We start from the raw sequence: 46,412 nt of genomic DNA, 5'->3' as shown, positions 1-46,412 counted from the left end.
CGCTGCATCCGGGCTACGGGCCGTCTTCTCCTTCCCCGAAAGGGGGAAGGTCCGGATGGGGTCTGCCGCAGGCGATGCTCTTCGTGGAGAGACCGGATCCAGACCCGCTGTTCTGGCGAGCGAAGCGACCTCCCCTTTTGAAGTGGAGGTTTGGCATCGCGCAGTTCAGTGGGCCCTATTCGAGCCACGCACTTTGCCTCCCTTCAGGCGGCTAGGGCGCGTGTGTCGTTTCGGAATATTAGAATAATACCCCTGAGTTGCCCGACATGTCAAGCCGCCGTTTCGACCGATTTCGATCCCTGGCCGCCGCCGGCTCCTTTGCATGGGGTTGTTTTCGAGGTTTTGGCTGTACGCGCCCCGAGCGACGCATTGTTCAGCGTCTAAGCACCGCAATCGTGCGATTGGCAAACGCCAGCCGCTCGGCCATGACAGACACGAAATAAGTCAGCAGCTTCTGGCCGAGTTCGGGGTCTTCGGTCTTGATCGCGGCGAACTGGTGGGCGTTCAGCACGTAGAGCACGCTCGCCACCTCGGCCTGGATGGTGGCGCTGCGCGGGCTGCGCGAGACCAGGCCCATCTCGCCGATCGTGGTGTAGCGGCCGAGGCTGCGCACCCGCGTGGTGCGGCCGTCGTCGGCCGGCACCATGACGCCGACGCGGCCGTCGAGGATGAAGTGCATGGAATCGGCGGGGTCGCCGGCGCGCACGATGACCTCGTCGGCCTCGACCTCGATGCGCTGGCAGCGGCGGATCAATTCGTCGGCGCTGTGCTCGCTTTCCAGGATCCGCGCGAACCAGCTGCGCAGATCGGCCTGCTCGAGCGCGAGATCCTGATGTTGCGCGATGATGCCGTTCTCGCACCATTCCAGCGCGTGATCGAGCTCCTCGATGATGGTGACGCCCGCCGTGATGAAGTCGCTGGAGCGCAGCGCCTTCTCGGCGGCCTCGGACAGATGCACCAGCACCAGCTCGACGCCGACCTCATGTGCGCTGCGCTTGATCTGGGCGAAACTGTAGGCCGCCGATGAATCGACGCCGGTGACGAGCTTGAAGTCGAACAGCAGATAGCGCAGCTCGGGATTCTGCTGCAGCAGCTCCTTGACGTGCTGGTAGAGCCGGTTGGCCGAGCCGAAGAACAGGTAGCTCTGCAAGGTCAGGCCGCGGATCTTGCCGCCATGCGCCAGCAGCGTGGCCTGGTCGTCGCGCGAGCGGTCGAGCGAGCTGCGATATTCGGAGCCGTCGAAGCTGAACTTGATGGCCTCGATCCGCGACGCCGACAGCGCGAAGGTCGCGCAGCCGATGATCACGCCGATCAGGATGCCGGGGACGAAGCCCCAGCCGACGATGATGACGATGATCGCGAGCAGCGACAGATATTCCGTCACCGACAACCGCTTGCGCGATTCGATGATCCATTTGTGCAGCTGGTCGACGCCGAGATAGAGCAGCAGGCCGCCGAGCACGAATTTCGGAATGAAGCCGAGCAGCTGCGGCGCGACCGCGAGCATCAGCAGCGCCGCCGCCGCGGCGGTCAGGCCGGACAGGCGGCCGCGCCCGCCGGTCGAGAAATTGAGGATGGTGCGGCTGACCGAGATGCAGCCCGCATAGGCGGCCATCGCGCCGGCCAGGATGTTGGCCAGGCCGGTGACGTTGAGCTCGCGCTCCAGATTGGCCTCGCGGTGCACCGCGACCTCGACGCCGGTGGTGTTGAACAGCGTCGAGGCGGCGGTGACGAAGATCACCGCGACCAGATGGCCGAGCAGGTCCGGAACCATGAACCAGGGAAACCGCGCCAGCTCGTTGGCGTGCCAGGGCAGCATCAAGGTCGCCGCCGGCGGCCGCTCGAACGTCCAGCCCAGCAGCCGGGCTTCCTCGGGCGTGATGCCGGTGATCCACAATGCCAGATGCGCGACGATCACGCCGCCGATCAGGATGACCGGCAGGCCGAACGCGGTCCGCGAGCGATGCCAGGTCAGGTACAGCACCAGCGCCATCGCGGCGGCCGCGCCCAGCTCGGAGAGGGTGATGAAGTTCGCAAACAGAGGCAGCGTGTCGAGGTGCAGGGAATTTCCGGTGATGACCCGGATCGCGCCCAGCACGATCAGAAGCCCGGTGGCGCCCAGGAAGCCGCCGACCACGGGATAGGGCACGTAACGGATGGCGCGGCCCATCCGCGTCAGTCCGAGGCCGCACATCACGAATCCGGTGATGATGGTCGACAGGCCGAGCGTGATCAGCACCGGTGCGAGCAGCGGCGCCGCCGGATCGATCGCGATCATGCGTTCGACCAGCGAGGCCGCAAGGATTCCCATCACCGCGGCGGTCGAGCTGTCGGGGCCGGCGATCGCAAACGGCAGCGAGCTGCCGAGCGCGATGACGGCCGCAAGCAGCGCCGTGCTGATGAAGGTCGCCGCCACGCCGTAGGACAGGTAGGGCGACAGCGGGCCCGCGAACACCAGCAGTGCATAGGACAGGCCGAACGTGATGCTGAGGACGCTTGCTGCGCTTCCGCCAAGCACATCGTTGATGGCCCGCCGCGTCCGCGAGCCGAAATAGAGCGATCGGCTGATCACGAAATCAGTGCCCTGAAAATTGCACTCTCAGTGGTAAACGACCGCGGTACGGCCCGACAACAGAAATCTTGCCGCGGCCTCAGCCGTGCCCGCCCTCATTGCCGAACGCGCCATGGCGGCCGATGCCGGAAGCGACGCGGCTACCTCAGGGTGACGGTGATAGATCGAATATGATGACGGCGGCTAAACCTTCAGCTCCGTGCCCGTGACGCGGCGATATGCCTCGAGATACCGCTTGCTCGTCGCATCCACCACGCTCGCCGGCAGCGGCGGGGCCGGGGCGTCGCCGTTCCAGCGGCCGGCGCGGCGCTCGGCGTCGAGGTAGTCGCGCAGCGGCTGCTTGTCGAAGCTCGGCTGCGGCTGGCCTACCTTGTAGGCGTCGACCGCCCAGAACCGCGAGCTATCCGGCGTCATCACTTCGTCGATCAGGATGATGCGGCCGTCCTTGTCCCGCCCGAATTCGAACTTGGTGTCGGCGATGATGATGCCGCGGGCGCGGCTGGTCTGTTCGCCATAGCCGTAGACATCGCGCGCCATCTTCTCCAGCGTTGCCGCGACGTCGCTGCCGACGATCTCGCGCACCCGCGCCACCGTGATGTTCTCGTCGTGACCGGTCTCGGCCTTGGTCGCCGGGCTGAAGATCGCCGGCTCGAGCTTCTGGCTCTCGACCAGGCCGGCCGGCAGCTTCTCGCCGGCGAGTGTGCCGCCCGCCGCGTACTCCTTCCACGCCGAGCCGGAGATGTAGCCGCGGATCACGCATTCGATCGGAAACACGGTGGTGCGCTTGCACAGCATCGCGCGCCCCAAAATGTCGGCGCGATGATTGTTCAGCTCGGGCACTGCGCGGATGATCTCGTCGGCGTCGGCGCTGATCATGTGGTGCGGCACGGTGCCTTCGAGCTGCCGGAACCACCAAGCGCTGATCTGGGTCAGCACCGCGCCCTTCATCGGGATGGTCTCCGCCATGACAACGTCGAACGCCGAGATGCGGTCGGTGGTCAGCAGCAGCACGCGGTCATCGCCGACGGCGTAGATATCGCGCACCTTGCCGCGGCCGATCCGCAGCAGGGGCAAATCGCTGGATAGCATCGCGGTCATGGGCGTGGTCTTTCCGGTGAGTCAGGCGGTTTACAACGACGTGCGCCCGCACGGGGGCGTGCGGGCGCCGGACATTAGCACAGGAAATAGCTCACTCCGGCAGCGGAATGAACTCGTGTTCGTGCGGAACCTGCGCGAACCGTCCGGTTTTCCAATCCTGTTTGGCCTGCTCGATCCGCTCCTTCGAGGAGGAGACGAAATTCCACCAGATGTGGCGCGGCCCTTCCAGCGCGTCGCCGCCGAGAAACATCATGCGGGTCGGCCGCAGCGTCTTCACGGTGATGCGGTCGCCGGGCCGGAAGATCAAGAGGCGCGGCCCCTCATGGCGGTCGCCCGCGATCTCGACCTCGCCGTCGACGAGGTAGATCGCGCGCTCCTCATGGTCAGGATCGAGCGGCAGGCTGGCGCCGCCCTGCGCGGTGACCTCGGTGTAGAACCACGGCGAGACCATGCTGACCGGCGAGGTGATGCCGAACGCCGAGCCGGCGATCACGCGCGCGGTGAAGTCGCGCTCGGAGATCATCGGCAGATCGCCTGCCGCATAATGCTGGAACGACGGTGCGATCTCCTCCTTGCCGGCGGGCAGTGCGATCCAGCTTTGCAGCCCCAGCATCTTCTGGCCGTCGCGGCGCTGCACGTCGGGCGTGCGCTCGGAATGCGCGATGCCGCGGCCCGCGGTCATCAGATTCATCGCGCCGGGCTGGATCTCCTGGATGTTGCCCTCGCTGTCGCGATGCATGATGCTGCCGTCGAACAGATAGGTGACGGTGGCGAGACCGATATGCGGATGCGGCCTCACGTCCATGCCCTTGCCGGCGAGATACTGCACCGGGCCGAAGTGATCGAAGAAGATGAAGGGACCGACCATCTGCCGCTTGCCGTGCGGCAGCGCGCGCCGCACCGCAAAGCCGTCGCCGAGATCGCGGGTGCGCGGCACGATGATCAGATCCAGCGCGTCGCAGGTGTTGGGATCGCCGAGTTCGGGATCGGTCGAGGGCTGCCAGCTCATGTGAAAGTCTCCTTCTCTTTTTGCCGCGATCGTAACAGGATTTGATCGCCCCGTCGCGGCGACCCGGCATGGTCACGATGGTCTATTTGCCGGTCCCGTGCGATATCGGCGAGAGCAATCCTAGAAACTGGGACAAGCGATGGTTTCCCTGTTCAAGCCCGGCGCGACACTGTTGCAGGTCGATGGTCCGGTGATCGAGACCGCGCGCCTGATCCTGCGGCCATGGCGCGCATCCGATGTCGCAGAGAACACGCGGATGCTGTCCGATCCCGAGACCGCGCGCTTCATCACGCCGGATCACCAGCCCGTCACTTCGGAGCTGAAGGGCTGGCGCAATGCCGCCGTCATCGCGGGTCACTGGGCGCTCCACGGCTTCGGCATGTTCGCCGTCGAGGAGAAATCCTCATCCCGCTATATCGGCCGCGTCGGTCCGTATTGTCCGCCCGAATGGCCGGGCCTCGAGGTCGGCTGGGGCATCGCCAGGGAGTATCGCGGCCGCGGCTATGCGGTGGAGGCGGCGCGCGCCGCGATCGGCTTCGTGTTCGATCATTTCACCGTCGACCGCATCATCCATTGCATCGATCCGGCCAACGTCGCGTCGCAGGCCGTGGCGCGGCAGCTCGGCGCGGTGAACAAGGGTCCGGGCAAGCTCGAGGGCGATGTCATCGATATCTGGGTCACGCTGCGCAGCCGCTGGCGCGGCGATCCGTGTTGATTTCCCTGACCGACTTTGCGGGGGAGGAAGCCTGACCGGCGTGCTCGCCTCGCCCGGTGCTACGCATCTCCCGCCCGTCATTCCGGGGCTCGCGCTATGCGCGCCCCGGAATGACGAAAGCCGTGGCCCCAGCGTCGTGCGACAACAGCCAGTTGGGGTAATGGGTCCTGGCCTTCGCCAGGACGACACCGAATGTGTGGCGCGCCTACTGCCTGCCCAGCTGCGTTGCCTGCTCCACGCGGTCGAAGCGCTCCAGCGTCAGGATGGCATCCGCGAGCTGGTCGGCGCGCTTGTCGAGCACCGGGCGGGCCAGCGTCAGGAATTTCTGCTGCATCGCTGTGGCGTCGGGGAACGAGGTCGGCTCGCCCGAGGGGTCGGCGTAGAGACGCTCGTGGGTACCGTCGTCGGTCGTGATGGAGACGCGAGCGCCGAACGGGTGCGTGCGGCCGATCTCGAGGCGGTCGTCCTGCACCACGTCGAACTTGTCGGCGAGCGCGTCGATCGCCTTGTCGCCGAGCCGATCGTAATCGTCCCAGCCGAAGCGGCCCTGATCGAGCGCGATCGCGCCGGTGAAGAACATCGAGAACTGGCCGCCGACCACCGAGGTCGGATGGCGCTTGGTGGCGGCATCGCCGGTCAGCGTGATGCCATTGCGGTGCAGGCCGACCTCGACCTTCCTGATCTGGTCCGGCGTCAGATTGTGCTCGCGCCGCATCGCGATCAGCGCGTCGATCGCGGCATGGGTGTAGCGGCAGCTCGGATACGGCTTCACGCCGATCTTCATCGTCTCATAGGTGCTGCCGAGCCCGGCCACCGCCTTGTCGGGATGCGCGTCATCGCTGTAGCCGACCAGAAGGCCATGCTTGCCCTCGACCGCCTCGGTCGAACCGACGAAATCGTTGCGCGCCAAGGTCGCGGCGATCACGCCGTTCATCGCGGCGGCGCCGACCTGGTAACGCTTGTTCCAGGCGCCGTTGACCAGGAACTGCAGCGAGCCCGCGGCCTGGCTGCCGGAGACGCCGAAGGCCGAGATGAGCTGTTGCTGCGACAGCCCGAACAGCTTGCCCGCCGCCGCGGCGGCGCCGTAGGTGCCGGCGGTCGCGGTCGGGTGGAAGCCGCGGGCATAATGCGAGGTCGGATCGAGCGCGTTGCCGAGCCGGCAACACACCTCATAGCCGGCGACAATCGCGGTCAGCACGTCGCGGCCGGAGGCGCCGACCATCTCGCCGACCGCGAACGCGGCGGGCACCACGGGCGCGCTCGGATGCAGCGAGGAATCGGCATGGGTGTCGTCGAAATCGAGCGAATGGCCGAGCGCGCCGTTGAGCAGCGCCGCCACCGCCGGGGTCCAGGTCTTGCTGTCGCCGAACACCGTGGCCTCGCCCTTGCCGTCCAGCGCCAGCGCTTCAAGCATCTTCAGCAGTGACGGCGTCGATTCCGCGTCGCGGCGGGCGCGGATCGTGCTGCCGAGAAAATCCAGCGTCAGCACCTTGGCGCGCTCCAGCACCTCCGCCGGGATGTCCTGATATTTCAGCTCGGCAACATAGGCGGCGAGCGTTGCGGTTTCGTGGGCCATCGTGTTTCCTCAATTTTGCGGCGCAGGGTAGGCGGGCGGGTTTGGCCTTTCAAGCCACCTTGCTGCCGCGGGCAGCAGCCATGCTCCTTGCTATGTAACACGGGCTATTCGATTGATTCCGGATCACGCCGCATGAGCACCTTCGCAAAACGCATGTTCGACCAGTTCTGGGCCCGCAAGACCCAGCTGGCGCTGGCCGTCCGGATCGCGTCCGCGGGCGTGGCGGCCTATGCCATCGCACTGGCGCTCAATCTCATGCTGCCGCTGTGGGCGGTGCTGACCTCGCTGATCGTGACGCAAATGAGCGTCGGCCGCTCGCTGAAAGCAACGCGCGACTACATGCTCGGCACCATCGGCGGCGCCGTCTATGGCGGCGCGCTCGCGGTGCTGATCCCGCATTCCGGCGAAGGCAGCCTGCTGGCGCTGCTGGTGCTGGCGATCGTGCCGCTCGCCTTTATCGCCGCGCTCAATCCGAGCCTGAGCTCGGCGACGGTGACGGCGGTCATCGTGCTGCTGCTGCCGACGATGCATCACACCAATCCGCTGGACTCTGCGATCGACCGCGTCCTCGAGGTCACGGTCGGCGCGCTCACCGGGCTTGCGGTCTCGTTCCTGGTGCTGCCGTCGCGCGCGGTGAGCCAGATCCGAGTCAATGGCTCGAAATTGTTGGAGCTGCTCTCGGCCGCGTTTGCGGAGCTGCTCGCCGGCCTGACGCGCGGCCTCGACAACGACGCGCTGCACCGGATCCAGGACGGCATCGGCACCGCGGTGACCAATCTGCATGCGACCGGCCTCGAGGCCGAGCGCGAACGTTCGATGCACCTGTCGTCGGGGCCGGATACCGGGCCGCTGCTGCGGACGATCCAGCGGCTGCGGCACGATGTCGTGATGATCGGGCGCGCCTGCGTCGTGCCGCTGCCGGCCGACATCCAGGCCAGGCTGGCGCGGCCGCTGGCCGACGTCAGCAAGGCGATCGTCGCCTATATGATGGCGGTCGCGACTGCCTTGCGCGCCGGCAGCGGACCGGCCGACATCGCGCCGGTCGACGCGGCGCTGCACGCCTACAGCGAGGAGGTCGCCGCGGTTCGCAGGGACGGCCTGATTCGCGGCCTGCCGGTCGATGCGGCCGAGCGCTTCTATGCACTCGGCTTTTCGCTCGACCAGATGCGCCAGAACCTGAACGATCTCAAGCGCTGCCACGGCAACTGGTGCACCAGCGGCGGTGCCGCGGAGAAGATCATCAAGGAGGACGCCGAGGAGACCGCGGCATGAGGTTGGCCGTCGCTCAGTCTGCGACCTTCCGCAGCATCGCCGGCACGATCAGGCGATGGAATGGCAGGATGACGGCGAGATAGGCGCGGCCGAGCCAGTTGTGGGTCAGCACCAGCGTGGTGGCCGTGACGTTGCGTCCGGGTCCGGCGGGCGTGACGTCGACGACGAGCCGGAAATCCAGGTGTTTGTCGTTGAAGCCTGCGACCAGCCGCTCCGGCGTTTGGCTCACGACCGGAAATATCCCGATCATGTCGCGCGCGACGCCCTCGGTCGCACCCGATGTCTTCAGGCCGAGCGGCGCGACCAGGAGGTTGCGCAGGGCGAGCAGCATGTCGATCCAGCGTGCCTGCCGCGTCACCATCGCTTCGGCCGCGTGCCGCGCGTCAAGGTCGGCTTGCGTGGTCGCAATCCGGAACGCATCGATGAACTGCGCGCCTGCGAGCAGCGCGCCGGGATCCACGTTCGGCGTGACCTCGTCAACCCTCATGCGGCCAGTCTGCGTGCCAGCAGGCGGAAACGCAAGATCAGAAGCGTGGCATAGACCGCGGTCCCGAGCGAGAGCCCGATCCAGACACCGGCCGCGCCGAGCTTGAGCAGGAATGCGAGCGCGCAAGCCGACGCGAATCCGATCAGCCAATAGCTGATGACGGCGAACAGCAGCGGCACCTGGGTGTCGTTCATGCCGCGCAGCGCGCCGGCGGTGGTGGTCTGCATGCCGTCGGCGATGAAGAAGGTGGCGCCGATCAGCAGCAGCATCGCGATCAGCTGCGCCGTGGCATCGCTGGCCTCGCCGAGGAACAGTTCGGCGATCGCCGAGCGCGCCAGGATCACCGCCAAGGTCATCACGGTCATGAAGACGGCGCTGAGCGCAACCGCGACATAGCCGGCGCGCCGTACCGCGTCGGCGTCGCGGCGGCCGACGGCGTGGCCGACCCGCACGGTCGCGGCCATGCTGACGCCGAACGGCACCATGAACAGGATCGCGGCGATCTGCAGCGCGATCTGGTGCGCCGCCAGCGCGGTGGTGCTGATCAGGCCCATCAGAAGGCCGGCGGCGCCGAACAGGCCGTATTCGAGCAGGAACGACAGCGAGATCGGGGCGCCGACCGCGACCAGCTTGCCCATCAGCGGCCAGTCGAGCCGCCAGACACGGGCGAACACGTGATACTTGCGGAACGGGCGGCGCCGCGCACAGAACCAGGCCCCGGCGAGGAAGGTGCCGAGATTGACAAGCGTGGTCGCAAGGCCAGCGCCGAACAGGCCGAGCTCGGGCATGCCCCATTTGCCGTAGAGCAAGAGATAGACCATCAGCGCATTGGCCGGGATCGCGGCCAGCGTGATCCACAGCACCGGCTCGGGCCGGTTCACCGCGCTCATGAAGCCGCGCAGCGCGATAAACCACAGCGCCGGCAGGATGCCCCAACCGAGCCCGAACAGATATTGCTGCGCGAGATGCGCGGTGGCGGGGGCCTGACCGAGCGCGAGCAGGATACGCTCGCCCTGGAACGGCAGCGCCATCAGCGGCAGCACCATGAAGAAGCCTGCCCACAGCCCGACGCGTAGCGCCCGCCGCATCATGCGCGGATCGCGCGCCCCGAACGCCTGCGCCGCCAACGGCGAGACCGCCGAGACCATGCCCATACCGATGGTGAAGCTGACAAAGAACACGGTATGCGCCAGTGCCGCGGCAGCCACGGCGTCGCTACCCAGCCGGCCGATGAAGGCGAGGTCGGTCGTCATCATCGCGATCTGCCCGAGCTGCGTCAGCGCCAGCGGCACCGCGAGCTTCAGCGTTTCCGCAAGCTCGGCCGTGAGCAGGTTGCGAGACACCGCGACGGCCGCGGGCGCGGCCGGTTCAACCTTGTCGATGCAGGTCATGGGGAACGCTTAGCACGGCAAGCGGGCCAAAAGCATGGCCAAGCTGCCCAGGAAGATCACGATCGCGCCGGGATCCGCTTGATCTTGGCGCCGAGCGCGTTCAGCCGCTCGTCGATCCGCTCATAGCCGCGCTCGATCTGGCTCGCATTGTTGATGGTGGAGGTGCCCTCGGCGCAAACCGCGGCGAGCAGCATCGCCATACCGGCACGGATGTCGGGCGAGATCATCGGCGCGCCGCGCAGGCGGCTGGGGCCCGCCACGATCGCGCGATGCGGGTCGCACAGCACGATGCGGCCGCCCATCGCGATCAGATTGTCGACGAAGAACATCCGCGACTCGAACATCTTCTCGTGCATCAGGATGACGCCGCTGCACTGCGTGGCGGTGACGATCGCGATCGACATCAGGTCGGCCGGGAAGGCCGGCCAGGGCTGGTCCTCGAGCTTCGGCACATGACCGCCGAAATCGTCCTGGATCTTCATGGTCTGGTTCGACGGCACGACGAGATCGTCGCCCTCGACGCCGCAGACGATGCCGAGCCGTTCAAATCCCATCCGGATCGAACGCAGATGCTCGACGCCGGCGCGGGCGATGCGCAGCGGCGAACGTGTCACCGCGGCGAGCCCGATCAGCGATCCGACCTCGATATGGTCGGGCTGAATGGCAAAGGTCGCGCCACCCAGCGTCGCCGGACCATGCACGGTGATGGTGTTGGTGCCGATGCCCTCGATCCTGGCGCCGAGTGCGACCAGGAAATTGGCGAGGTCCTGAACATGCGGCTCGGAGGCCGCGTTGCGCAAATAGGTGGTACCGCGGGCGGCCACCGCGGCCACCAGCGCGTTCTCGGTCGCAGTGACGCTGGGCTCGTCGAGGAACACGTCGGCGCCCTTCAGGCGCGAGGCGCGGAACTCGAGCCGGTGCGTCGCGGTCACGGTGGCGCCGAGCTGCTCGAAAGCCAGAAAGTGGGTGTCGAGGCGGCGGCGGCCGATCACGTCGCCGCCGGGCGGCGGCAGTGCGACCTCGCCGCAGCGGGCGAGCAGCGGGCCGGCTAGCAGGATCGAGGCGCGGATGCTCCGGCACAGCTCGGGATCGAGATCGGCGGCGCGGATCTCCCTGGCGTGGATCGCAAGCGTGTTGCGCTCGGTCCATTCGGCCGAGGCGCCGACCGAGCGGCACAGCTCGACCAGCGTCTCGGTGTCGCGGATGCGCGGCACATTGGTCAGCGTGACCGGATGCTCGGTCAAGAGCGCCGCCGCGATGATCGGCAGCGCCGAGTTCTTGTTGCCGGACGGCTCGATGGTGCCGGAGAGCCGGCGGCCGCCTTCTACGATGTACTGGATCGGCGGCACGCGGAAACAGGCCCCATTTTAGATGTCGAGTTAGATGTCGATCGTGGCGCTCAGCGAGTTTTCCTGAATGAAGTCGCGGCGCGGTTCTACCACGTCGCCCATCAGTTTGGTGAAGATATCGTCGGCCTCGTCGACCTCCTTGACCTTCACCTGCAGCAGCGAGCGGGCGTCCTTGTCCAGCGTGGTCTGCCAGAGTTGCTCCGGGTTCATCTCGCCAAGACCTTTGTAGCGCTGCAGCGTCACGCCCTTGCGGGCAGCCTCGGTCACGGCCTCGAACAGGCCGACCGGGCCGTGGATGACCTGCTCGGCATCCCTCCGTCGCAGCTTGCCGGCCCGCACATAGACCTCCTGCAGCTTGGTCGCATATTCGTCGAGCTTGCGCGCATCCGCCGAGCCGAGGAACGCAGCATCGATGATCGCCACGTCCTTGACGCCGCGCACGGTGCGCTCGAACTGGAAGCCCTGGCCTTCGACGAAGTCGCCGATCCAGCCGCGCTCGACTTCGTCAGCCAATGCGTCCAGCCGCTTGGCGATGTAATCGGCCGCCGACTTGGCGGTCTCGACGTCGCTGGTGATCTTTGGATTCAGTACGCCGGCGATTGCCGCCTGCTCGATCACGGTGCGATTGTAGCGGCTGTGCAGATTGCGCAGCACCGATCGAATGACGCGGGCATCCTCAATCAGCGACAACAGGTCGCGGCCGGAGCGGTCGTCACCGGAGGCCGGCTTGAACACGCATTCATCCAGCCCGGTCGAGATCAGATAATCCTCGAGCGCGCGCTCGTCCTTCAGGTACTGCTCGGACTTGCCGCGCGCGACCTTGTAGAGCGGCGGCTGGGCGATATAGAGGTAGCCGCCATCGATGATCTCGCGCATCTGGCGGTAAAAGAAGGTCAGCAGCAGCGTGCGGATATGGGCGCCGTCGACGTCGGCGTCCGTCATCACGATAATCTTGTGATAGCGCAGCTTGTCGATCGAGAAATCGTCGCTGATGCCGGTGCCGAGCGCGGTGATCAGCGTGCCGATCTGCTCGCTCGACAGCATCTTGTCGGGACGCACGCGCTCGACGTTGAGGATCTTGCCGCGCAGCGGCAGCACCGCCTGGAACTCGCGGTTGCGGCCCTGCTTGGCGCTGCCGCCGGCCGAGTCGCCCTCGACGATGAACAGTTCGGATTTCGCCGGGTCCTTTTCCTGGCAGTCGGCGAGCTTGCCGGGCAGCGAGGAGACGCTGAGCGGGCTCTTGCGCGTCAGTTCGCGCGCCTTGCGCGCGGCTTCGCGGGCCGCGGCAGCCTGGATCACCTTGCCGACGATCTCCTTGGCTTCCTTCGGGTTCTCCTCGAACCAGGCGGCGAGCGCCTCGTTGAGCACGTTCTCGACCACCGGGCGCACTTCCGAGGACACCAGCTTGTCCTTGGTCTGCGACGAGAATTTCGGGTCCGGCACCTTCACCGACAGCACGGCGGTGAGGCCTTCGCGGCAATCGTCGCCGGTCAGCGCGATCTTTTCCTTCTTCGCATTGGCCTCGGCGTAGCCGTTGACCTGGCGCGTCAGCGCGCCGCGGAAGCCGGCCAGATGGGTGCCGCCGTCACGCTGCGGGATGTTGTTGGTGAAGCACAGCACGTTCTCGTGGTAGCTGTCGTTCCACCACAGCGCGGCCTCGACGCCGATGCCGTTGGCTTCCGCGCGCACCATGATCGGCGCGGGCACGATCGCCTTCTTGTTGCGGTCGAGATATTTGACGAACTCCTCGACGCCGCCGGAATAATGCATCTCCTCGCGCTTCTCGACCGCGTGGCGCATGTCCGAGAGCACGATGTTGACGCCGGAATTGAGGAAGGCGAGCTCGCGCAGCCGGTGCTCCAGCGTCGCAAAGTCGTACTCGACGTTCTTGAAGGTCTCGACCGAGGCGTGGAAGGTGACCTCGGTGCCGCGCTTGCCCGGCGCTTCGCCGACCACGCGGAGCGGTGCGACGGCATCGCCATGGGCGAACTCGATGTAATGTTCCTTGCCGTCGCGCCAGATCCGCAGCTCGAGCTTGCTCGAAAGCGCGTTGACCACGGAGACGCCGACGCCGTGCAGACCGCCGGACACCTTGTAGGAGTTCTGGTCGAACTTTCCGCCGGCATGCAGCTGGGTCATGATGACCTCGGCCGCCGAGATGCCTTCGCCCTTGTGGATGTCGACCGGAATGCCGCGGCCGTCGTCGTACACGGTAACGGAATTGTCGGCATTGAGCGTGACCACAACGCGGCTGGCGTGGCCGGCCAGCGCCTCGTCGATCGCATTGTCGACGACCTCGTAGACCATGTGGTGCAGGCCGGAACCGTCGTCGGTATCGCCGATATACATGCCGGGCCGCTTGCGCACGGCGTCAAGGCCCTTCAGCACCCGGATCGATTCCGCGCCATATTCGGCCGGAATGGGATGCTCAGATTCGGCAGGGGTCTGCCGGGCAGGTTCTGTCATGTGAAGCCTTCGAGGATGTCCCGAATCAGCTGCGCAATATGAGGCGCTGATTGCGCTATTTGTGCCATGAAAGAGGAGTTGCGCCTAGCGCAAAGTCTGTCTCCACAAACTATTGAATAAATGGGATTTTTTAGCACTTTTTCAAGGCCTTTGAATGCCGATTCAGGAGGCCTTGAAAAGCCCGATTCGCGGACGGATTTTGGCACGCTTGGGGAGCGATTCCGCGCCCTCAGCCGCGCCCCGTGACCCGTCCGGATTCGACGTCGAATATCTCGCCGGTCGGGCCGATGTCGGCGAACGCGGCAGGATCGGCGCCGGTCATCCAGACCTGCGCGCCGAGCTTTGCCAGCTCGTCGAACAGCGCCTTGCGCCGGCCGGGATCGAGATGCGCGACGACCTCGTCGAGCAGCAGCAGCGGCACGATGCCGGTCATCTCGGCGACCATCGTGGCGTGCGCCAGCACGAGGCCGATCAGCAGTGCCTTCTGCTCGCCGGTCGAGGCATCGCGTGCCGGCATGTTCTTCGGCGCGTAGACGACCTGCAGGTCGGTCAAATGCGGGCCGTCGAGCGTGCGTCCGGCGGCGGCGTCGCGCGGCCGGCTGGCGCGCAGGATCTCGCGGTAGCGGTCTTCGACCGCGGTGGCGGGCTCTTGCAGCAGCGCATTCTCCATCCAGCCGTCGAGCGCGATCTCGGCGGACGGAAACGCCGAGGCCGCGCCGCGCTCGCGCAGCATCACGGCGAGCCTGGCGGCGGTCTGGCCGCGCGATGCGGCGACCGCGACCGCGAGCTCCGCGGTCTCGCGCTCGATCGCATCACACCAATGGTCGTCATAGTTGCGCACTTCGAGCATCCGGTTGCGCGAGCGCAGCGAACGCTCCAGCGCCGAGACGCGGCTGGAATGCTCGGAATCGATCGCCAGCACCAGGCGATCGAAGAAGCGCCGCCGCTCCGAGGCCGCGCCCATGAACAGGCCGTCCATCGCCGGTGTCAGCCACACGATGCGCAGATGATCGCCGAACGCGGTTGCCGAGCCGACCGGCTCGCGGTCGATCCGGCAGCGCCGCGTGGTGCCGCCTTCGCCGGTCGGCGCATCGATGCCGGTCCCGAGCGTGGCAAGGCCGAGCGCGCCCTCGACCTCCGCCGCCACCGCCCAGGAGCCGTTGCCCTGGTTGTCGGCGATGTCCTCCAGCGTCGCGCGGCGCAGGCCGCGGCCCGGCGACAGAAACGAGATCGCCTCCAGGCAATTGGTCTTGCCGGCGCCATTCGGCCCGACCAACACTACCATGTCGCCCGCAACCTGCAGCGTCGCCGCCCGGTAATTGCGGAAATGCGTCAGCGACAGGCGGTGAATGCGGGACGGGGTCATCTTTCCTTGTCATTGCCGGGCTTGACCCGGCAATCCATCGTCCGCGTTAGCGGACAATCTCGTCATATAGGTCGCGCCACTCGGGATTGCCGGCAACGATCAGGTCAATTTTCCACTCGCGCGACCAGTGCTTGATGTTCTTCTCGCGTTGGAGTGCCGCAGCGATGGTCGCATGAGCTTCGAAGTAGACCAGCGTCTTCACGCCGTAGCGCTTGGTGAAGCCTTCCGCCAATCCCTCGCGATGCTCGTAGACGCGCCGGACCAGATCATTAGTCACAACCGACATACAGGGTGCCACCAGGCTTGCTTGCGAGGATGTACACCCAATAGGTCATTTCGCTTTGATGGATGGCCGGGTCAAGCCCGGCCATGACGAGCGGAAATCATCACACCCGCATCGGCATCAGCACGTACAGCGCGCCCTTGTTGTCCTTGTCCTGGACCAGCGTCGGCGAGCCGGGGTCGGCGAGCTTCAGCACCGCGACCTCGCCCTCGATCTGGGCGGCGATGTCGAGCAGATAGCGCGAGTTGAAGCCGATATCGAGCGCGTCGGAGGCGTATTCGACCTCAAGCTCCTCGGTGGCGCTGCCGGAATCCGGGTTGGTGACCGAGAGCACCAGCTTGCCCGCGGACAGCGCCAGCTTCACGGCGCGGCCGCGCTCACTGGAGATGGTCGAGACGCGGTCGACGGCGGCCTCGAAGTCCTTCTTGTCGACCACCAGCTCCTTGTCGTTGTTCTGCGGAATGACGCGTCCATAGTCCGGGAAGGTACCGTCGATCAGCTTCGAGGTCAGCACCACATTGCCGAGCGAGAAGCGGATCTTGCCCTGCGACAGCTCGATCTGGATCTCGGCCTCGCCGTCCTCGATCAGCCGCTGCACCTCGCCGACGGTCTTGCGCGGCACGATCACGCCGGGCATCCCGGTCGCGCCCTTCGGCAAGGCGAGGTCGATCTGCGCCAGGCGGTGGCCGTCGGTGGCGACACCGCGCAGGGTCGCGGCCTTGGCGGTGCCGGCCGAGTGCAGATAGATGCCGTTGAGGTAGTAGCGGGTTTCCTCGGTCGAGATCGCGAATTGCGTGCGGTCGATCAGGCGCTTGATGTCGGAGGCCGGCAGCGAGAACGAATGCGTCATGTCGCCGGCGGCAAGATCCGGGAAATCGCTCTCGGGCAGCGTCTGCAGCGTGAAGCGCGAGCGGCCGGCCTTGACTGCCAGCACCGAGCGGTCGCCATCGGCCTCCAGCACGATCTGCGAGCCGTCCGGCAGCTTGCGGACGATGTCGTAGAACATATGCGCCGGCACGGTGGTCGAGCCGGCGGTTCCGGTCTCCGCGGCCAGCGTCTCCGTCACCTCGAGGTCGAGGTCGGTCGCCTTCAGCGACAGCTGGCTGCCTTCGGCGCGGATCAGGACGTTGCCGAGGATCGGGATGGTGTTGCGGCGCTCGACCACGCGATGAACGTGACCCAGCGATTTTAGGAGTTGCGCGCGCTCGACGGTGACCTTCATTGCAATACCCGCCAGATCCCTCAGATGGAAAGGCCGGGCGGCCGGTCATGGCGGCGCCGCGGCGTTGGAAACCCGAACAGCCGGATCAATATCGGATTTGATCAAACCCACGGGGGGACCGCAAGGTGGCGCGGATGGCGGGCCGGTGCAAGGGAAACGCGCGCGAAACCGCGCCCGTTCCCCACGTTTTGGGCCGGAAAAAGCTATCGCCCTCCCTTGCGAGAAGGGAGGGCGAGGGAACGCGAGAGCCCCGCGAGCGGCTTATTCCTGGAGCTGGCGCTTCAGCGACTCGACTTCCTCCGACAGCGCGGTGTCCCTGGCGACCAGTGCCTCGATCTTGCGCACGGCGTGCAGCACGGTGGTGTGGTCGCGGCCGCCGAAGCGCCGGCCGATCTCCGGCAGCGAGCGCAGGGTCAGCGTCTTGGCCAGATACATCGCGACCTGGCGCGGGCGCACCACGTTGGCGGTGCGGCGCGACGACAGCAGGTCGGAGCGGCTGACATTGTACTGCCGCGCCACCACGCGCTGGATGTCCTCGATCTTGATCCGCTTCGGTTCCTGCGGACGGATCAGGTCGCGCACCTCGCGCTCGGCCATCTCCAGCGTCACCGGCTGGTTGTTGAGCTTGGAGTGCGCCAGCAGGCGGTTGATCGCGCCTTCGAGGTCACGGCCGTTATGGGTGATGGTGCGGGCGAGATAGTCGAGCACCTCCTCCGGCACGTCGAAGCTGGCATGGTGGGCGCGGGCCGCGGCGACGCGCGACTTCAGGATGCCGAGCCGCAGCTCCTCGCCGAGCGAGCCCATCTCGACCACGAGGCCGCCGGCCAGCCGCGAACGCACGCGGTCGTCGAGGCTTTCGAGGTCTGACGGCGGACGATCGGCCGCGATCACGACCTGGCGGCCGGCATCGATCAGCGCGTTCAGCGTGTGACAGAACTCGGCCTGCGTCGACTTGCCCTGCAGGAATTGGAGATCGTCGATCACGAGCACGTCGATGCCGCGCAGCGCCTCCTTGAACGCCAGCGCCGTCTGCGTCTTCAGCGCGGCGACGAAGCCGTACATGAACTTCTCGGCGGTGAGATACAGCACCTTGCGCTCGCTGCCGGAGTTGCCGGCCCAAGTCACCGCCTGCAGCAGATGCGTCTTGCCGAGGCCGACGCCGGCATGGATGTAGAGCGGGTTGAACATCACGGGATCGCCGCGGCGTCCTTCCGCGACCTGACGCGCGGCCGCATGCGCCAGCGTGTTGGAGCGGCCGACGACAAAGCTCGCGAAGGTCAGGCGCGGATCGAGCGGCGAGCCGCCGAGCGCATCATGATTGGCGGAAACCGGCGCGGTCGCGAACGACCGCAGCTCCGGCGCCGGACGTCCATCGGTGCGCGCCACCGGGCGCACCTCGACCGGTGCAACGGGCTCCTTCGCCGGCGCGACCGGACGGATCGCCGAGCGCACGGTGAGGTCGATGCGATGCACCTCCGGCATCTCGGCCTGCCAGCAGGCGAGCACGCGGTCGGTGTAATGCGCCTGGATCCAGCTTTTCAGGAACCGGGTCGGAACCGAGAGGCGGACGCTCTCGTCCTGCACGCACTCCAGATCCATCCGCGCAAACCAGCTGGTGTAGACGTCCTCGCCAACACTCGTCCGCAACCGTCCCTTCACCCGCGACCAGCGATCCTGTTCCGTATTGTTCATTGCCTTCGTACTTCCAGACTGAGTGGTGTGTTGTGGTGAAAATCGCCGCGCAAGGTCCCTGCCGCGGCGCGACCTTCGACGGCGCAGCCTGCTCCGGACAAAGATCTCCCGTGTGGCGACAATGCGCCACGCGTCAGATCAGTCGTGTGGAGAGAATGCTGCCCGCGAGGTCAGCGCGTACTCGACGGTCTCTGCGGGTTGGAGCTGGCGTCCGAGGGGCTGATCACGGAACCACTGGAAATCTGCGCTTCGGCTGTCGTGGCATCGACTGCAGTGATGATCCCGTAAGACATAAGTCCTCCCCCTCCCGCCGCGACGTATCGCGGCAAGCTATCAGCTCGCCTGTGTCTTCAAATCGACGTGCCGCTACCGAACACTGAAATGTCCGGCGCTTCGCCGCGTGTCTTCCTCAACCCGTCCGTTTGCTTCGCGTTCCCGTCGCCAGATCCGACGATCGCTCCTGGTCTCTCTTGTTCGACGCTCCCGCATAATTGGGGGACATCGCCGGAGAAATTTTGACACAGGTCAACCGTCCTCATATTGCTATGAGTTGTCAATCTAGCTTCGCTTGGAGAGCGTCGCTAACGCGCACACCGCCGCCGATTTGCGCGTCCGCCCTTGGGTCTCAAACCGCACTGATCTGGAGAGCCGTGGGCGTCGCGGACAAAGAAATAAATACACCAAGCGCACTTTCTGACAATCCGTGGATTCGACGGAGATCGAGACTCTTCGCGACTGTTGCGACGCTGCAAATGCGCAGTTGCGAAAGCAAGTTTTTGAATCGCCGCGCAGATTCGCGCATGTCACAAACCACGGTGCAATACTAAAAATTTTTCATAGAAAATTTACATTTGCTCTTGCGACGGTCGTTTTTCCAATCGCTGCTCAACACTATGTTGATAAGTAATTCGCGAAGCGTCGTTTTTCAGGGTTACTTTTGCAGGGTAACTCCCGACACGAATTTCCGCAGCAAAGATCGCGGCGCGCTATTCCATATAGGTTGCGTATCTCGGAAAGATTCACGCGTAGCCTTAACTCACGAAGCAAAACATATCCGGTGAACTACGGACGCGACGAAACACGATGCGTCGTTCGTCGCGAAGCAAGGCGATCGTTCTCGCGTGACGAACCTTTCAACGGCAAAAACAAAAAGCCCGGCGCGAGCCGGGCTTCGTGACAACTGTGCTTTTCAGTCAGTCGTGTTTTCAGTCAGCTCACTTCGCGAGCTTGGCGATTCGCTGCGACAGACGCGACACCTTCCGGCTCGCATTGTTCTTGTGAATGATGTTGCGCTGCGCGGCCTTCATCAGCTCGGGCTCGGCGCTCGCCATCGCCTTCAGTGCTGCGTCGCGGTCGCCGCGGCTGATCGCCTCCTCGACGGTGCGGACTGCTCCGCGCATCTGGGTGCGGCGCGACTTGTTGACGATGGTGCGGCGGGCAATCTTGCGGGTCGCCTTCTTGGCGGAAGTGGTGTTGGCCATGGTCTCTAACTGTCCTTCGGCGGTGATCGCTCGGTGGTCGGGCTCGCGCGCACCGGCCGGTTCAAATTCTCGACTCTTGTGTGTTTGTCCAAGGTGTTCTTGAGGCGGCCATGCCAGGAAGCGAAACGCTGCCCCCACATGCGGCACTGTCCAAAGAACAGCGGCGGCAGGATTGCGCCTGCCGCCATCGGCCGGTCTTATAGAGGGCGCAGGTCGCAGCGTCAACGCTTTCCGGGCCGAAAATGGCCCTGAAATCAGCCCGCGGCGGCCGGATAAGGCGCTGAAGCGGTTGAATTTCCGGGAGGCGCCCGGTAAGGCCTGACGATGCCTGGGGCGCGACAGGGAGTTAGGGTGACGCATGATCCGCGGTTTTTTCCGTCTCATCGGCCTCGTGCTGCTGGCGGTCGGATTCATCTTCCTGGTCTATGACGGCGCGCGCTATGTCGCCGACCAGACCTTGCGCTTCACCCGGCTCGGCCAGTTCTGGAACGACATCCACCAGTCCAGCCAGCAGGCCTTCCGGGTCTGGGTGGACGGTTTCGCGCCCTGGCTTTGGAACGATGTGGTCAGGGTGATCCTTGATCAGCCGGTGTTCGCCGTGCTCGGCATCGCCGGCATTCTGCTGATGCTGCTGTTCAGGCCGCGCAAGCCGCTGATCGGCTACGCGCGGGACTGACCGGCCCAGGCGGGCCCGTAACGGGGCTGCCAGCGCTTGCGTAACGACATATATAGGTGACAGCCGCCCCGCAGGCCTTTGCCGCGGTGGCCAATGTCCCGCCCGGAGGTAATCCATGTTGTTCATGCGCAAGACCACCGCGTTGCCGAGCGCCGCCGAGGCGCTGCCCGGCCGCGCGACGCCGATCCCGACTGCGACCACCCATTTCGTCAACGGCAGCAAGCTGCAGCCGCCTTACCCACAAGGCCTCGAGCAGGCCGTGTTCGGGCTTGGCTGCTTCTGGGGTGCGGAGCGCAAGTTCTGGGAGCTCGGCGACGGCATCTACACAACGGCGGTTGGCTATGCCGGTGGCCACACGCCGAACCCGACCTATGAGGAGGTCTGCTCGGGACGCACCGGCCACACCGAAGTGGTGCTGGTCGTGTTCGATCCGAAGAAGATCTCCTACGAGCAGTTGCTGAAGACGTTCTGGGAGAACCACAACCCGACCCAGGGCATGCGCCAGGGCAACGACATCGGCACGCAGTATCGTTCGGCGATCTACACGTTCGGCGATGCGCAGCGCACAGCCGCCGAAGCGTCGCAGGCGATGTATCAGAAGGCGCTCGCCGCCAAGGGCCTCGGCGCCATCACCACCGAGATCGCCCCGTCGAGCGCGTTCTACTTCGCCGAGGACTATCACCAGCAGTATCTCGCCAAGAACCCGGCGGGCTATTGCGGGCTCGGCGGGACCGGCGTGTCCTGCCCGATCGGCGTCGGCGCCACCGCCTGATTGCACGCGGAAATCCGCACCCCTGACATCAACGGGAAGCCGGCGCGCCGGCTTCCCCGCGACCTGCCGGCTCGCAAACCTTTTATTAACCATAACCGGTGCAAGACTAGGGCTGTCTCGCTGTCAGGGAATGCCCCAAGTGCCGGTTGCACGCGCGTTACGATTGCCGATCATTGCCGTTGCCACGGCGCTCGCGCTGTCGGGCTGCATGAGCACGACCGGCCCAGTCGCCGTTGTCCCGCAGGGCGGCGTCGATGCGGTCGCCTATGGCCAGACTTACGCGCCGGCCCCGGTCGTTGATTCCGGCGGCGGCGGTGCGATCAGCGCGCTGCGCTCGGCGTTCGCCAGTGCGCCGCGCGGCTATGTCGGACCGCCTGCCGTTCCGGTCGCCGCCGGGCCCTCGGTGGTCTACGGCGCGCCGCCGGTTGCGCCGGTCGGCTACGACAACTCCTATCATCTCGGCCCCGGCGACAAGCTGCGCGTCGTGGTCTATGGCCAGGAAGGTCTGACCAACAGCTACGCGATCGATGCCGCGGGCTCGATCACCATGCCGTTGATCGGCGGGGTGCCGGCGCGCGGCCGCACGCCGGCCGGGCTCGCCGCCGAGATCACGGCGCGGCTGCGCAACGGCTTCATCCGCGAGCCGTCGGTCGCAGTCGAGATCGAATCCTATCGCCCGTTCTTCATCCTCGGCGAGGTCGCAGCCCCCGGCCAGTATCCCTATGTGCCGAACATGACCGTCGAGAGCGCGATCGCGATCGCCGGCGGCTTCGGCCCGCGCGCCCGGCGCGACAGCGTGACGCTGACCCACACCGATGCAGCCGGCTCCGGCCGCTTCGAGGTGCCGCTGGGCACGCCGATGAGCCCGGGCGACACCGTGTTCGTCAGCGAGCGGTGGTTCTAGACTAGCGAACTCTCTCCGCCTGTCATTCCGGGCTCGCGCTTCGCGCGCCTCGGAATGACGAGCGTGGCGAGAGAGCCGCGCCCTACGTCTTCAAATGTGTCCCAAAGAACGCCATGCTGCGTGGCCAAGCGATGTCGGCGCTGGCCTTGTCGTAGCTGGCGCGCTCGTCGCAATGGAAGCCGTGCTGGGCGCCAGGATAGATGAAGACCTCGACCTCGGGCCGCTTCGACTTGATGGTCTCGACGTCGGTGAGGGGAATGCCGGCGTCCTTCTCGCCGAAATGCAGCTGCGTCGGCACCTGTGGCTTGTCGTCGGCGAAGCGCACGACGGCGCCGCCGTAATAGCCGATCGCGGCCGAGAGGCCGGTGAGCTTGGTCGCGGCGGCATAGGCGATGCTGCCGCCGAGGCAGAAGCCGACGATGCCGACTGGGCCGACCGGCTTCACCGCATCGATCGCGGCCTGGGTGTCGCGCAGCATCGCGGCCCAATCCGGATTGGCGACGAATTTTCGCGCCTCGGCGACTTCCTCCGCCGAGTAGCCGCTCTGGAAGTTCGGCGTGATGCGGTCGAAGATCGACGGCGCGACGGCGACATAGCCTTCCTTCGCCAGCCGGTCGCAGACCGAGCGGATGTGGTGATTGACGCCGAATATCTCCTGGATCACGACGATCGCGCCCTTGGGCGCGCCGGCCGGATCGGCGCGATAGCCGCCGAGTTCAAAACCGTCGGAAGCCTTCAGTCTGATATCCTGTCCCATGGTCCATCCTCGTCAGTTTGGGGGTTGCATGAAGGGGTGGAGAGCACGCTAGCGCCACATCCAGTTCTCGCCCCAATCGGCTTTCCAGCCGGTGAGCCGGCCCTTGCGGAATTGCAGATAGAGACGGTCGCGGTGCAGCGTCAGTCCGCTGCCGCCGATGTCGCGGAAGGTCAGGAATATCTCGTTGCCGGGCCGCCCGCGGACATAAATCAAGGACGTGCCGAGCGCGCGCCGGGCTTCATCGACGCCCATGCCGAACGCCAGCGGCGTGGTGTTCGACAGCGTCGCGGTGAACGTATCTGGCCTGGTGACGAACGGCGGCAGCTTGCCGGCAGTGGCGGTGCCAGTGGCGGCAGCGACCAGCAGCAGCGCGATGGCGATCGTTTTCATCATCCGGCTTTTCCCGGCGCGCCGGCGTCGAGGCGATCGAGGAACGGCAGCACGGCGTCGATGAAAGCCTGCGGCTGGTCGATGTTGACGGCATGGCCGGCGTTCGGGACCACCACCTTCTGCGCGCCCGGAATCTTCGCGGCCATGTAGTCGGAAGCGGCGAGGAACGGGGTGTCGTCGGCGCCGACCACGACCAGCGACGGCACCTTGATCGTGGGCAGCGATTCGATCACCCTCGCGTCGCGCTGCGCCAGCATGCCGCGGGCGGCGAGCGCAAGGCCCCTGGCGTTGCGATGCGTGACCGAGGCGCGCTCGGCGCTCAGCGATTTCAGCACGTCGAGCCCTTCGCGGTCGAAGCGGTCGCCGGTGTCGCGGGCGCGCTTGTTCCAGACCTCGCGGGCCTCGTCCTTCTTGAACCCGGGGCCGGTGTCGATGATCAGCAGCGCCCGCACCCGCTCCGGATGCGCGCGATGGAAGGCGAGCGACATGTATCCGCCGAGCGACAGGCCGCCGACGATCGCCTTGTCGGCGCCGACAGCGTCGAGCAGCGCGGCGATGTCGCCGACCGTCATGGCCTCGCTATAGGCCGTGGGATCGTCGGGATAGTCCGACTGGCCGTGGCCGCGCATGTCCCACAGCACGAGCTTGTGACGTCGCGACAGCGCGTCGATCTGACCGTGCCACATGGCCGAGGTCGACGAATAGCCGTGGGTGAGGATCAGCGGCGGGCCGTTGCCGTGCACCTCGTAATAGATTTCGACGCCATTGCGGTTAAGCTTGGCCATTCGCGGGCTCCTGCTTTTTGTTTTTCGATGTCCTTCTCAGGCGGCGCGGCCGGCGTGCTGCCTCTCGATAAGGCATCGGCACCTGCGTTTCAAAAGCTTCTGCGTTTGCCGCAACGCACAACCGGCATCTTCCGAAATTTATTGGCTTCGAGCAATTCCAAATTGGATTGCCTCCAGCCGGTAACCGGATCATTGTCACAGCAACTGTCGCTGACCCGGTGGGCGCCAGGCGTGACCCAAAGTGAGTTGCCGCCGTAAGCGGCTTCCGACACCGGAAGGGGAGAGAGATGCCTAATCTCAATATCAACGGGCGGAATATGTCCGTCGAAGCGGCGGGCGACACACCGCTGCTCTGGGTCATCCGCGAGCAATTGCAGATGACCGGCACCAAGTTCGGTTGCGGTGCGGGTCTGTGCGGCGCCTGCACGGTCCATCTCAACGGCGAAGCGGTGCGTTCCTGCCAGACCTCGGTCTCGGACGCGGCCGGCAAGAAGATCACCACCATCGAAGGCCTCTCCGCCAAGGGCGAGCATCCCTTGCAGAAGGCCTGGATCGCCGAGCAGGTGCCGCAATGCGGCTACTGCCAGTCGGGCCAGATCATGCAGGCAGCAGCCCTGTTGTCGAAGAATTCCAATCCGACGAAGGAAGAAGTGGTCGCGCACATGGACGGCAATCTGTGCCGCTGCATGACCTATTCGCGGATCCAGAAGGCGATCATGCGCGCGGCGTCCGAGATGCGCACCGCGTCGGCCACCGGAACCGAGCGGAGGGCCACATGAACGAGCACGTCAAGAACCTCACCCCCGAGACGACCGATCTCAGCCGCCGTTCCTTCCTGGTCGGCACCGCTGCGACCGGCCTCGTGCTCGGCTACGCCGCCGTTCCCGGCATCGACAAGGCGCTCGCGGCGCCTTCGAATTTCGAGCCGAGCGTCTGGTACTCGATCGCCCCCGACGGTCTCGTCACCGTGACCTGCGGCAAGGCCGACATGGGCCAGCACGTCGCCTCGACCATGGCACAGATCGTGGCCGAAGAACTCGGCGCGAACTGGAAGGACATGCGGGTCCAGCTCGCCTCCAACGATCCGAAGTTCAACGACCCCGTGCTCGGGGCGCAGATCACCGGCGGCAGCTGGTCGACGATGATGAACTTCGACGCGATGAGCCGCGCCGGCGCTGCCGGCCGCATGGCGTTGACCGAGGCGGCGGCGGCCTCAATGGGCGTGCCGGCGAGCGAGTGCGTGGTGCGCTCGTCCACGATCAGCCATCCGAAGTCGAAGAAGTCGATGTCGTTCGCCGACGTGGTCAAGAGCGGCAAGGCGACCAAGACCTTCACCGCAGACGAGCTCAAAGCGATCAAGCTGAAATCGCCCGATCAGTATACCATGATCGGCGTTTCGGTGCCGCAGCTCGACATTCCGTCGAAGACCAACGGCACGGCGAAATACGGCATCGACGTGATGCTGCCGGGCATGGTCCACGGCGCGATCGTGACCCCGCCGGTGCGCTACGGCGCGACCGTGAAGTCGGTCGACGAAACCGCGGCGAAGAAAGTGCCGGGCTACATCAAGGCGGTGACGCTCGACGACAAGACCGGAACCACGACCGGTTGGGTGGTTGCGGTCGCCAACACCTATGCCAACGCCAAGAAGGCGGCGGCTGCGCTCAAGATCACCTATGACGGCGGTCCGAACGCAAAACTGTCGAGCGAATCGCTGTTCGCCGAGGCCAAGCGGCTGCAGGGCCTCAGCGACTCCGGCGAGTTCTTCGTCAAGGACGGCGATCCGAACGCGGCCTTCGGCACTGCGGCGAAGGTGTTGGAGGCGGAGTACACCACCAACATCAACATCCATGCGCCGATGGAGCCGATGAACGCCACCGCGGAGTTCAAGGGCGACATCCTGCACATCCATTCCGGCAACCAGTTCGCGACGCGCTCCGGCGCGATTGCGGCCGCGGCAGCCGGGATCGATCCGAAATATGTCGTGATGCACCAGATGTGGCTGGGCGGCGGCTTCGGCCGGCGTCTCGACGCCGACATGATGGTGCCCGCGGTGCAGGCGGCCAAGGCTGTCGGCAAGCCGGTCAAGGTGATCTATACGCGCGAGAACGACATGACGATGGATTTCTCGCGTCCGCTCACCTATCAAAAAGTGAAGGCCGGCGTCGACGCCGACGGCAAGCTCGTCGCGCTCAGCCACGACGTGGTGTCGGCCTGGCCGACCGCGCGTTGGGGAATCCCAGATTTCCTGACGCCGTCGGTCGACAAGAAGGGCCCGCTCGACTCCTTTACGGTGAACGGCGCGGACTTCTTCTACACCGTGCCCAACCACTATGTGCGGGCGATCAAGAACGAGATGGCGCACAACGCCACCCCGTCGGGCCAGCTTCGTTCGGTGGCCCCGGGCTGGACCTTCTGGGCGGTGGAAAGCATGATCGACGAGATCGCGCACGCCACCGGCAAGGATCCGGCGCAACTGCGCATCTCGCTGCTCGACGGCAAGGGCAAGAATGACGGCGGCGCGCAGCGTCTCCGCAACACTCTGCTCGCTGCGATGGGGCTTGCCGGCTACGGCACCAAGCAGCTGCCGAAGGGCGAAGGCATGGGCGTTGCCTGCGTGTCGTCGCAGGAGCGCGCCACGGCGAGCTGGACCGCCTGCGTCGCCCATGTCGCGGTCGCGCCATCGGGCGAGGTGACGGTGAAGAAGCTGACGGTGGCGACCGATGTCGGCACCCAGGTCAACCCCGACGGCATCCGGGCCCAGGTCGAGGGCGCGGCGCTGTGGGGCATGTCGCTGGCGATGTTCGAGAAGGCGACGTTGAAGGACGGCGGCATCGAGCAGACCAACTTCGACAGCTATACGCCGCTGCGGATGAGCCAGATGCCGGAGGTCGCGGTCAACGTCATCGCCAATGGCGAGAAGGCGACCGGCGTCGGCGAGCCCGCGGTGACGGTGGTGGCGCCGGCGATTGGCAACGCCATATTCAACGCGGTCGGCGCCCGCGTCCGCGCGCTGCCCATCACGGCTGAAGCAGTGAAGGCGGCGATGAAGGCATAACCGCCTTCAACTATCCAAAAAACCTGATCCGCCGGGGAGTGCCCCGGCGGATTTTTGTTTCTGGTCGGCTTGATTCCGCTGTCGGATTCGGCGGTCGCTCAAATTGTATCCATTGCGCTCAACCGCCGTTCAGCATCCCCATTAAGGCGGAGGGAACGCATCGTCAGGTAGCGTCGCCTCGTCGGTCGGTTACCGCGACGGGGAATTCATGACTGCCTTGGCCAACAAGACTTCGAAGCGCCGCCTGCTGCTGGCGTCGGACCGCAACGATCAGAGCAACGAACTCGCGAGCATCCTGCGGTCCGTCGGTGATGTCGACACCGTCCCGACGTCGGAAATTCCCGAAGAGCCGGCCCGCGACCTCTCCGGCATCGTGGTCGACATCAATCTGCGTTCGCCCGAAAGCGTGCAGCTGGTCCGCGCCAAGCTGCAGGCCGATGCCTATCGCGAGATGCCGCGGCTGTTCGTGCTTGCCGACGCGTTGCATCACGCTTCGATGCAGGCCTGGGCGCTCGGCGCCACCGACACCATCTCGCGGCCGTTTGACGCGCGCGGCATCCTGCAGCGCATCCGTGCCGCGTTCCCCGACGACAGCGGCTATGACGAGACCGATCGCGGCAAGGCGCTCAACCGCGGCGTCGAGGCGGCCCACGGCGTGATGGTCAAGATCTTCGAGCGGATGCGCGCCGGCGAGCCGCTGAAATACGACGACATCGTCGCGGCCGAGAACAAGATCCTGAAGGCGATCAAGCACAATTCGCTGCGCGAGTGGCTGACCACGGTCGGCTGCCATCACCAGGAAACCTATCGCCACTGCCTGTTCGTGACCGGCTTTGCGGTGGCGTTTGCGCAGCATCTCGGCATGCGCGACGACGACCAGCGCCGGCTCGCCCGCGCCGCGCTGCTGCACGATGTCGGCAAGGCGTTCGTTCCGGTGGCGCTGCTCGACAAGCCGGGCGCGCTGACGGTCGAGGAGATGGCCGAGATGCGCGAGCATCCGCGGCGCGGCTACGAGGCGCTGTCGGCGCAGGGCGGCTTCCCGCCGGAAATGCTCGACGTGATCCTGCATCACCATGAGTTTCTCGACGGCACCGGCTATCCCAACGGCCTCAGCGGCAATCAGATCAGCGACATCGTCCGCGTCACCACCATCGTGGACGTCTACGCCGCGCTTGTCGAGAAGCGTGCCTACCGGCTGCAATTCACCCACGCCAAGGCGTTCTCCATGATGGAGGAGATGGGCGGCAAGCTCGACCAGCAATTGCTGCAGGCGTTCCGCCCGGTGGCGTTCGGGCATTATTGAGCCCTTCTCCCTCCGCGTCATGGCGTGCCAACGGGTCGCGCGAATGCGCGCCCGAGCCTAGCCATCTGACGCAAGTCCTCGGCCTCGCCTGCGCCTAGATCCCGATGATCATGGGTTGATCGATGACGGCGAGGACGACCATGGACACGGCAGCAACCGCGCATCTCGACATTCCGGCCGATATCGCGGCGACGCTGGTCGATCCCGCCGCTTATGCCGACGATCGCATTCACGACGTCTATCGCTGGCTGCGCGGCAACAATCCGCTCGGCATCGCGCGTCCGGAACGGTTCGATCCGTTCTGGGTGGTGACCAGGCACGCCCACATCCAGGCGGTCAGCCGGCAGAACGAGCTGTTCCACAATGCCGACCGCCCGACGACGTTGACCAACCAGGCGGTCGAGGCGCGCGTCCGCAAGATCACCGGCGGTCCCAATCTGGTGCGCTCGCTGGTGCAGATGGACGCGCCGGATCATCCGAAGTACCGCGCGTTGACCCAGGGCTGGTTCATGCCGGCCAATCTCGGCAAGTTCGAAGCGCGTATCCGCGAGATCGCGCGCGCCACCGTGGCGCGCATGCTGGAGCGGGGCGGCGCCTGCGATTTCGTCGAGGACGTCGCGCTCGGCTATCCGCTGCACGTCATCATGGAGATCCTCGGCGTGCCCGAGCAGGACGAGCCGCGCATGCTCAAGCTGACGCAGGAGCTGTTCGGCCCGCAGGATCCCGACACCGCGCGCAGCCGCGAGGCGCTGAGCGCGGAGGCGTTCTCGACGATGATGCAGTCCGTGGTGGCAGATTTCTCGGCCTATTTCCGTGGCATCACCGAGGACCGCCGCCGCAATCCGCGCGAGGACCTCGCCACCGTCATCGCCAACGCCAAGATCGGCGGCGACGACATGCCCGAGCACGATCAGACCAGCTACTACATGATCGTCGCGACCGCCGGCCATGACACCACCTCATCCTCGACCGCAGGCGCGATCTGGGCGCTGGCCGAGGACCCCGCCGAGTTCGCCAAGGTGAAGGCCAATCCGGAGCTGATCCCCGGCTTGGTCGACGAGGCGATCCGCTGGATGACGCCGGTCAAGCATTTCATGCGCTCGGCCACCGCCGATACCGAGCTCGGCGGCCGCAAGATCGCCAAGGGCGACTGGCTGATGCTGTGCTACGCCTCCGGCAACCGCGACGAGGAGGTGTTCGAGGACCCCTACCGCTTCCGCAGCGACCGCAAGCCGAATCGCCATGTCGCGTTCGGCTACGGCGCGCATCTCTGCCTCGGCCAGTATCTGGCAAAACTCGAGATGCGCATCCTGTTCGAGGAGCTGCTGCCGCGGCTGAAATCGCTGTCGCTCGACGGCGAGGTGAAGATGACGCAGGCGTATTTCGTCAATGGCCCGAAGAAGCTGCCGATCCGGTTCGAGCTGAATTAGCGTCGGGCCGCGTCTGTGGAGCGATGGATTGCTTCGTCGCCTCGCTCCTCGCAATGACGGGTGAGCGCCGGCCTCTACTCCAGCATCTTCCTTAGCTCCGCCTTCGCGACCTTCTCCAGCGTCGAGCGCGGCATCTCGTCGACGAATCGGATCTCGCGCGGCAGCTTGAAGTCGGCGAGACCGGCGCGGCACGCGGCCATGACGTTGTCGTGCAAATCGGCCGGCAGTGCGGCAACGCCGGTCTGCGGAATGATGAAGACGACCGGCACCTCGTCCAGCATCGGATGCTTCTTCGCCACCACCGCGGCCTCGCGCACGCCCGGCACCACCGCGATCACCTGCTCGATCTCGGACGCCGCGACATTCTCGCCGCCCACCTTCAGCATGTCCTTGGAGCGATCGCCGAACTTGATGTAGCCGCGCTCCAGCAAGGTGACGCGGTCGCCGGTGATGAAATAGCCGTACTCGTCGAAGCTCTCGCGCGTCGCCTTCTCGTTGTGCAGATATTCGGCGAACAGCGACAGGCCAGGAATGCCCTTGATCAAGAGGTTGCCGGTCTCGCCGACGCTCGTGGGTGTGCCGTCATCGTCGACGATGCGGATCTCGTATTCGGACGCGGCGCGGCCGATCGACATCGGCGTGTTGGGCTGGTCGACCTCGCCGACGATGCCATGGGTGATGGTCTCGGTCATGCCCCACCAGCCGATGATCTTGACCCCGAATGCTGCGAACGGCGGCGGATCGTTCACCGCGGTGCCCCAGAGCCGGAACTTGTGTTGCTTCGGGATCTCGTGCTCCAGCAGCGCCTTCATGCAGAACGGGATCGTCGAGGTCCAGGTGCAGCCATGCTCCAGCGCCACCGGCCAGAAGCGGCTGGCCGAGAAGCGCGGCTGGACCACGCAGGTCGCGCCGACCCACAGCGAGGCCAGCATCGAATAGGCCAGCGCATTGGTGTGGAACAGCGGCAGATAGGTCTGATGCACATCGGCTGCGTGCAGGTCCTGATGTGCGGCGTTGACCTTGGCGCCCCACAGCGCGTTGGCATGCGTCCACAGCACCGCTTTCGGCCGTGATGTCGTGCCGGACGTATACTGCACGCTGCAAGGCGCGAGCGGATCAGTCGGTCGGCGCGGCCGGTCGGCGCAGTCGGCGAACAGCGCATCAAAGCTGTCGCCGCGGGACGGGGCCTGTGCGGGCGCTTGTCCCGCATCGTGCGAGGTCACTGCGATCCAGCGCAGGCCCTTGCAATTGGCGGCGAGCAGTTCGGCATAGGCCGGCTGGGTGATGGCGGCGACGGCGCCGCAATGGTCCGCAAAATACTCCATCTCGGCGGCGGCCGAGCGTGTATTGGTGGTGACCGCGATGGCGCCGAGCTCGACGCAGGCGAACCACGCCATGATCGCCTCGATGCAATTGTCGAGATGGATCAGGACGTAGTCGCCCGGCCGGATGCCGCGCCCGGCAAGTCCCGCGGCCAGCGCGCCGACCCGCTCATGGAATTCGCCATAGCTCCAGCGCCGCGCCGGCGCGTCGAATGGCGCCCAGATCAGGAACGGGTGATCGCGCCGCACCTCGGCACGCATCTTGAGCAGCCACGGCACGTCGAGCCCCGCGAACGGTCCCACGACGCCCGGCGCCGGCTTTGCAATAGTCATGTGTCCTCCCGCGCAGCTTCAGCGGCTGCTTGCTCGTTGTCGGGAGCCTTTGTGCCACTGCTTACGGCGATCGGCAAATCGTGATTTGCCACACCCTGTCCGCGTCATTGCCACCCGTTGGCTCGCAATGACGGAGGAGGAGCTATTTCGCGCCGGCCTCGTACGACGAGATCTCGATCAGGCTGCCGTCGGGATCGCGGCAATAGACCGAGCGCAGCGTGCCACGCGCACCCTGCCTGGCCACCGGGCCTTCCTCGATCGCAACCCCATGGGCCTTGAGATGCGCGACCACCTCCTCGGGCGTGCTCGCGGTCAGGAAGCAGAGGTCGTCGCTGCCGGCCGCCGCGTGATTGGCCGTGAACCACTCGACCTTGTCGGCATCGCGCGGCCGCACATTGATCTTCTGGTTGCCGAACACCAGCGAGGTGCGCGGCGTCTTGCCTTTGCCCGGATCGAACACCTTGACCTCCATGCCGAGGATCCTACTGTACCAGGCAACGGTGCGCACGACGTCGGTGACGTTGATCACGAGATGGTCGAGCGCATTCACCTTCACGCCCATGGCGGATCCCCTCGGCTTAGTCTTTCGTCGCGGCCTGCGGCACACGTGTCGCACTGGCCGCCTCAGGCATTGTTTGTTAAAACCCCGCCGCACGCAACTGAACAGAAACGGGCAGGGCGCCAAACCCTGCTGCATGGGAGAAACTTCAATGATTTCACGCCGCACCGCGCTGGGCCTGATCGGGTCGGGGATTTCGACATTCGCGATCGGCCGTGCCTCCGCCGCCGATTATCCGGCGCGGCCGGTGCGCTGGATCGTCGGCTATCCGCCCGGCGGCGCCACCGACATCATCGCGCGCCTAATCGGCCAGCGGCTCTCGGAACGGCTCGGCCAGCAATTCGTGATCGAGAACAAGCCGGGCGCCGGCAACAACATTGGCACGGAAGCTGCGATCAACGCCGAGCCGGACGGCTATACGGTGCTGCTGGTCAATCCGGCCAACTACATCAACGCCTCGCTTTACGCCAATCTGAAGTTCAACTTCGTGCGCGACGTCGCGCCGATCGCCTCGTTCAACCGCGTTCCCAACGTGATGACGGTCAACAAGGACGTGCCGGCCAAGAACGTCGCCGAGTTCATCGAGTATGTGAAGGCCAATCCCGGCAAGGTGAACATGGCCTCGTCCGGCAACGGCACCTCGGTGCATCTGTCCGGCGAGATGTTCATGGCGATGACCGGTTGCAAGATGCAGCACGTGCCGTATCGCGGCGCCGCGCCGGCGATCACCGACATGCTCGGCGGCCAGGTGCAGGTGATCTTCGACAACATGCCCTCGATCATCCAGCACATCCGCTCCGGCGCGCTGCGCGCGCTCGGCGTGACCACCACGGAGCGCTCCGCGCAATTGCCCGACGTGCAGGCGGTCGCCGAGACCGTGAAGGGCTATGAGGCGAGCGCGCTGTTCGGCATGGGCGGACCGAAGAACATGCCCAAGGAATACATCGCCAAGCTCAACACCGAGATCAACGCGGTTCTCGCCGAGCCTGACATGAAGAAGCGGCTGGTCGAACTCGGCGGCGATCCCCTGATCCAGACGCCGGAAGCGTTCGGCAACGACATCAAGGCCGAGACCGACAAGTGGAAGAAGGTCGTCGAGTTCGCCGGCCTCAAGGTCGAGTGATCCGCGGCCCTGCGCAACTGCATGATGCCTGAGCAAGCCCCGCCGCAAGGCGGGGCTTCACGTTTGAGGGGCTGACGCAATCGTGAGCCCGGCTCTTGACGCCGCGCGGTTCGTGCCTATACTAAACTATATGGTTAAGTATCAGGACGAGACGCTGGACCGCACCTTCGCGGCGCTTTCCGACCCCACCCGTCGCGCCCTGCTGGCGCGGCTCGGTGAGCAGGACGGCCTCTCGATCAGCGAGCTGGCGCAGCCGTTTGCGATGTCGCTGCCGGCGATCATGAAGCATCTCGACGTGCTCTCGGATGCCGGCCTGATCGTCCGCGAGAAGACCGGCCGCACGGTGGAATGCCGGCTGACCGCGAGACCGATGGAGCAGGCGATGAACTGGCTCAATCGCTACGCGCAATTCTGGTCCGACAACCTCGACCGCCTTGCAGCCTTTGTGGAGGACGACCCATGGTCAATCAATCGGCCAACAGCACCGCAGCCGACGCCGGCCTCGCCGCGCATCCGCAATCACGTCCAAGCCTCACCCTCACGCGGCGCCTCCGGGCGCGGCCGGAAAAAGTCTACGCCGCGTGGACCCAACCGGAAAACCTAGCGCAGTGGTTCGGGCCCGGGCAGGTCAAGCCCGGCTCGACCCGCGCCGAGCTCGATGTTCGCGTCGGCGGCCGCTACCGCATCAGCTTCACCGGTTCGAACGGCGAATATCACGAGGTCGGCGGCGTCTATCGCGAGGTGGTACCGAACGAAAAGCTGATGTTCAGCTGGGCCTGGCACTCGACGCCGGAGCGCGAGTCGCAGGTCACGATTTTGATCAAGCCTGAAGCCGGCGGCACGCTGCTCACCTTCCATCACGCGCAATTCGCGGACGAGGCCGCCCGCGACAATCATCAGCGCGGCTGGACTGAGACCCTCGGCAATCTCGAAACCTTCGTCAACGCCTGACGGCCGTCGAAAGGAGCATCTCATGCAACAGCACAAAATCGTCTCGCGCGAGGAGTGGATCGCGGCGCGCAAGGCGCTGATGATCGGCGAGAAGCAATTGACGCAAGCCCGCGACGCGTTGAGCCGTCAGCGCCGCGAACTGCCCTGGGTCAAGGTCGACAAGGATTATGTGTTCGAAGGCCCAGGCGGCAAGGTGTCGCTCGGCGATCTCTTCAAGGGCCGGCCGCAGCTCGTGGTGCAGCACATCATGTTCGCGCCGGAATGGGACACGGCCTGCAAGAGCTGCTCGTTCTGGGCCGACGGTCTCGACCGCATGGCGCCGCATCTTGCAGCGCGCGATACCACGATGGCCGCGGTCTCGCGCGCGCCCATGGCGAAACTCGACGCCTTCAAGCAGCGCATGGGCTGGACCTTCGATTGGGTGTCGTCGGGGAACAACGACTTCAACTACGATTACGGCGTCACGTTCACGCGCGAGCAGATGGATAGAGGCGAGGCGCAGTACAATTTCGGCACGACGCCGCCCTATGGCGACGAACTGCCTGGCATCAGCGTGTTCTATCGCGACGATGCAGGCAGCGTGTTCCACACCTACTCGACCTTCGCCCGCGGCCTCGACATGATGAACGCCGCCTATCACTATCTCGACCTGACGCCGCTTGGCCGTCACGAAGAAGGGCTGCCCTATCCGATGGATTGGGTGCGGCTACGTGACCAGTACCAACCGTCACCGGTTCAGGCATCCTGCTGTCACAGCTGATGTGAGCGCCGACGCGCTCGCAAGGACGCCAAATACCGGAAGGAAACGCAATGCCCTACGTCGATGGCTTCATCGTCGCCGTGCCGAAGAAGAACCTCAAGGCCTATGCAAAGCTCTCGAAGAAGGCCGGCAAGATCTGGCGCGAATACGGCGCGCTGGATTATCGCGAATGGGTCGCCGACGACGTCAAGCCGGGCAAGCTGACCTCGTTTCCACAGAGTGTGAAATTGAAGTCCGGCGAAACAGTCGTGTTCGCCTGGATCACCTACAAGTCGCGCGCCCAGCGCGACAGGATCAATGCCAAGGTGATGGCGGATCCGCGTCTGGATATGAAGCCTGATACGATGCCGTTCGACGGCAAGCGGATGATCTATGGCGGCTTCGCTGCACTCGTGAAGGTGTGACGCCTCAGCTCGTCCGCCGTATGTGCTTGGCGCCGCATTTATGCAGGATTCGTGCAGTAACCGAGCGTTAAACATCTTGATCGGCGCGCCGCCTAGTGCTGCTTGCCTTTGCTTGGCGGGCCCGTATACTTTGCAATACAAAGTTCGGGCGAATCATGCGCGACCTCGACAAGGCCCTGGCCGACATTCTTGCGATCCGCAGCCAGATTGCGGCAGGCACCGCGTTCCGCGGTTACGGTCCGGCCACCGTGGCTGCGACCAGCGGCATCGCCCTCGTCACCGCGCTTGCGCAATATCTCTGGCTCGATGACCCCAGCAATCATCCGATCGCGTTCCTCGCCGGCTGGGCCGCCGCGGCGCTGCTGTCGGCCGTGCTGATCTGGATCGAGATGCAGGCGCGCTCGCGGCGGCATCATTCGGGCCTCGCCGATGCGATGGTGCAGCAGGCGATCGAGCAGTTCCTGCCCGCCGCGATCGCCGGCGTGCTGCTGGCAATCCTGCAATGGAAATTCGCGCCGGAAACGCTGTGGATGCTGCCCGGCCTGTGGCAGGTGCTGGTCAGCCTCGGCGTGTTCGCCTCGGTGCGCCTGTTGCCGCGCACGATCGCGTTCGGCGGCGCCTGGTACTTCCTGTCGGGTTTCACGGTGCTCCTGATCGCGAGCCAGAGCCATGCGCTGTCTCCCTGGACCATGGGGCTGCCATTCGCGATCGGCCAGCTGCTGCTCGCCGCGCTGCTGTATTTTGCTTCCGGAGACGACGATGCCGAAGATTGAACTCACCAGCGCGCCGTTTGCCTATGAGGGGCTCGACCGCGTCATCCATGAGAAGGCGCGGCTCGGGCTGTTGACCTCGCTGATGGCACACCCAAAGGGTCTCGCGTTTGCCGATCTCAAGCAGCTGTGCGGCCTCACCGACGGCAATCTCTCGCGACATCTGCAGGTGCTGCAGGAGGCGGGCCTCGTCGACGTCATCAAGGGCTATGAGGGCAATCGTCCGCACACCACCTGCCGCCTCACCAAGACCGGCCGCCGCCGCTTCCTCGACTATCTCGCCGTGCTCGAGCAACTGGTGCGCGACGCCGCGAAGGCTGCCGGCAAGGACGCAGGCGCGCCTTCGCGCCTTGGCGTCCAGACCGCCTGACCAGATGGATTTTTTTGCCCGGAGACTTTGTGATGCAAAGTAACGTCGCGCTCAAGCTGGAACCCGCCGCACGGCTGCATGTCGGCATCATCATGGACGGCAACGGCCGCTGGGCGACGCGGCGCGGCCTGTCGCGGCTGCGCGGCCACGAGGCCGGCGTCGAGGCGATCCGCCGCATCGTCGAGGCCGCGCCCGACCAGGGCGTCGGCACACTGACGCTCTATGCCTTCTCCAGCGACAACTGGCGCCGGCCGAAAGCCGAGGTCACCGCGTTGATGGGCCTGCTGCGCTTCTATCTCGCCAACGAGGTCGCGGCGCTGGTGCGCAACGGCGTCCGCCTCACCGTGATCGGCCGCCGCGACCGCCTGCCGGACGGCATCGCCAACGCCATCGCGCGCGCCGAGGCCGCGACCTCGGGCGGCACGACACTGCATTTGCGCATCGCCATCGACTATTCGGCGCGCGATGCGATCCTGAATGCGGCGGCGCGCGCCGGTGCAGCCGGCCAGCTCAGCCGCGAGGCCTTCGCCGATCTTATCACCGGCGAAGCCGGCCTGCGTGACGTCGATCTGATCATCCGCACCTCCGGCGAGAAGCGGCTCTCGGACTTCCTGCTCTGGGAAGGCGCCTATGCCGAGCTGCATTTCACCGAACGGATGTGGCCCGAATTCGATGCCGACGATCTCGCCGAAGCGCTCGGCTCATTCCATCGCCGCGAGCGCCGTTTCGGTGGGCTGACGGCCGTCGCGCCCGAGGAGGTGCCGAACCTCTAGCGCGCCGCGCAAGTCGATACCAGGCCGCTCAAGCCCGAGCAAGCGGCGCTGTCCGTGCGATAGCATGGTCGTTTTCGACGCCGAAACCGGCTAGGCTTCGCTCTTCCACCGGTTCGAAGCGAAGCCCGATGCAAAAGCCTTCCAATCCTCCCGCCGTGACCCTCGCCGACGTCCGCCGTGCTGCGGCCGTGATCCGCGACCAGGTCATGGTCACCGCGTGCAACGAGAGCCGCACGCTCGGCGAGATCTGCGGCTGCCGGCTGTTCCTGAAATTCGAGAATCTGCAGTTCACCGCGACCTTCAAGGAGCGCGGCGCGCTGAACCGCCTGCACGCGCTGTCTTCAGACGAGCGCAAGCGCGGCGTGATCGCGATGTCGGCCGGCAACCACGCCCAGGGCGTGGCGTACCACGCCAGGCGGCTCGGCATCCCCGCCACCATCGTGATGCCGATCGGCACGCCGATGGTGAAGATCGAGAACACCAGGCGGCACGGCGCCGAGGTAATCATCATCGGGCAGACGCTGGAGGAATGCGCCGCCTTCGTGACGTCGCATGCCGCGTCGAAGGGCCTGATCCAGATCCATCCCTACGACGATCCCCTGATCATCGCCGGCCAGGGCACGATCGGGCTCGAAATGCTCGAGACCGTGCCGGAGCTCGATATCCTGGTGGTGCCGATCGGGGGCGGCGGCCTGATCTCCGGCATCTCGACCGCTGCGAAGGCGATCCAGCCGTCGGTGCAGGTGATCGGCGTGCAGGCGCAGCTTTATCCGTCGATGTACAATGCTGTCAGGGGCGCGCAGCTGCCGATGCGCGGCGATACGCTCGCCGAGGGCATCGCCGTCAAGGCGCCCGGCCAGATCACCACCAGGATCGTCCGCGATCTCGTCGACGACATCTTGCTTGTCAGCGAGGACCAGATCGAGCGCGCGGTCGCCACGCTGATCTCGATCGAGAAGACCGTGGTCGAGGGGGCCGGTGCCGCCGGACTTGCCGCAGTGCTGAGCGCATCGGAGCGCTTCGCCGGCCGCAATGTCGGGCTGGTGCTGACCGGCGGCAATATCGACACGCGGCTGATCGCCTCGGTGCTGACCCGCGAGCTGGCGCGCGAGGGCCGCCTGACCCAGCTCGCGCTCGACATCGTCGATCGCCCCGGCCAGCTCGCTTCGGTCTGCAATCTGCTGGCCGCGGCCGGTGCCAACATCATCGAGGTCTCGCACCAGCGCACCTTCTCCGACCTGCCGGCCAAGGCGACATTGCTCGAGCTCGTCATCGAGACCCGCGACCGCGCGCATCTACAGGACGTGATGGCGCAACTGGGCGCGGCCGGATTTGCGGTGCGCGAGAGCTGAGCGGGGATGACTGGCTGAACAGCGGTGCAACATATCCGGTGTCGTCCCGGCGAAGGCCGGGACCCATAACCACAAGGTTGCATTGTTGAAGAGGGCTGTGGCCCCAGCGTCGCGTAACCATGACCATCGGTGGATATGGGTCCCGGCCTTCGCCGGGACGACACCGAATGTTTGGTGCCTAGTCCTTCTCCGCCGCCATCTCCGCCAGCTTCGCGATCGCGTTGATGTTGCGTGCGGCGCACTTGGCGGGCGGGGCTCTTCAGCTTCGAGCGGCCCATGCTGCTGCCATCGGCGACATAGATCTCGCGCTTGCCGAGCCGAATTTGCTCGTCCTGCCGGCCTGAGCGCTCCTTTCAGTCGTCCGCTTTCTTCTTCGTGGGTTTCTTCGCCGGCGGCGGCTCTTCCATCGCCTTCTTCATGGCGCGCGCATAGGCATCGGCGGCATTCTCGGCCGAGTTCTGCAACCGCCTGGCGGTCGCGCTGGCGTTCTCCATCGTGCTCTTGGCGAGGAAGCGGAAGCGCGCCTTGGCCTCCTTGTCCTTGGCCTTGGCCGCGCGTCCCGCCCAGACGGCCTGGCGTTTCTTGGCGGCCGCCATCACGGCCTTGGTCTGCGCTTTTGCGGTTTGCCGGATGACGGCGTCGAGATCGGCTTCAGCCATTGCGGGTGCACTCATTGACGGGGATGTGCGCCCGGGCGGCGCACGGAACCGGGAAAGGAGGCCATCACTAGCGCAACCGGCGCGGTTTTTGAACATGCGATCGTTTGCCGATCCGCGATTGTGCCGGGCGGCGGGCTCCGGCATAACCGTGAGGCCAGAGGGAGCGGCCTTGCGGAATGGTGAGGTTCAGTCGGCGCGATGTGGTGCTGGGCACGGCGGCGATGGCGGCCGCGGGCACCACGGCGACCGCAATCGCCGCGACATCGGCGTCGCCGGACGTCTCGCGGTCCAGCCGGGACATCGATGCGGCGCTGCGGACCTTAGTCGATGCCGGCAAGGTGCCGGGCGTCGTCGCCATGGCAGCCGGCGCGCAGACCACGATCTATCAAGGTGCGTTCGGTGTCCGCGCACAGGGTGAGGCGGCGAAGATGACCGCCGACACCGTGTTTCGCATCGCCTCGATGGCCAAGCTCGTGACTTCGGTGGCGGCGTTGCAGCTGGTCGAGCAGGGCAGGCTGAAGCTGGACGAACCGGCGGCCGATGTCGATCCGGCGCTGGCTGCGCTGCCGGTGCTTACCGGCTTCGATGCCAGGGGCGTGCCGCAGCTGCGCCCCGCGCGCAGACCGGTCACGCTGCGCAACTTGCTGACGCACACATCGGGCTTCAGCTATCCGCTGTGGGACGCCGAGGCCAAGCGCTATCTGCAGGCCGCGCGATCCGATCCGGCGCTGCCGCGCAGCGCGCTGATGTTCGATCCCGGCAGCCGCTGGTCCTATGGCGGCGGCCTCGACCGGGCCGGCCGGCTGGTCGAGATCGCCAGCGGGCTGACGCTCGACCGCTACGTCAGGGATCATATCCTGCGACCGCTCGGCATGAACGATACCGGATATACGATCACGCCATCGCAGCGCGCCCGCGAGGCGCATTTGCATGTCCGTCAGGGCGACGGCAGGCTGCTGCCGCAGCCGCTGGAGAAACACGCAGCGCCACGCATCTTTTCGGGCGGCGGCGGCATCTATTCGACGGCGCCGGACTATCTCGCGCTGCTGCGGGCGCTGCTGAACGGCGGCAGCCGCAACGGCAGATCGATCCTGCGGCCGCACAGCGTGGCGCTGCTGACGACCAATCAGATCGGCGATCTCGCCGCCGGCGTCATGACGACAACCAATCCGGCGCTGTCGAACGACGTCGATTTCTTCCCGGGCGTCCGGTTGCGCTGGAGCCTCGGCCACATGCTCAATCTCGATCCGGTCGAAGGCGGCCGCCAGGCCAGCAGCCTCACCTGGGCCGGCCTCTACAACACCTATTACTGGATCGATCCGGCATCCGGCATCGCCGGCGTGATCATGATGCAGATCCTGCCGTTTGCGGACCAACATGCGCTGGCGGCCTATCGCGTGTTCGAACGCGCACTCTACCAGACGCACGGCGCGGCGTGAGCGGCGACACAGCGGGCACAATTCGATCGAGGTTCTGATGCGGGCTTCGTTCGGGGTCGTTTCGAGGTCGCCTGAACCTACTGATCGTCCCTGTCCGCGAGTGCGGCCGAACCCAGCGGCACCTTGGCGCCGGCAAGCAGTCCGGCCAGCTCCACCTGCCGCTTCAGCCCGGTCTTCGCCAGCACCGCCTTGAGCTGGTTGCGCACGGTTTCGCGGGAAATGCCGAATGCGCCGGCGATCGTCTCGATGGTTCGGCCTTCACCGATGCCGCGGGCGACGCGCGCTTCGGCCGGCGTCAGATCGAACAGGCCTTGCAGCACCTCCGCGGTCGGCACTTCCGACGGCACCACGGGCGTCACGATCACGATCGCCGACGCGCGGTCGAACAGATCCTGCGCCGTCCCATGGATCGGGACCAGATGCACGATCAGCGGAGGACGGTCATCCTGCGCCGCGATCGGCACCGAGCGCACCTCCACGGTGATGAAGCCCTGCTCGAGCGCTGCCAGCGCTTGTGCGAACAGCGGATCGGCCGCCGCCGATGCGAGCGTGAGGCGATCTGTGCGGTCCTGCATCACGTCGGGGACCAAGCGGTCGAACAGCGGGTTGGCCGTCATCAGCCGGCCGCCGCGGCGCAGCACCGCCGCGGGCAGGCCGAGCATCGCCAGCGATTCGGTTGCCGCCCTGGCGCGCTCCATGCCGAGCCGTGCCGACAGCAGCGCCGCGCGCGCCAGGTGCGGGCGCAGCGCATCGAGCTGCTCGATCGCTTCCTTTTCGATCGGCCCGCGATGGTATTCGCGCTCGACGCTGTAGATCAGCACCTCGCCGCTCGGCACCGGGATCGCGGTGCCGGCGCCCCATCCGAGCCCGCGCGGGCGGAAGAATTCGCGGATCTGGAAATCCTGCTGCACCTCCTCGGGCGAAGCGAACACGTCGATGTCGCGCAGGAAGCCGGCGTGATTGGCCGCGAGCAGGCGCGGCAGCCGTCCGTTGCGCTCGTGCCAGCGTCCCTCGACATAGGCAACGGTATCCTCGTGCATATCGGGGGATGCGATCCAGCGCATGTCCTGCGGCGCCGCGGTCAAGAGCACGATGCCGCGCGCGCTCGCGATGTTGCCGACCTGATGCAGGACATTGGGCCACAGCTCGGGCACCACCGCGGCCTCATAGGCCAGCTCGATCAAATGCGCGTGCAGGTCATTCGTCATCGGCCGTTCCGCAGTCTTTTGTTGCCAGCAGATAAACCCGCCGCGCCTCGATATATTCCGTTAGAGCAATTCGCCTTGATCCGGGAGTCCGTGACATTCCGGGGCTTCCGATGACCGCCGCGGGATGCAGAGTCAGGCCCGAGTCGTTCGTGACTTTCGCTTCGGCGCCGAAGTCCGCTTTCGTCGTGGCGAGCGGCGTGCGCTGCTCGCGCAGCAATTCGGCAAAGCCGTCGCGGGCGACCAACTGTGGCGCCTCGTGATGCATTACGATTTGCTGAATGTCGGTCTGAACGCTTGATGCCGGGCAAGCGGCGACGGGCCGCCCGCGTGCAAATCGAGCAGCCCGTCGGGTCGAACCCGTGTGCGAATGGGGTCGCGGATGGTGACAAGGGCGCGTGTCGTCGGGAAGCCTTCGCGCCCGGGTTGTCGGGAGGGCATCGCAATGCCCTCCCGACAATCGCTCTTAGTTGCAGCCGCAGCCGTGCGAACGACCGCCGCCCAGGATGCCGGACAGGATGTTGGTGTTCTTGAGGCTGACCGGCAGGATGGCCGAGACGTTGGTCTTGTTGCCGTTGAGCACGTTCACGCCGCCGCCGAGCACGCTGACGTTGTTCAGCGCGTTGACGTTCAGAGCGGAGACCGCGGTCGTGATCGGCGCCACGACGGAACCGATCAGGCCGCCGCCACCGCCGCGGGGACCGGCGAGCGCCGGGGATGCGAAGAGCGAGGCGAGAGCGACAGCAACGATATACTTCTTCATGACTTCCTCCGTTGTTATCAGGGCCAAGCACCATTTGCTTGGGTGCGGCTCACTATCCTCATCTTCCGGTTGCGTACAACTTGAAGTGGTTCTTTACTCTAATACTTAGCGTTAACCATATTATCAAATCGTGTGATGACCCTATTCATATTGATGCCTTCATCAAAACCGACCTCTTGAAGGGCGGCCTGCGAAAATCAACCAGAAATTGCCGACTTAACCGCCAATTAACCATGATTGCCGACTCTGCGTGCGGAGGTCGCGTGCATGATTCGGCGTGCGTTGGTGGCGGCAGTTGTTGCTTCGCAGCTCGGCGTCTCGCCTTCCCTGGCGCAGAGCGCGCCTGCGGAGACCGTGTCGGTCAATGCCGGCTCGATCGGCCTGCGGACCGGTTACGATTCCAACCCCACCGACACCCTCGGTGCCCGCGGCAGCGTGTTCGCCACCCAGACGATCAATTACGACTATCTGCGCGGCTCACTGCAGGACGGCATCATCGGGCTCAACGTCAAGATCGCGGACACGCAGTACGATCCCAACGTCGCGGCGCCCGCCACCAATGCGATCATCGCAGCCACCGGTGCGATCGAGCTGGCGCCGAAATTGAACCTGCGCACCACGTTGACGACGACGGTCGACGACAACTGGGCGCGCCGCTCGCACGGCGTGCAGCTGCGCAACCGTGTCGAATACGACACCGCGGATTTCAGGTTCTTCGCCAACGTCGATGCCGGTCTCAACGCGCTCAACGAGCGCAACATCTTCACGCTCGGCGGCTTTCTGCCCGCGGACGAGAACTTTGCGACGCGGACGTTCCTGCCGGGATTCGCCTACAAGTTCGCAAGCGGCGAGATCGGCACCTCGATCGCGCTGTCGCGCGTGTCCTATCTCGCCACCGACCTTTTCGGGCTCGACCGCAGCCAGAACAGGCTGCAACCGAACGCCTTCTTCTCGGTGAAGACGAACGGTGTCGAGGTCGAAGGATCGGTGTCGCCGTTCTATGCCAGGTACGACACCACCGATTTCGAGGACGTCAAGCAATTGCTCTACACGGCCAAGGCCAAGTACCAGAAGGACTCCTGGACTTTCGGCGTGGCCTCGTCGCGGACGGTGCAGGACACCACGCTCTCATTCGCGTCGCTCGATCTGGGGCTCTCGCACGAGGCCTCGGTCAGCTACAAGTTCGACGACAAGAACGCCGTCAGCCTGCTCGCGCGCTATCGCCGCGACGACTATCTCGGCACCGACCTATGGAGCACGACTTTCCTCACCGGGGTCGATTTCGCGCATGATTTCGGCGGCGGATACATCGGCACCGCCGGCGCCTCGGTCCGCCAGGTCCGCCGCCCCGACGAGATCCAGCCCTGGGCGCTGAACGTGCAGGTCGGCTTCCAGAAGAAGCTCGAATTCGGCGACGTGGCGAAGCCGGCCGCCGACAAGGTCGCGGACGCCAAGCCGAAGGCGCTGTAAGGTCCTCCAACGAGCAATGGCATGCCGCGCCGGGATCGTCGCACGGGCGGTGCTTTGTGGCTGAATTGAAGCCGTCGTGACCATCAGAAATATTCGGAAGAGTCTTGAAACGCATCGCATGGGACTTGCGCGGGCGGGCGACCCGCCACCGTCGCATGTTTGCAACGCCGCTCGCCCTCGTTCGATGATGGACATCGTTTAATTTGCGTCGTTGCGGCACATGACGCCAGCTAGGCGGAACCTTGGCTCCTTGATTCGGGTCTCGACAGATCCGGGAGGATCGATGATCAGTCGCCGGGCACTATCCGGACTGTTGATGACGCTGGTCGGGCCCGCCTCGGTCACCGGCGGCGACACGCTCGCGCTGAGCCGTTGCCGGGGGTCGTGCGCCAATGTCGATCTGCGGACGCTCGGCTATGACGTGTTCTGCCGCTCGTTCTTCGACATCGCTGCGGCCGGAAAGCTGCGGCCGGATGCGACCGGCGCGGTGATCCGCGGCGAGATGCGATCGCTGTTTCGGCAGCGTCGCCTCTATCGGCCGACAAGCGAGGAGATGCGGGTGCTGTGGCGCGGCACGGCGGAAGGATTCTCGATCGTGAAGGTCGAGTTCGATCTGGAATGCGGGCTGCCGGTGCGCGGATGTCTCGGCATTCCCGATCGCGGCGTCAGGGGATTGGTGCTGCTGGCGCACGGCATGGCCGCGACGCCGGAGCGTTGCTTCGCCGACGGCGATCCCGACTACATGAATGCGATCGGCAAGCAGCTCTGCCAGGACGGCTACGTCGTCTGGTGTCCCTACATCGTCCAGATCGGAAATCAGGAAAGCCAGAACAACATCGCCGCCATGCTGGCGTCGCACGGCGTCTCCGCCCACAATGTATCGTGCGCGGCGATCGATGCCGGCGAAATCGTCTACAGGCGGTTGACCGGTGTGTCCGGCCTGAATGTCGGTGTCTATGGCGTGTCCTGGGGCGCGTTCCTCGCGCTGCATCTGGAGGCTGCGACCGGGCGGATGCGGCCGACCGTCATCTCCGGCTATATGCGCGACGAAACCAAATTCCTGATGTCGCCGATCATCACCAGCAATCTCGGCATCGAGCTCGCGGCCTATATCCACTTCAGCAACAGCCGCGCCAAATATGTCGGACGAGAATTGGCGAGCCTGATCTGCCCGTGTCCGCTCTATGTCGAGATCGGCAGCCGCGACACCGCGAACGCGATCGATTATGGCCGCGAGCAGAAGTTCGCGGAGATGCAGTCGGTCTACGCCTTGTCGGGCTATCCGCATCTGATCGGCATGACCGTGTTCGACGGCGTGCATGAGGTCAGCGGCAAGGTCGCGCGGCCATGGTTGCAGGAACGGCTGGCATCGCCCGCCTATGAGGCGACGTCGCGTCTGAAGAACGCGATCGCATTGTGAAGCCCGGGTGCTCGGCCGACTCGATTGAGACATTTCCAAGGCTGACCGTTTTCACGATCGTTCGGATCGAAAACACGGGATGCGTGCCGAGGATTGTCGGCGCCGGATTTGCCGCGTTATGATCGGCGGCAGTGCAGCGTGCTCATCCTGTTCGGCATGTGCCCGAGGTAACTCGGCGTCACATCCATCCGCTGGAAAGCGTGGTAGCCGACGAGGCGGGCAAACATGGACGGTACGGACAGCATGCGCGGTCGAATATCTGGTCTTCTCGTCCCGGCGGGACTGGCGTTCGCCGTGATGTCGGCGGCCGATGCCCAGATGGCACCATCAGGCCCGCCGGCCGTCGGGATCATCGAGACGGTCAAGCGGCCGGTCACCCAGACCAACGAGTTCCTGGGACGCATCGAGGCCACCAACCGCGTCAACGTGGTCGCGCGCGTCACGGCCTTCCTGGAAAAGCGGAACTTCGTCGAGGGCGCCGAGGTCAAGGCCGGCGATCTGCTCTATCAGCTGGAACGTGGCCCGTTCCTCGCCGATCTGGAGTCGAAGAAGGCGCAGGTCGCGCAGTTGCAGGCGACGCTGGCCAACGCCGTGCTGACCACCAACCGCGCCAAGGCGCTGCTCGGCGGGCCGGCCGGCCAGCAGTCGACCTATGACGCAGCCGTCGCCAACCAGCAGAGCCTGG

Annotated in this window: 42 protein-coding genes and 2 pseudogenes (1 of these 44 only partly in view); 22 read left to right on the top strand and 22 right to left on the bottom strand. The window is 65.6% G+C overall.

Annotated features, from left to right (window positions below; translation table 11 throughout):
* Positions 1–373 precede the first annotated feature (373 nt).
* The 3 genes from J6500_RS19425 to J6500_RS19415 all read right to left on the bottom strand — a co-directional run bounded on the left by J6500_RS19425 (position 374) and on the right by J6500_RS19415 (position 4,679).
* Positions 374–2,572: an SLC26A/SulP transporter family protein gene (locus tag J6500_RS19425; protein ID WP_225714294.1), complete on the bottom strand. Its 2,199-nt coding sequence runs from the start codon at positions 2,570–2,572 to the stop codon at positions 374–376.
* A gap of 183 nt (positions 2,573–2,755) precedes the next feature.
* Entirely contained in the window at positions 2,756–3,670 is a 915-nt protein-coding gene (locus J6500_RS19420; protein ID WP_225714293.1) for a phosphoribosylaminoimidazolesuccinocarboxamide synthase, read from the bottom strand.
* Positions 3,671–3,761: 91 nt separating this feature from the next.
* Positions 3,762–4,679, bottom strand: a complete 918-nt coding sequence (locus J6500_RS19415; protein WP_225714292.1) for a pirin family protein — start codon at positions 4,677–4,679, stop codon at positions 3,762–3,764.
* A 139-nt stretch (positions 4,680–4,818) separates the two neighbouring features.
* On the opposite strand from J6500_RS19415, the gene J6500_RS19410 reads away from it, so the two are divergent.
* Positions 4,819–5,394, top strand: coding sequence for a GNAT family N-acetyltransferase (locus J6500_RS19410; RefSeq protein ID WP_225714291.1), 576 nt, complete (start codon positions 4,819–4,821; stop codon positions 5,392–5,394).
* Positions 5,395–5,599: 205 nt separating this feature from the next.
* Here J6500_RS19410 and J6500_RS19405 read toward each other — a convergent pair whose 3' ends face one another.
* A complete protein-coding gene (locus tag J6500_RS19405; RefSeq protein ID WP_225714290.1) occupies positions 5,600–6,970 on the bottom strand; it encodes an MmgE/PrpD family protein in 1,371 nt (456 codons plus the stop codon).
* Between the two features lie 132 nt (positions 6,971–7,102).
* Between J6500_RS19405 and J6500_RS19400 the strand changes: the two genes are divergently transcribed.
* Positions 7,103–8,242 (top strand): FUSC family protein, encoded by a 1,140-nt coding sequence (locus J6500_RS19400; protein WP_225714289.1) that lies wholly within the window; start codon positions 7,103–7,105, stop codon positions 8,240–8,242.
* Between the two features lie 13 nt (positions 8,243–8,255).
* On the opposite strand, the gene J6500_RS19395 is transcribed toward J6500_RS19400, so the two are convergent.
* From J6500_RS19395 to rpsT, 9 genes and pseudogenes are all read right to left on the bottom strand, one after another.
* Positions 8,256–8,729, bottom strand: a complete 474-nt coding sequence (locus J6500_RS19395; RefSeq protein ID WP_225714288.1) for a DUF2867 domain-containing protein — start codon at positions 8,727–8,729, stop codon at positions 8,256–8,258.
* Positions 8,726–10,120 carry an MATE family efflux transporter gene (locus J6500_RS19390; RefSeq protein ID WP_225714287.1) on the bottom strand — a complete coding sequence of 465 codons (1,395 nt, stop codon included), beginning with the start codon at positions 10,118–10,120 and terminating at the stop codon, positions 8,726–8,728. Before J6500_RS19390 ends, J6500_RS19395 begins: the two co-directional genes overlap by 4 nt.
* Positions 10,121–10,176: 56 nt before the next feature.
* Positions 10,177–11,469, bottom strand: coding sequence for a UDP-N-acetylglucosamine 1-carboxyvinyltransferase (murA, locus tag J6500_RS19385; RefSeq protein ID WP_225714286.1), 1,293 nt, complete (start codon positions 11,467–11,469; stop codon positions 10,177–10,179).
* A gap of 30 nt (positions 11,470–11,499) precedes the next feature.
* On the bottom strand, positions 11,500–13,935 hold the full coding sequence (gene gyrB / locus J6500_RS19380) for a DNA topoisomerase (ATP-hydrolyzing) subunit B (RefSeq protein WP_225714285.1): 2,436 nt from the start codon (positions 13,933–13,935) through the stop codon (positions 11,500–11,502).
* 229 nt (positions 13,936–14,164) lie between these two features.
* Positions 14,165–15,301 carry a DNA replication/repair protein RecF gene (recF, locus tag J6500_RS19375; RefSeq protein WP_225714284.1) on the bottom strand — a complete coding sequence of 379 codons (1,137 nt, stop codon included), beginning with the start codon at positions 15,299–15,301 and terminating at the stop codon, positions 14,165–14,167.
* Between the two features lie 46 nt (positions 15,302–15,347).
* Positions 15,348–15,636: pseudogene (locus tag J6500_RS19370) on the bottom strand (GIY-YIG nuclease family protein).
* A gap of 51 nt (positions 15,637–15,687) precedes the next feature.
* On the bottom strand, positions 15,688–16,806 hold the full coding sequence (gene dnaN, locus J6500_RS19365; RefSeq protein WP_225714283.1) for a DNA polymerase III subunit beta: 1,119 nt from the start codon (positions 16,804–16,806) through the stop codon (positions 15,688–15,690).
* A 261-nt stretch (positions 16,807–17,067) separates the two neighbouring features.
* Entirely contained in the window at positions 17,068–18,498 is a 1,431-nt protein-coding gene (gene dnaA / locus J6500_RS19360) for a chromosomal replication initiator protein DnaA (protein ID WP_225714282.1), read from the bottom strand.
* A gap of 1,214 nt (positions 18,499–19,712) precedes the next feature.
* Entirely contained in the window at positions 19,713–19,979 is a 267-nt protein-coding gene (rpsT, locus tag J6500_RS19355) for a 30S ribosomal protein S20 (RefSeq protein ID WP_225714281.1), read from the bottom strand.
* A gap of 358 nt (positions 19,980–20,337) precedes the next feature.
* Here rpsT and J6500_RS19350 point away from each other — a divergent pair, with 358 nt between their 5' ends.
* The 3 genes from J6500_RS19350 (at position 20,338) to J6500_RS19340 (ending at position 22,331) form a co-directional block, all read left to right on the top strand.
* Positions 20,338–20,655, top strand: coding sequence for a hypothetical protein (locus J6500_RS19350; RefSeq protein WP_225714280.1), 318 nt, complete (start codon positions 20,338–20,340; stop codon positions 20,653–20,655).
* Between the two features lie 115 nt (positions 20,656–20,770).
* A complete protein-coding gene (gene msrA, locus J6500_RS19345) occupies positions 20,771–21,427 on the top strand; it encodes a peptide-methionine (S)-S-oxide reductase MsrA (protein ID WP_225714279.1) in 657 nt (218 codons plus the stop codon).
* Positions 21,428–21,566: 139 nt separating this feature from the next.
* On the top strand, positions 21,567–22,331 hold the full coding sequence (locus J6500_RS19340) for a polysaccharide biosynthesis/export family protein (protein WP_225714278.1): 765 nt from the start codon (positions 21,567–21,569) through the stop codon (positions 22,329–22,331).
* 82 nt (positions 22,332–22,413) lie between these two features.
* Here the strand turns inward: J6500_RS19340 and J6500_RS19335 are convergent, their stop codons facing one another.
* The 3 genes from J6500_RS19335 to J6500_RS19325 are packed head-to-tail and all read right to left on the bottom strand — an operon-like array spanning position 22,414 to position 24,263.
* Positions 22,414–23,088 carry a dienelactone hydrolase family protein gene (locus J6500_RS19335; protein ID WP_225714277.1) on the bottom strand — a complete coding sequence of 225 codons (675 nt, stop codon included), beginning with the start codon at positions 23,086–23,088 and terminating at the stop codon, positions 22,414–22,416.
* Positions 23,089–23,136: 48 nt separating this feature from the next.
* On the bottom strand, positions 23,137–23,478 hold the full coding sequence (locus J6500_RS19330; RefSeq protein WP_225714300.1) for a hypothetical protein: 342 nt from the start codon (positions 23,476–23,478) through the stop codon (positions 23,137–23,139).
* Positions 23,478–24,263, bottom strand: coding sequence for an alpha/beta fold hydrolase (locus tag J6500_RS19325; RefSeq protein ID WP_225714276.1), 786 nt, complete (start codon positions 24,261–24,263; stop codon positions 23,478–23,480). The genes J6500_RS19330 and J6500_RS19325 overlap by 1 nt, the downstream gene beginning before the upstream one ends.
* 287 nt (positions 24,264–24,550) lie before the next feature.
* Here J6500_RS19325 and J6500_RS19320 point away from each other — a divergent pair, with 287 nt between their 5' ends.
* From J6500_RS19320 to J6500_RS19305, 4 genes are all read left to right on the top strand, one after another.
* Entirely contained in the window at positions 24,551–25,042 is a 492-nt protein-coding gene (locus J6500_RS19320; protein WP_225714275.1) for a (2Fe-2S)-binding protein, read from the top strand.
* The gene (locus J6500_RS19315) at positions 25,039–27,321 is read left to right on the top strand and encodes a xanthine dehydrogenase family protein molybdopterin-binding subunit (RefSeq protein ID WP_225714274.1); all 2,283 of its coding nucleotides are present in this window, start codon (positions 25,039–25,041) and stop codon (positions 27,319–27,321) included. The genes J6500_RS19320 and J6500_RS19315 overlap by 4 nt, the downstream gene beginning before the upstream one ends.
* A gap of 208 nt (positions 27,322–27,529) precedes the next feature.
* Complete coding sequence (locus J6500_RS19310) at positions 27,530–28,624, top strand: HD-GYP domain-containing protein (RefSeq protein WP_225714273.1); 1,095 nt, start codon at positions 27,530–27,532, stop codon at positions 28,622–28,624.
* Between the two features lie 140 nt (positions 28,625–28,764).
* The gene (locus J6500_RS19305; protein ID WP_225714272.1) at positions 28,765–30,054 is read left to right on the top strand and encodes a cytochrome P450; all 1,290 of its coding nucleotides are present in this window, start codon (positions 28,765–28,767) and stop codon (positions 30,052–30,054) included.
* A gap of 74 nt (positions 30,055–30,128) precedes the next feature.
* Here J6500_RS19305 and J6500_RS19300 read toward each other — a convergent pair whose 3' ends face one another.
* Both J6500_RS19300 and J6500_RS19295 read right to left on the bottom strand, forming a co-directional pair.
* On the bottom strand, positions 30,129–31,709 hold the full coding sequence (locus tag J6500_RS19300; protein ID WP_225714271.1) for an AMP-binding protein: 1,581 nt from the start codon (positions 31,707–31,709) through the stop codon (positions 30,129–30,131).
* 142 nt (positions 31,710–31,851) lie between these two features.
* Complete coding sequence (locus tag J6500_RS19295) at positions 31,852–32,271, bottom strand: VOC family protein (RefSeq protein ID WP_225714270.1); 420 nt, start codon at positions 32,269–32,271, stop codon at positions 31,852–31,854.
* A 148-nt stretch (positions 32,272–32,419) separates the two neighbouring features.
* On the opposite strand from J6500_RS19295, the gene J6500_RS19290 reads away from it, so the two are divergent.
* The 9 genes and pseudogenes from J6500_RS19290 to J6500_RS19250 all read left to right on the top strand — a co-directional run bounded on the left by J6500_RS19290 (position 32,420) and on the right by J6500_RS19250 (position 38,771).
* Positions 32,420–33,391, top strand: coding sequence for a Bug family tripartite tricarboxylate transporter substrate binding protein (locus J6500_RS19290; protein WP_211985638.1), 972 nt, complete (start codon positions 32,420–32,422; stop codon positions 33,389–33,391).
* A 130-nt stretch (positions 33,392–33,521) separates the two neighbouring features.
* Entirely contained in the window at positions 33,522–33,995 is a 474-nt protein-coding gene (locus J6500_RS19285; protein WP_225714269.1) for an ArsR/SmtB family transcription factor, read from the top strand.
* Between the two features lie 11 nt (positions 33,996–34,006).
* A pseudogene (locus J6500_RS19280) lies at positions 34,007–34,342 on the top strand (SRPBCC family protein); the annotation flags it as partial.
* A gap of 22 nt (positions 34,343–34,364) precedes the next feature.
* On the top strand, positions 34,365–35,102 hold the full coding sequence (locus J6500_RS19275) for a DUF899 domain-containing protein (protein ID WP_225714268.1): 738 nt from the start codon (positions 34,365–34,367) through the stop codon (positions 35,100–35,102).
* A gap of 50 nt (positions 35,103–35,152) precedes the next feature.
* Positions 35,153–35,506: a DUF1428 domain-containing protein gene (locus tag J6500_RS19270; RefSeq protein WP_225714267.1), complete on the top strand. Its 354-nt coding sequence runs from the start codon at positions 35,153–35,155 to the stop codon at positions 35,504–35,506.
* Positions 35,507–35,661: 155 nt separating this feature from the next.
* On the top strand, positions 35,662–36,279 hold the full coding sequence (locus J6500_RS19265) for a hypothetical protein (RefSeq protein WP_225714266.1): 618 nt from the start codon (positions 35,662–35,664) through the stop codon (positions 36,277–36,279).
* Complete coding sequence (locus J6500_RS19260) at positions 36,266–36,646, top strand: transcriptional regulator (RefSeq protein WP_225714265.1); 381 nt, start codon at positions 36,266–36,268, stop codon at positions 36,644–36,646. The genes J6500_RS19265 and J6500_RS19260 overlap by 14 nt, the downstream gene beginning before the upstream one ends.
* A gap of 32 nt (positions 36,647–36,678) precedes the next feature.
* Positions 36,679–37,419 (top strand): di-trans,poly-cis-decaprenylcistransferase, encoded by a 741-nt coding sequence (locus J6500_RS19255; RefSeq protein WP_225714264.1) that lies wholly within the window; start codon positions 36,679–36,681, stop codon positions 37,417–37,419.
* Between the two features lie 128 nt (positions 37,420–37,547).
* A complete protein-coding gene (locus tag J6500_RS19250) occupies positions 37,548–38,771 on the top strand; it encodes a threonine ammonia-lyase (RefSeq protein WP_225714263.1) in 1,224 nt (407 codons plus the stop codon).
* A 353-nt stretch (positions 38,772–39,124) separates the two neighbouring features.
* Here the strand turns inward: J6500_RS19250 and J6500_RS19245 are convergent, their stop codons facing one another.
* A complete protein-coding gene (locus tag J6500_RS19245; RefSeq protein ID WP_312018227.1) occupies positions 39,125–39,430 on the bottom strand; it encodes a hypothetical protein in 306 nt (101 codons plus the stop codon).
* A gap of 176 nt (positions 39,431–39,606) precedes the next feature.
* On the opposite strand from J6500_RS19245, the gene J6500_RS19240 reads away from it, so the two are divergent.
* Positions 39,607–40,869, top strand: a complete 1,263-nt coding sequence (locus J6500_RS19240; RefSeq protein ID WP_225714262.1) for a serine hydrolase domain-containing protein — start codon at positions 39,607–39,609, stop codon at positions 40,867–40,869.
* A 77-nt stretch (positions 40,870–40,946) separates the two neighbouring features.
* Here J6500_RS19240 and J6500_RS19235 read toward each other — a convergent pair whose 3' ends face one another.
* The 3 genes from J6500_RS19235 to J6500_RS19225 form a co-directional block, all read right to left on the bottom strand.
* Positions 40,947–42,077, bottom strand: coding sequence for a helix-turn-helix transcriptional regulator (locus tag J6500_RS19235; protein ID WP_225714261.1), 1,131 nt, complete (start codon positions 42,075–42,077; stop codon positions 40,947–40,949).
* Entirely contained in the window at positions 42,067–42,321 is a 255-nt protein-coding gene (locus tag J6500_RS19230) for a hypothetical protein (RefSeq protein ID WP_225714260.1), read from the bottom strand. The genes J6500_RS19235 and J6500_RS19230 overlap by 11 nt, the downstream gene beginning before the upstream one ends.
* 219 nt (positions 42,322–42,540) lie before the next feature.
* Positions 42,541–42,837, bottom strand: a complete 297-nt coding sequence (locus tag J6500_RS19225) for a hypothetical protein (RefSeq protein ID WP_225714259.1) — start codon at positions 42,835–42,837, stop codon at positions 42,541–42,543.
* 267 nt (positions 42,838–43,104) lie between these two features.
* Between J6500_RS19225 and J6500_RS19220 the strand changes: the two genes are divergently transcribed.
* The 3 genes from J6500_RS19220 to J6500_RS19210 all read left to right on the top strand — a co-directional run.
* The gene (locus J6500_RS19220) at positions 43,105–44,307 is read left to right on the top strand and encodes a hypothetical protein (protein WP_225714258.1); all 1,203 of its coding nucleotides are present in this window, start codon (positions 43,105–43,107) and stop codon (positions 44,305–44,307) included.
* A 283-nt stretch (positions 44,308–44,590) separates the two neighbouring features.
* Complete coding sequence (locus J6500_RS19215; RefSeq protein ID WP_225714257.1) at positions 44,591–45,727, top strand: alpha/beta hydrolase; 1,137 nt, start codon at positions 44,591–44,593, stop codon at positions 45,725–45,727.
* Between the two features lie 225 nt (positions 45,728–45,952).
* On the top strand, positions 45,953–46,412 hold the beginning of the coding sequence (locus J6500_RS19210) for an efflux RND transporter periplasmic adaptor subunit (RefSeq protein ID WP_376707828.1). 773 nt of this gene lie beyond the right edge of the window; the window shows 460 of its 1,233 coding nt (coding positions 1–460); its start codon is at positions 45,953–45,955; its stop codon lies off the right edge, out of view.

Source organism: Bradyrhizobium semiaridum (assembly GCF_020329505.1).
Taxonomy (GTDB): Bacteria; Pseudomonadota; Alphaproteobacteria; order Rhizobiales; family Xanthobacteraceae; genus Bradyrhizobium; species Bradyrhizobium semiaridum.
Note: the sequence above shows the minus strand (reverse complement) of the source record. Positions and strands in the feature narration are given on the sequence as shown.

Coding starts and splice junctions, on each gene's coding strand:
- J6500_RS19215 (WP_225714257.1), top strand. CDS start 44,591: ATGATCAGTCGCCGGGCACTATCCGGACTGTTGATGACGCTGGTCGGG.
- J6500_RS19300 (WP_225714271.1), bottom strand. CDS start 31,709: ATGACTATTGCAAAGCCGGCGCCGGGCGTCGTGGGACCGTTCGCGGGG.
- J6500_RS19335 (WP_225714277.1), bottom strand. CDS start 23,088: ATGGGACAGGATATCAGACTGAAGGCTTCCGACGGTTTTGAACTCGGC.
- rpsT (WP_225714281.1), bottom strand. CDS start 19,979: ATGGCCAACACCACTTCCGCCAAGAAGGCGACCCGCAAGATTGCCCGC.
- J6500_RS19315 (WP_225714274.1), top strand. CDS start 25,039: ATGAACGAGCACGTCAAGAACCTCACCCCCGAGACGACCGATCTCAGC.
- J6500_RS19290 (WP_211985638.1), top strand. CDS start 32,420: ATGATTTCACGCCGCACCGCGCTGGGCCTGATCGGGTCGGGGATTTCG.
- J6500_RS19260 (WP_225714265.1), top strand. CDS start 36,266: ATGCCGAAGATTGAACTCACCAGCGCGCCGTTTGCCTATGAGGGGCTC.
- J6500_RS19400 (WP_225714289.1), top strand. CDS start 7,103: ATGAGCACCTTCGCAAAACGCATGTTCGACCAGTTCTGGGCCCGCAAG.
- J6500_RS19270 (WP_225714267.1), top strand. CDS start 35,153: ATGCCCTACGTCGATGGCTTCATCGTCGCCGTGCCGAAGAAGAACCTC.
- J6500_RS19325 (WP_225714276.1), bottom strand. CDS start 24,263: ATGGCCAAGCTTAACCGCAATGGCGTCGAAATCTATTACGAGGTGCAC.
- J6500_RS19310 (WP_225714273.1), top strand. CDS start 27,530: ATGACTGCCTTGGCCAACAAGACTTCGAAGCGCCGCCTGCTGCTGGCG.
- J6500_RS19225 (WP_225714259.1), bottom strand. CDS start 42,837: ATGAAGAAGTATATCGTTGCTGTCGCTCTCGCCTCGCTCTTCGCATCC.
- dnaA (WP_225714282.1), bottom strand. CDS start 18,498: ATGAACAATACGGAACAGGATCGCTGGTCGCGGGTGAAGGGACGGTTG.
- J6500_RS19255 (WP_225714264.1), top strand. CDS start 36,679: ATGCAAAGTAACGTCGCGCTCAAGCTGGAACCCGCCGCACGGCTGCAT.
- J6500_RS19240 (WP_225714262.1), top strand. CDS start 39,607: ATGGTGAGGTTCAGTCGGCGCGATGTGGTGCTGGGCACGGCGGCGATG.
- J6500_RS19415 (WP_225714292.1), bottom strand. CDS start 4,679: ATGAGCTGGCAGCCCTCGACCGATCCCGAACTCGGCGATCCCAACACC.
- J6500_RS19235 (WP_225714261.1), bottom strand. CDS start 42,077: ATGACGAATGACCTGCACGCGCATTTGATCGAGCTGGCCTATGAGGCC.
- J6500_RS19220 (WP_225714258.1), top strand. CDS start 43,105: ATGATTCGGCGTGCGTTGGTGGCGGCAGTTGTTGCTTCGCAGCTCGGC.
- recF (WP_225714284.1), bottom strand. CDS start 15,301: ATGACCCCGTCCCGCATTCACCGCCTGTCGCTGACGCATTTCCGCAAT.
- J6500_RS19330 (WP_225714300.1), bottom strand. CDS start 23,478: ATGAAAACGATCGCCATCGCGCTGCTGCTGGTCGCTGCCGCCACTGGC.
- J6500_RS19275 (WP_225714268.1), top strand. CDS start 34,365: ATGCAACAGCACAAAATCGTCTCGCGCGAGGAGTGGATCGCGGCGCGC.
- msrA (WP_225714279.1), top strand. CDS start 20,771: ATGTTGTTCATGCGCAAGACCACCGCGTTGCCGAGCGCCGCCGAGGCG.
- J6500_RS19295 (WP_225714270.1), bottom strand. CDS start 32,271: ATGGGCGTGAAGGTGAATGCGCTCGACCATCTCGTGATCAACGTCACC.
- J6500_RS19320 (WP_225714275.1), top strand. CDS start 24,551: ATGCCTAATCTCAATATCAACGGGCGGAATATGTCCGTCGAAGCGGCG.
- J6500_RS19265 (WP_225714266.1), top strand. CDS start 35,662: ATGCGCGACCTCGACAAGGCCCTGGCCGACATTCTTGCGATCCGCAGC.
- J6500_RS19250 (WP_225714263.1), top strand. CDS start 37,548: ATGCAAAAGCCTTCCAATCCTCCCGCCGTGACCCTCGCCGACGTCCGC.
- dnaN (WP_225714283.1), bottom strand. CDS start 16,806: ATGAAGGTCACCGTCGAGCGCGCGCAACTCCTAAAATCGCTGGGTCAC.
- J6500_RS19410 (WP_225714291.1), top strand. CDS start 4,819: ATGGTTTCCCTGTTCAAGCCCGGCGCGACACTGTTGCAGGTCGATGGT.
- J6500_RS19350 (WP_225714280.1), top strand. CDS start 20,338: ATGATCCGCGGTTTTTTCCGTCTCATCGGCCTCGTGCTGCTGGCGGTC.
- J6500_RS19245 (WP_312018227.1), bottom strand. CDS start 39,430: ATGGCTGAAGCCGATCTCGACGCCGTCATCCGGCAAACCGCAAAAGCG.
- J6500_RS19285 (WP_225714269.1), top strand. CDS start 33,522: ATGGTTAAGTATCAGGACGAGACGCTGGACCGCACCTTCGCGGCGCTT.
- J6500_RS19305 (WP_225714272.1), top strand. CDS start 28,765: ATGGACACGGCAGCAACCGCGCATCTCGACATTCCGGCCGATATCGCG.
- J6500_RS19395 (WP_225714288.1), bottom strand. CDS start 8,729: ATGAGGGTTGACGAGGTCACGCCGAACGTGGATCCCGGCGCGCTGCTC.
- J6500_RS19390 (WP_225714287.1), bottom strand. CDS start 10,120: ATGACCTGCATCGACAAGGTTGAACCGGCCGCGCCCGCGGCCGTCGCG.
- J6500_RS19405 (WP_225714290.1), bottom strand. CDS start 6,970: ATGGCCCACGAAACCGCAACGCTCGCCGCCTATGTTGCCGAGCTGAAA.
- J6500_RS19420 (WP_225714293.1), bottom strand. CDS start 3,670: ATGACCGCGATGCTATCCAGCGATTTGCCCCTGCTGCGGATCGGCCGC.
- gyrB (WP_225714285.1), bottom strand. CDS start 13,935: ATGACAGAACCTGCCCGGCAGACCCCTGCCGAATCTGAGCATCCCATT.